31 protein-coding genes (1 of these 31 running past the window's edge) are annotated in these 57,671 nt (G+C 45.5%); 10 read left to right on the top strand and 21 right to left on the bottom strand.

The window, feature by feature from the left end; all coding sequences use genetic code 11:
- The 3 genes from QUA07_RS21515 to ppsA form a co-directional block, all read right to left on the bottom strand.
- The coding region (locus tag QUA07_RS21515) for a DUF4347 domain-containing protein (RefSeq protein WP_333328993.1) at nt 1-4,982 on the bottom strand (4,982 nt) is incomplete at its 3' end.
- Between the two features lie 1,607 nt (nt 4,983-6,589).
- A complete protein-coding gene (locus QUA07_RS21520) occupies nt 6,590-6,910 on the bottom strand; it encodes a DUF6464 family protein (RefSeq protein ID WP_333328996.1) in 321 nt (106 codons plus the stop codon).
- Nucleotides 6,911-7,167: 257 nt separating this feature from the next.
- Nucleotides 7,168-9,645: a phosphoenolpyruvate synthase gene (gene ppsA, locus QUA07_RS21525; protein ID WP_333328998.1), complete on the bottom strand. Its 2,478-nt coding sequence runs from the start codon at nt 9,643-9,645 to the stop codon at nt 7,168-7,170.
- 262 nt (nt 9,646-9,907) lie between these two features.
- Between ppsA and QUA07_RS21530 the strand changes: the two genes are divergently transcribed.
- From QUA07_RS21530 to QUA07_RS21545, 4 genes are all read left to right on the top strand, one after another.
- The gene (locus QUA07_RS21530; RefSeq protein ID WP_333328999.1) at nt 9,908-10,039 is read left to right on the top strand and encodes a hypothetical protein; all 132 of its coding nucleotides are present in this window, start codon (nt 9,908-9,910) and stop codon (nt 10,037-10,039) included.
- A gap of 495 nt (nt 10,040-10,534) precedes the next feature.
- Nucleotides 10,535-17,026, top strand: coding sequence for a PAS domain S-box protein (locus QUA07_RS21535; RefSeq protein ID WP_333329002.1), 6,492 nt, complete (start codon nt 10,535-10,537; stop codon nt 17,024-17,026).
- Between the two features lie 251 nt (nt 17,027-17,277).
- A complete protein-coding gene (locus QUA07_RS21540) occupies nt 17,278-18,498 on the top strand; it encodes a hybrid sensor histidine kinase/response regulator (RefSeq protein ID WP_333329005.1) in 1,221 nt (406 codons plus the stop codon).
- Between the two features lie 681 nt (nt 18,499-19,179).
- Nucleotides 19,180-24,210 (top strand): PAS domain S-box protein, encoded by a 5,031-nt coding sequence (locus QUA07_RS21545; RefSeq protein ID WP_333329009.1) that lies wholly within the window; start codon nt 19,180-19,182, stop codon nt 24,208-24,210.
- A gap of 350 nt (nt 24,211-24,560) precedes the next feature.
- Here the strand turns inward: QUA07_RS21545 and QUA07_RS21550 are convergent, their stop codons facing one another.
- The 8 genes from QUA07_RS21550 to QUA07_RS21585 all read right to left on the bottom strand — a co-directional run bounded on the left by QUA07_RS21550 (nt 24,561) and on the right by QUA07_RS21585 (nt 37,686).
- Nucleotides 24,561-26,222, bottom strand: a complete 1,662-nt coding sequence (locus tag QUA07_RS21550) for a diguanylate cyclase domain-containing protein (protein WP_333329012.1) — start codon at nt 26,220-26,222, stop codon at nt 24,561-24,563.
- A 128-nt stretch (nt 26,223-26,350) separates the two neighbouring features.
- A complete protein-coding gene (locus QUA07_RS21555; protein WP_333329016.1) occupies nt 26,351-26,803 on the bottom strand; it encodes a response regulator in 453 nt (150 codons plus the stop codon).
- Nucleotides 26,800-26,970, bottom strand: coding sequence for a hypothetical protein (locus QUA07_RS21560; protein WP_333329019.1), 171 nt, complete (start codon nt 26,968-26,970; stop codon nt 26,800-26,802). The genes QUA07_RS21555 and QUA07_RS21560 overlap by 4 nt, the downstream gene beginning before the upstream one ends.
- Before the next feature lie 413 nt (nt 26,971-27,383).
- Nucleotides 27,384-29,291 (bottom strand): PAS domain S-box protein, encoded by a 1,908-nt coding sequence (locus QUA07_RS21565; RefSeq protein WP_333329022.1) that lies wholly within the window; start codon nt 29,289-29,291, stop codon nt 27,384-27,386.
- Nucleotides 29,292-31,232: a response regulator gene (locus QUA07_RS21570; RefSeq protein ID WP_333329025.1), complete on the bottom strand. Its 1,941-nt coding sequence runs from the start codon at nt 31,230-31,232 to the stop codon at nt 29,292-29,294.
- 296 nt (nt 31,233-31,528) lie between these two features.
- The gene (locus tag QUA07_RS21575; protein ID WP_333329028.1) at nt 31,529-34,687 is read right to left on the bottom strand and encodes a PAS domain S-box protein; all 3,159 of its coding nucleotides are present in this window, start codon (nt 34,685-34,687) and stop codon (nt 31,529-31,531) included.
- Complete coding sequence (locus tag QUA07_RS21580) at nt 34,684-35,082, bottom strand: response regulator (protein ID WP_333329031.1); 399 nt, start codon at nt 35,080-35,082, stop codon at nt 34,684-34,686. The genes QUA07_RS21575 and QUA07_RS21580 overlap by 4 nt, the downstream gene beginning before the upstream one ends.
- 60 nt (nt 35,083-35,142) lie before the next feature.
- Nucleotides 35,143-37,686, bottom strand: coding sequence for a CBS domain-containing protein (locus QUA07_RS21585; protein WP_333329034.1), 2,544 nt, complete (start codon nt 37,684-37,686; stop codon nt 35,143-35,145).
- A 1,962-nt stretch (nt 37,687-39,648) separates the two neighbouring features.
- Here QUA07_RS21585 and sds point away from each other — a divergent pair.
- On the top strand, nt 39,649-40,620 hold the full coding sequence (gene sds, locus QUA07_RS21590) for a solanesyl diphosphate synthase (protein ID WP_333056988.1): 972 nt from the start codon (nt 39,649-39,651) through the stop codon (nt 40,618-40,620).
- 97 nt (nt 40,621-40,717) lie between these two features.
- Here sds and QUA07_RS21595 read toward each other — a convergent pair whose 3' ends face one another.
- Nucleotides 40,718-41,182, bottom strand: a complete 465-nt coding sequence (locus tag QUA07_RS21595) for a hypothetical protein (protein WP_333081970.1) — start codon at nt 41,180-41,182, stop codon at nt 40,718-40,720.
- A 710-nt stretch (nt 41,183-41,892) separates the two neighbouring features.
- Between QUA07_RS21595 and QUA07_RS21600 the strand changes: the two genes are divergently transcribed.
- The 3 genes from QUA07_RS21600 to QUA07_RS21610 all read left to right on the top strand — a co-directional run bounded on the left by QUA07_RS21600 (nt 41,893) and on the right by QUA07_RS21610 (nt 44,355).
- The gene (locus QUA07_RS21600) at nt 41,893-42,243 is read left to right on the top strand and encodes a hypothetical protein (RefSeq protein WP_006635783.1); all 351 of its coding nucleotides are present in this window, start codon (nt 41,893-41,895) and stop codon (nt 42,241-42,243) included.
- 107 nt (nt 42,244-42,350) lie between these two features.
- Nucleotides 42,351-43,871, top strand: a complete 1,521-nt coding sequence (gene ycf46 / locus QUA07_RS21605) for a stress-responsive protein Ycf46 (protein WP_333209848.1) — start codon at nt 42,351-42,353, stop codon at nt 43,869-43,871.
- A gap of 130 nt (nt 43,872-44,001) precedes the next feature.
- Complete coding sequence (locus QUA07_RS21610) at nt 44,002-44,355, top strand: DUF1257 domain-containing protein (protein ID WP_006635781.1); 354 nt, start codon at nt 44,002-44,004, stop codon at nt 44,353-44,355.
- A gap of 170 nt (nt 44,356-44,525) precedes the next feature.
- Here the strand turns inward: QUA07_RS21610 and QUA07_RS21615 are convergent, their stop codons facing one another.
- From QUA07_RS21615 to QUA07_RS21655, 9 genes are all read right to left on the bottom strand, one after another.
- The gene (locus QUA07_RS21615) at nt 44,526-45,776 is read right to left on the bottom strand and encodes a glycosyltransferase family 4 protein (RefSeq protein WP_333329037.1); all 1,251 of its coding nucleotides are present in this window, start codon (nt 45,774-45,776) and stop codon (nt 44,526-44,528) included.
- Nucleotides 45,777-45,836: 60 nt separating this feature from the next.
- Nucleotides 45,837-47,081, bottom strand: coding sequence for an exopolysaccharide biosynthesis GT4 family glycosyltransferase EpsE (gene epsE / locus QUA07_RS21620; protein WP_333329040.1), 1,245 nt, complete (start codon nt 47,079-47,081; stop codon nt 45,837-45,839).
- A 43-nt stretch (nt 47,082-47,124) separates the two neighbouring features.
- On the bottom strand, nt 47,125-48,420 hold the full coding sequence (locus QUA07_RS21625) for a glycosyltransferase family 4 protein (protein ID WP_333329043.1): 1,296 nt from the start codon (nt 48,418-48,420) through the stop codon (nt 47,125-47,127).
- Between the two features lie 46 nt (nt 48,421-48,466).
- The gene (locus QUA07_RS21630; protein ID WP_333081976.1) at nt 48,467-49,480 is read right to left on the bottom strand and encodes a glycosyltransferase; all 1,014 of its coding nucleotides are present in this window, start codon (nt 49,478-49,480) and stop codon (nt 48,467-48,469) included.
- A gap of 92 nt (nt 49,481-49,572) precedes the next feature.
- Entirely contained in the window at nt 49,573-50,094 is a 522-nt protein-coding gene (locus tag QUA07_RS21635) for a serine acetyltransferase (protein ID WP_333329047.1), read from the bottom strand.
- A 137-nt stretch (nt 50,095-50,231) separates the two neighbouring features.
- Complete coding sequence (locus tag QUA07_RS21640) at nt 50,232-50,813, bottom strand: serine acetyltransferase (RefSeq protein WP_333209838.1); 582 nt, start codon at nt 50,811-50,813, stop codon at nt 50,232-50,234.
- 195 nt (nt 50,814-51,008) lie between these two features.
- Nucleotides 51,009-52,019, bottom strand: a complete 1,011-nt coding sequence (locus tag QUA07_RS21645; protein ID WP_333329050.1) for a glycosyltransferase family 2 protein — start codon at nt 52,017-52,019, stop codon at nt 51,009-51,011.
- 214 nt (nt 52,020-52,233) lie between these two features.
- Nucleotides 52,234-53,514 (bottom strand): glycosyltransferase, encoded by a 1,281-nt coding sequence (locus QUA07_RS21650; RefSeq protein WP_333329053.1) that lies wholly within the window; start codon nt 53,512-53,514, stop codon nt 52,234-52,236.
- A gap of 246 nt (nt 53,515-53,760) precedes the next feature.
- A complete protein-coding gene (locus QUA07_RS21655) occupies nt 53,761-54,678 on the bottom strand; it encodes a histone deacetylase (protein ID WP_333329055.1) in 918 nt (305 codons plus the stop codon).
- A 77-nt stretch (nt 54,679-54,755) separates the two neighbouring features.
- Between QUA07_RS21655 and QUA07_RS21660 the strand changes: the two genes are divergently transcribed.
- Both QUA07_RS21660 and QUA07_RS21665 read left to right on the top strand, forming a co-directional pair.
- The gene (locus QUA07_RS21660) at nt 54,756-55,265 is read left to right on the top strand and encodes a hypothetical protein (RefSeq protein ID WP_333329058.1); all 510 of its coding nucleotides are present in this window, start codon (nt 54,756-54,758) and stop codon (nt 55,263-55,265) included.
- 658 nt (nt 55,266-55,923) lie between these two features.
- Nucleotides 55,924-57,671 carry the beginning of a response regulator gene (locus tag QUA07_RS21665; protein WP_333329060.1) on the top strand. Its footprint extends 2,971 nt past the window's final position, so only the first 1,748 of its 4,719 coding nucleotides appear in the window; the start codon lies at nt 55,924-55,926; its stop codon lies beyond the right edge, outside the window.

Below are 57,671 nucleotides of genomic sequence, written 5' to 3' on the forward strand. Positions count from 1 at the left end.
TTTTGGATGTCGATGAGTTGGGCGGCGTTGGAGTCGAAGTTGAGTATGGGCTCTGGCTGGGGTTGGATAAATGTGATCGGGGGCAGCAAGGGCAACGGGGCGCAACCGCAACTGGTATCCGGTTCGGGTACTGGGTTGAAGATGGGGGTTGGTTCTGGCGCTGGTGTTGGTGTTGGTGTGGGTGTTGGTTCCGCCGTTGGTGTGGGTGTTGGTGTGGGTGTTGGTTCCGCCGTTGGTGTGGGTGTTGGTTCCGCCGTTGGTGTGGGTGTTGGTGTGGGTGTTGGTGTGGGTGTTGGTGTGGGTGTTGGTGTGGGTGTTGGTTCCACTGCGGGTGTGGGTATTGGTTCCGCCGCTGGTGTGGGTGTTGGTTCCGCCGCTGGTGTGGGTGTTGGTTCCGCCGCTGGTGTGGGTTCCGGCGCTGGTGTGGGTGTTGGTGGTGTCGGCACGGGTATCGGCGCGGGTATCGGCGCGGGTGCCGGTGTTGGTGGTGTCGGCACGGGTGTCGGCGTCGGTATCGGTCCCTTAAGGGGAATGAGAGAGACAGTGGCGACTGCCGCACTGGTGGCGCCGAGGTTATCTATAGCGCTGTAGGTGAAGTTAGCCCCTATGAAATTGCCCGATGCCTGGAAGAACAACTGGGTAATTTGCTCGGCTGTAAGGGTTTGACCTGCCGTGACCCGCACTCCTTGGCTGGGTTCGCCTAAGAACAGCGTGCCTTCATTGGCTGGCGGCAAGGTGTTTACGGTAAAGGAAACCACCGTCCCGTCTGGGTCGGTTCCTCCGAGTCCGGGGATGTTCACGGTTGTTCCCAGCAACACAGCGAGGCTGGAGTTGTTGGCGACGGGTGGCTGGTCGGTGGGAGGTAATAGGGCTAGCAGGGAGGCTGTAGCGGGGGCTGGACTAATAGCGCCGCGGCGGTCTGTGGCGCTGTAGGTAAAGTTGGTGGCTGCGAATTCGCTGGTTGCTTGGAAGAATAACTGGCTGATTTGAGTTGTGCTCAGTCTTTGGCCTGCAGTGACCCGGATTCCCTGGCTGGGGTTGCCCAAGAACAGGACGCCTTGATTTGCTGCCGGCAGGGTGTTGATAGTGAAGAATTCGATCGAGTCGTCAGGGTCTTTGGCCGTCAGCCCTGTGAGGTTGACGGTGCTGTTTGGCGCCAATGTCTTGCTGAAGTTTGTGGGTACTGGCGGGTAGTTGAACGCCAGGGAGACCAGAGAAACTGTGGCGGCAGGACTGCTGGCACCGAGATTGTCCTTGCTGCTGTAGGTAAAATTAGCTCCTGTGAAATTGCCGGCAGACTGGAAGAATAACTGCGTCATTTGCTCGGCTGTCAGGGTTTGACCAGCCGTGACGGCGACTCCCCCCGTTGCGGGGTCGCCCAAGAACAGGACGCCTTGATTTGCCGGCGGCAGGGTGCTGATGGTGAATGTAACCACTGTACCGTCTGAGTCTCTGCCTCCGAGCCCGCTAATTTGGACAATGCTGTTGGGCGCTAGCGCAGCGTTGCTGCTGTTGGCTGATGGAAGTTTGTTGGGTGTGGGCTGGGCGAGTAAAATGGCGGTGGTGACAGTGGCTCTGGACTCGGAACCGTTGTTATTGCTGGGTTTGGGGTCAAAAGTGGTCGATCGACTCTGGGAAGTATTGCTAATAGTGCCCGTCGCTGGAACGACTAATGTTACCTCGCGGTTGATGTTGCTGCCGCTAGTCAAACTGGGAATTGTTGGGAAGGTGACAACCCCTGTCACCGGGTCGTAAGTGCCGTTATCGGATGCGCTGACTCCCGTTAAACCGGGAATGATGCTGTCTGTAATCACTACGTTTTCAGCAGCATTCGGCCCATTGTTGGCGGTAGTTATAGTATAAGTCACGGAACTACCAGCAGGAGCAGATGTGAGACCGCTCTTGGACGTAACCAGGTCGGCCACAGGATCGATCGAGGTAATGACTTGACCCCCCGCTTCACCGGGCACTGCGACTGTCGAGCCGTTGTTGTTTGTTAAGTCCGGGTCAAAAGTGTCCGATCGACTTAATACAATGTTGGTGATGCTCGTCAGGGTAGGCGGGGGTACAAAAATTAGGCGGCGGGTGACACTGCTGCCGCTGGCTAAAGTCGCGATCGCTGGAAACTCGATCGCCCCTGTGCTTGGGTTGTAGGTTCCGCCATCGAATACGCTGACATTAGTTAAGCCGGGAATCAGGCTGTCGGTGATGACTACGTTGGTCGCAGGACTCGGCCCGTTGTTGGTAGTAGTAATTGTATAAAGTAGCGTGTCGCCCACCTTGATGGTGGCCGGAGCCGTTTTTTGGGTGACAACGTCGGCTACAGCCTCGATCAAGGTAATAACGGTGGCGTTGAGGTTTGTACCGTTGTTGTTGGTCGGAGTGGAGTCGGGAGTGATGGAGGTACTTCTGGCCGTGTTGCTGATGGAAGTTAGGGTGGGCGGTACTGTGAAGTCGATCGTTCGGGTGACAGTCTCCGCGTTGGCGATTGCCACGGGCGCGAAGGTGACAATGCCGGTTACTGGATCGTAAACGCCGCCGTTCGATGCTGTGACTCCGGTTAACCCAGGAACTATGCTGTCCGTGATGGTTACAGCTTCTGCAGGACTCGGCCCTAAGTTGACTGTGGCGATCGTATAGCTGACCGAACTACCAGCAGTAGCACTCGTAGAGCCCGTTTTTGTGGTTGCGAGGTCGGCGTTGGGCGCAATACTTGTCGTAACCGTAGAGTTAGTGGGAGTGCCGTCTTTGTTGGTTGTCGAACCGTTGTTGTTAGTGACGATCGGATCGAAAGTCGCCGAACTGCTCCGGGCCGTGTTGCTGATGGCAGTAACGGTGGCTGGGGCACTGAAACTGACAGTGCGGGTCGCAGTAGCCGCATTTGCCAGCGCTGTCAGTGCTGGAAAGGTGACAATGCCCGAAACTCGGTCGTAAGTCCCGCCGTCCGATACGCTGACTTCTGTTAAACCCGGAATAATGCTGTCAGTGATGGTCACATCGGCAGCGGGGTCTGGGCCGATGTTAGTCGTAGTCAGCGTGTAGGTGACGCTTGACCCGGCCGAGCTAGTCACAGGGCCACTTTTGGTAGTAACTAAATCCGCTACTGTATCAACAACTGTGGTAGAGACTACACCAGGCCCCTCGATTTGCCCTGGCGCGAGTATACCGCTGTTGTTGCTGAGGTCGGGGTCGAAAGTCGAGCTAGTGCTGAATGCAACGTTGGCAAAACTGCTACCGCTGGTTAAACCAGGCGGCAAATCAATAGTCAGGGTGTAAGTCACAGTCTCACCCGCATTGAGAACCGGAATTAACGGCCAGGTGACAGCTTTCGTTTGGTTCACGTAAGTGCCGTTGTTGGAGGCAATCAGAGCCGGTGGCAATCCGCCCGAAAACAGCAGTTCTAAAGGTATTTCGTCTTGAATCAGAACATTTGTAGCAGGCGCTGGCCCCCTGTTTACAGTAGTAATCGTGTAGGTAATGCTGCCTTCGGACTTGACGAACTGCGGGCCGGTCTTAATAGTGGCAACCTCTGCGGCAAGACTGGGAGGATTGATAGTTTCAACTACCACGTTTTGAAGTTCGTGAATGTTGTTGGCGCCTCCTGTGGAACTGCCAAAACCAAATTTGAAAATTGGCGGTACTGGCCCGTTTTCGGTGGCCAAGTTGGGGATGTCGATCAATGTAGTTTCGTAGATGTTGTCGAAATTTTGATCGAAAGCAACGGTGAGGCGAGAGGGATTCACCGGATCGTTAGATGGATTTAGCGTAATTTGAACGGATCTTTTGGCTAAATTGCGATCGCTCGTGAACGTATTGCTGAAGTTAAAACTGCTGCCTGGTTGAGGGCCACTAAAGTCAATGGTCGTAGGAATGTTATCGATGCCGAAGGGAACGAAGGCATTTGTTAAAAACTGATAACCCTTTGCTTGATTTCCTCTAACAGTTACTGAATCTGGTCTGAAAGAACCAATAGAGGAGCCGAGAATCGGAGGCGGCTCAGGGCCAGAGCGCCCTTCTGTGGATGTTGAAAAATTGCCAAACTCGTCAAGCCCAATGCCTAAATAACCTCCCTCAATACCGGGTATACCCGTTCGTGGAGCGTAAGCCAGAGAACCGCCAAAACCCCCAGTCCTGGTTGGGCTAACAGTGCCGTCAATCAAGAAGAAACCCAGCCCGTCCCCGGGCTGAGGGCTAATAGAGGGTTGCGGAGACGGAAATTGCTGGTTTGAACCGTAAGAATAAAAATCAAACTGGACTCTGAGACCGTCGGTTGAAGGAATGGGGTTGTTGTAGATGACGAAGGCTTCCCGAAGGTTTACTGCTGGAGTTAATAGCAGAGCGCCCTCGCCGGGAATTGCACCGCCCAAAGCCGGAAGTACGCCGGATACAGTGCCTCCGGTAATGCCAGGGATAAGTTGATTGGCTGCTGGAACCCCGCTGGTGGGATCAAACAGTGCCCCGTCGTTTCCCCCGTAAATCCAAGGCCCCCTAACTGTGGAGTTTTTGAAAGTTTCGTTAACTAATGTGCCGAGGGCGTAAGGGTAGGCTTCGAGCACTTCTTTTTCAATGGCGATTCTCGCCTTTATTTCCCCGATCGCAAATTTTAATTGCCAGTCGCCGCCGAGTGCCGCACTCCCCGTCAAGTTGTCGGAAGCTGCAATATCTGCACCGGCAATCAAGCTTAGCCGCCGCACGAAGGCCTCGCCGCTTTCCCCCGCTGCGACGCTGCACCCGAATAACAAGATATCTCCTCTCTCGCTGAGGGCTTTTCCCCACTGCTGTAACAAATGGCTGTAGGTTTTTAAGTTGTCGTTGCAGAGTTCGATCGACCCTAGCTGCACCAGAGCTTCTCGACCGTGAGAAACTATCTGAAGGCTGTCTAAATCGCTGCAAACCGCCAAAATTCTAGTAATTTGCTCGACTCCATCCCGCGTCGAGTCCAGTACAAATACCTCTGTATCGGCTGTTGCTCCTCTTGCCAAGCTGTCCCTGTTCTCTACTCTGGCATCGAGAAACAGTACATTTTTTATACTCCGAGGAGGCAACCACGGGGGGTTTTCCCTTACGGTTGCTCGAAAAAATTCTCTGTGGGGATGCCCAATTCTCGTGCCGCCAGGAAGTTTCTGGGACAGGAAACACTCCTCTGTTTTTACTTGTTTTATTGGTTTTTTATGAGGATAAGTTGCTGTTGTTCGGGATTTTGTGCCCGCAATCCTTGCGGTAGAGTCACCTATTTTTGGGGTGATAAAAATTGGTTTGTTGCAGATGCTTTGCATGGTAAAACTGTCTCACGGATTGTAGATGATGTACCCATTTCCAGATGATCATTATCACCTATTGAAAAAAATTAATTGCCGAGTAAGAGGCTCTGCTGCTTGACTTGAACTTAGAGCAAAAAGCGAATTTTACTCAGCACAAAGCAGTCCTATATTGATATTTGATAGCATTGCAAATATCGCTGGCAGAAGCGCTGAGGATTTGGGGTTTAAATCGCAATAATTTCTCTATCGGGGATATTTTGCCTTCGACTTTTTTCTTTTCTGTTAGCGAGTGTATCTGTTACACGCTTATCTCTTACATCGCGCAGTAGATAATAACACCAGTTCTCAAAAATTTACTTAATGAGGTTTTCTGTACATCGTCTAATGCACTTTATTTGCCGAGAAAATTCACTATTTCTAGACGTATAAACCTGGTTTGAGGGACGAAAAGACTTCTTTGCAGCCCTCGCTCCCGGTAAACAACTCGGTTTCTTTGGTTTTGGTGTACAAGCCCTGTTCACAATAGCAACCAGACATTAATTAGGGAGTGATAGCCGTCACATAATTATGGCGACCGTGCCCGAAGTGTCATTCAACTGAGATCTTTTACCATTCTCAATAACCCTTCTATGGGGGGGGTTCTCCTGCCCAGCCCATAAGAAAATTCACTTGTGGAACAGGCCTGAAAGCCTATTCTTGAAAATGGTGCAACATATGAGATTCAATTGAAATCGGCATACCCTGTATCGACGAAGCGTCTTAAAAATTCATGACTTGCAGTCTGGAGATAGCAATCTAGGTTTGAGACTGTTTCGCTACGATCGCAAAAACAGATTAGTGCCGCCCAGAAGCAACTTCTCAAACTATCAACAAGCTAGTCTTCGAGCTGGTTTCTGTTTAAGATAAAAGCTCGGGACAATGTTTCGTGCAAAATTTTTCATGATGTTTTGGAGAAACTGATTTGGAGATTGGCCCCTCAGCTACTTACGATTTTTGTTGGCTAATTTTCTTAACTGCAGGAGTTACGCGCAGGAGACTAGAAACCCAATTTATTTCTAGATTTCTCGCCACCCAACCAAAATTTATCATCTAAACTTCGTTTCTGATCGTAAATCCTCAACTAAAAAAACACCGATCGCAATTCCCCTGTTATGGCAATTTTAACCACCAACTGTAACCAAGCAATAATGCTCGATTAGGTTTTAACTGCTGAGTTTGGGCGTGGGTCGTCCAAAAGAAGCTTCAACCATAATCCTTACACGTAAGTACATATTAACTCATTGATTATTACATCCGCAAATAGGCGTAGATACAAGCACGAATATAAGCTATATCTTTTCACCGCGAGCGTCAAGAGTTCTGGCTTGGTAGTACCGACAATCTTGACAGGGCCCAGAAGGATTGACCGCGCAGCGAATGTAATTAGAGCGGGCGTTATACTCGCAAGTGATATCGCCGATCGAATAACCGAGGCTTTGTATGTAAGTGCGATCGGCAGTTTGTAGTTGAGTTCGCATGGATCTATTCGCTACCGCCAGTCTGGCCGCAGCAATTCTATCGCGGGCTTGGCTCTGGGCAGAGCGCATCACCCACAAAGACAGCAGCGAGGGAGCTAAACCTATGAAAATAATCAGGAGAGCAGTTAGCACTTTTTCAGAGCTTATGTGGAGAATATTTGTTTTAATTTAGGCGATCGGCAACAAAAAATCCTCCTCGACAAGACGGTTTTAAATAAGAAAAGTTCCCGAGCAATTCTCAAACTAGGCCGCCCCTGTGTTAACCGTTAGCTGGCGGCTGAGGAAGGCGAATTAAATAACTTACAATTTTAATTGTTATTGTGGGACGGGCGGGACGCCCATCCCACAAACTTTTTGAGAAAGCCGGTTGCTCTTCAAAACCAAAACGGTTAAATCTTAGCAACATCCCCCGCTAAATCCATCAACGAACCCGCGCCTTCCACCTTAGCAACATCCAACAAAGTCTTCAAAACCGAATCGGGATTCAAACTAATCGAATCAATTCCCAACTCAACCAAGAAACGAGCAAACTCAGGATAATCGCTGGGCGCTTGACCGCAAATCCCAATCTTGCGATCGTACTTTTTGGCGGCTTTAATGGCAATTGCTACCATGCGCTTGACAGCTTCATTCCGTTCGTCAAAGATGTGGGCGACTAAAGCAGAATCCCGGTCTAATCCTAATGTTAGCTGAGTTAAATCGTTAGAGCCGATCGAGAATCCGTCAAAAACTTGGGCAAATTCGTCAGCAAATATGACATTGCTCGGCAATTCGCACATCACATAAACTTGCAAGCCGTTCTCGCCCTTAACTAAACCGTGTTTTGCCATCTCGGCTAACACTTTTCGCCCTTCATCCGGGGTGCGACAAAATGGAATCATCGGAATCACATTTGTCAAGCCCATTTCGTCGCGAACTCGCTTTAATGCTTTGCATTCTAAAGCGTAAGCTTCGCGGTAATTTGGGTCGTAATAGCGAGAGGCGCCACGCCACCCGATCATCGGGTTTTCTTCCTTGGGTTCAAACTGCCGCCCTCCCAAAAGATTAGCATATTCGTTGCTCTTGAAATCGCTCATCCGCACGATAACTGGATTTGGATAAAATGCGGCGGCAATTGTGGCAATCCCGTGGGCGAGTTTGTCGGTGAAGAAATCGGGTTTGTGTTGGTAAAGTGCTGTCAGGTTTGCAATTTCTTCTTTGACTGATTCATCCACCAATTCGTCAAAGTGAATCAGTGCCAGCGGGTGTGCTTTAATGTGATTGGCAATGATGAATTCCAACCGCGCTAAGCCTACGCCGTCGCAAGGAATCGCTGATAAACCAAACGCTTCTTCTGGGTTCCCGACATTCATTAAAATTTGAGTGCGGGTGCGGGGTAAATTCTCGATCGCGGTTTCTTGAATTTCAAAAGGAAGCAAACCGGCATAAACTTTGCCTTCGTCTCCTTCCGAACAAGAAACAGTGATTTCTTGCCCGTTTTTTAAGATTTGGGTGGCATCGCCAGTGCCGACAATGGCGGGAATTCCCATTTCTCTGGCGATGATGGCGGCGTGACAAGTGCGGCCACCGGAATTGGTGACGATCGCACTGGCTTTTTTCATAATCGGTTCCCAATCCGGGTCTGTTTTGTTGGTAACTAAAACTTCTCCTGATTGAAATTCAGCGATTCTGTGCACATCTAAAATTACGCGGGCTTTGCCTTGTCCGATTGATTCGCCAACGGCGCGTCCTTTTGCTAAAACTGCACTGCTACCTTCCAATTTGTAGTTTCGCAAAACTTTAGCAGATTTTTGAGATTGTACTGTTTCGGGTCGTGCTTGGACAATAAACAATTCGCCCGTATTGCCGTCTTTTGCCCACTCAATGTCCATCGGGGTATAAGTCCCGCGCACTTTAGAGTAGTGTTCTTCTATGATGACGGCCCATTTTGCGAGTTGCAGAATTTCATCATCTTGGATGGCAAATTTATTTTTTTCGGCGGCGATGACGGAGACGTTTTTGGTGTATTTAGAACCGCCGATATCGTACACCATTTTGAGGGTTTTGCTGCCGAGGCGTTTGTCTAAAATCGGACGAAAACCTTGTTTTAAGGTTGGTTTAAAGACGAAGTATTCGTCGGGGTTGACGGTGCCTTGGACGACGTTTTCGCCTAATCCGTAGGCGGCGGTTACTAATACGGCGTTTTTGAATCCGGTTTCGGTGTCGATGCTGAACATGACGCCGGAGGATGCTAAGTCCGATCGCACCATTTTTTGGACGCCGACTGATAGGGCGACTTCAAAGTGGTCAAAACCCCGCTGTTGGCGGTAGGAAATTGCGCGATCTGTGAATATGGAAGCAAAGCATTTGTGACAGCATTCGAGCACGCCAGCGCAAGCTTGGACGTTGAGGTAGGTTTCTTGCTGTCCCGCGAAACTGGCGTCGGGTAAGTCTTCGGCGGTGGCGGAGGAACGCACTGCTACGTCTGTACTGTCGCCGTAGCGATCGCACAATTTTTCGTAAGCATCCGCGATCGCCGCTTGGAGTTCTCGCGGAAATGGTGTGTCGAGAATCAGTGCCCGCGCTTGCTTGCCTTTTTGTCGCAGGTTCTGCAGATCTTCTACGTCTAAATCGGCAAAAATTTCGCGCAATTTAGCTTCTAAACCCGCTGACTGGATGAAGTACCGGTAAGCGTATGCTGTAGTTGCAAATCCGTTGGGAACTCTAACTCCTTGGGGGCTTAACTGTTGAATCATTTCGCCCAAAGAAGCATTTTTTCCCCCTACTAATGGGATGTCGGCGATTCCGACTTCATCAAACAACAATACTAAGGCTTTTTCTTTGGGAATTAAACCGGGTTTTTGTTCAATTGCTAAATTGTCGAGCATTGCTTTTTTCCTCTCAACTTCAGCTCATTTCGGTCAACGGACAGTAAACAAAAGACAGTTTATTGGGAATTGTAATTTTGTTACAAAAATTCTCAATTTTTTTCCTAGGCTGTATCAACCGAATTTTCGATTGCCTCTATTTCAAGACTATCACTTTTTGGCTAAATAGCAAGGCCTGTGGAGATGTTTTATTTGATTGCAAAAAGTAAAGAAATTGCAGTAATGAGTTTATGTAAGGTATTATAAAAGAAGTGGTAAAAATATGAATAGCGAAGATAGTTCCCACGGCTTTTTTGGCGTTGAGCGCTCATGGGTGTGGGGATATAGCTTGGATTGTGTTGGTAGCGGAATCCAAGGGCAACAAAGGGTGGGATTCGATCGCGCGATCGGCTGAACCCGCCCAAAAACCGATACTTATTTTCCGACAAGAGTCCTGAGTCGCCGAAAATTGGAGATTCTAGTTCCACATCCCCGATTCATCTGTGGACTAAATCTAAAATCTAACATCGTGTCACAGGGGCGATCGCCCAAAAAAATACTACGCAGCTTAGTTTCCTCCTGAAACCCAGCTTCTAAAAACCATAAAAATTTTCTCTCTGATTGCGTTAACCTACTTAGAGGAAAAACACAATCGCATAGATATCAGATATTGTACCATTTTCAATAAGCCTTTTAAGGGCTGGTCAGAAGAACCCCTCCCAAGAAAATTGACTCTTTGTGAAATGGGCCGGAAAGCCAGTTTTTGAGAATCGTTCAACATCTGAGATCAAGTGCATTGTAATTGTTGAACCAAAGAGTTTTTAACTGGTAACGGCAGGATTTGTGGCTAGACAATTCTTTATATGCTATAATAGTTGGCTACACTGCCTTCTGACAAAAAATAAGGTATATGATATCAGTTTTGAGCCCACCCGCAAAGCGAAATGGCTTTAAAGTTCTTCTGGTCGAAGACAATCAAGCAGAAGCCGATCTGATCGAAGAATTATTATTAGAAACAAATGTCAGTAGAGCCGAACCCCAAAGGCTATCAGTAAGTTGTACAGACCGTCTCAGCAAAGCGCAGCAACTTTTGATCAGCGAACATTTTGATGTGATTTTACTAGATCTTTCGCTGCCCGATAGCCAAGACTTAAATACAATTGTCAAAATACAAGAATATAGCCTAAATACTCCGATTGTCGTACTGACTGCCCGCAACGATGAAGAGCTTGCCGTGCAGTCAATCCAAGCCGGGGCTCAAGATTATCTAGTTAAGCGAAAAATCGACAGCGAAGTGTTAATTAGATCGCTGCGTTACGCAGTCGAGCGACAGCACAACCAAGAAGCTTTGCGAAAAAGTGAAGAAAAATATCGCTCGGTAGTCGAGAATTCTCTCGTCGGAATTGCCATTCTTGCTCCTCCGAATTCCCCCTCAGAACCAGAAAAATACGAGTGGTTAGAAGTCAACGATGCTTTGTGCGATTTGCTGGGATACGATCGCCAAGACTTTTTGCACGAGAATTGGGAGATGTGGGGTTTTCCTGAAGACTTGCAGGCAAGTTTAGAGCAGTTAAATAAAATTTTGGCAGGGGAGAGTGAAGGCTATGTTTTAGACCAAAGGTGGCGCAGAAAAGACGGAAAAATAGTTTATACTAGAGTTTCCCTGCGCTGTATTCGCGCCCTAGACGGCTCGATCGACCACCTGATTAAAGTAGTCTTGGACGTGAGCGATCGCTACCGTTACGAAGCTCAATTAAAAGCATCAGAAGAGTTTTTAAATCACACAATTAATTCTACTCCTGACCCTATTTTTGTCAAAGATGAGCAGCACAGATGGATCGTATTAAACGATGCTTTTTGCAATTTGATAGGAAAAAGGCGATCGGAACTGATTGGCCAGTCAGGATACGATTTTTTACCCCCAGCACAAGCGGCTTTTTTTGGGCACCGAGACGAGCAAGTATTGCAAAGAAGTCTTGCGGAGGAAACAGAAGAATTGTTTACCGATGGCGGCGGTCAAGAACGCATTATATCTACTAAAAAAACAGTATTTAAAAAAGCCGACGGGACTAAAATGTTGGTCGGAACAATGCGAGATGTGACTGACTACAAACGCCAGCAAATAGCGTTGCAGGAAAGCGAAGCTCGATTTCAAATAATGACCGACAACGTGCCGGGAATGATTTATCAATATCGGCTTTATGGAAATGGTAAAACATCTTTTACTTACGTTTCCTCGGGCAGTTGGCAACTCTACAATTTAAAGCCAGAACAAATAGAAGAAAATGCCACGTTGGCTTTTGCAACAGTTCACCCCGACGACATCTCAGACTTGCAGCGCTCGATCGCAACTTCAGCGGCGACTCAGCAAGCTTGGCAACACCAGTGGCGGCAAGTTATGGGAGATCGAGTGAAATGGCTGCAAGGCGCGTCTAAGCCAGAAAAGCAAGCCAACGGCGATATAGTTTGGGACGGTTTGGTGATGGATGTTACGGAATTGAAACAAACCCAGCAAGACCGCGATCGATTTTTTAATCTCTCGCTGGATTTACTTTGCATTGCAGGTTTTGACGGCTATTTCAAACGATTAAACCCCGCTTGGTCAAATTTATTAGGTTATAGCAGTGATGAAATCTTAGCCAAACCTTTGATTGAATTCGTGCATCCAGAAGACCTAGAAATTACTATAGCGGAATTAGAAAAACTTAAAAAAAGCCACCCCGTTATTAGCTTAGAAAACCGCTATCTTTGCCAAGATGGTACCTATAAATGGCTGTCGTGGACAGCATCGCCGTTTGCAGAAGAAGGTTTGATTTATGCAGTGGCTCGCGACGTTACATTTAGCAAGCAAGCTGAAGCTGAATTGCGTAAGAGCGAAGCCACTAACCGCGCTCTTTTAAATGCGATACCAGATATGATATTTCGCTGTCGGGCAGATGGCACTTTTGTAGACTTCAAACCTGCCAAAGATTTCGAGAATATCCTACCACAAAAAGCACTAATTGGCAAAAAAGCACAAGACATATTGCCGGCTGCTTTTGCTGACAAAATCTTGTCGGGCAATCAACAAGCGATCGCCACCGGCGAGATTCAAGTTGTAGAATATCAAATGCCAGTTAATGATGAACTGTACGATTTTGAAGCGAGAATTGTTTTCTGCACAGAGGACGAAATTATCGCGATCGTCCGCGACATCACTAATCGTAAACGTTTTGAGTCAAAACTCCACAGGCAAGCAGCAGCAATGGCTGCTGCTTCCGAAGGTATCGCCATATTCAGTGCCGACAAAGAGGTGATTTATTGCAACGCAGCCCGACTAAAAATCTACGGTTACGACTCTCTCGAAGAAATCTTAGGTAAAAGTTGGAAAATATTCTACCAAGGTGCAGAGCTGCAAAGGTTCGAGCAAGAAGTCCTGCCGAATTTAGTGCAGAAAGGTTCTTACAGCACCGAAGCAGTAGGATGCCGTCGCGACCGCTCGGAAGTCCCTATAGATGTCTCGCTGACAATGCTGCCGGACGGGGAAATCATTTGCATTGTTCGCGATATTTCCCAAAGAAAAAAAACAGAAGCAGCACTGCGAGAAAGCCAGCGGTTAACTCAACAAATTGCTGGGGCAAGTCCTAATATGTTGTATGTTTATGACTTAATAGAACAAAAAAATATCTATGCGAACGCTTCTATATACCACATTCTCGGCTATACAGTAGAGGAGATTCAGGCAATCGGGCCGTGGATGATGTCCACTTTAATCCACCCCGAAGATTCAATCAAAATGCCTGATTATTTACTGCAAGTCGAAACAGGCAGCGAAGGGGATATCTTTGAAATTGAATACCGAATTAGGCACAAGGATGGTTCTTGGCGCTGGATGGTCAGCCGAGATACTGTATTTGCGAAAACAGGAGACGGTAAGTTAAAACAAATTCTCGGTACGGGAACTGATATTACAGAAAGCAAGCAAGCAGAAGATGAAATAAAGCTGTTGCTGGCAGCAACTCAAGCCATTAGTCAGTCGGCAGATTTTCACAGTGCCCTCCCAGATATCCTGCGGTTGCTGTGCAATGCGATCGGCTGGAATTTTGCGGAAGCTTGGATACCGAATGCTAATGGTACTTTTTTGGAACACAGCGAAACTTGGTACGCTAGCGATCGCGATTTAGATACCTTCGGCCGCGAAAGTAAAAAAATTAGATTTGCCGCTGGAGTGGCAGTACCTGGACGGATTTGGTCTAGCAGAAAAGTAGAATGGATTGAAGATATTTCTCTAGCTAAAAATCATCTTTTTGCCCGATCGCAAATGGCGGCATTAGTCGGATTGAAAGCTTGTTTCGGAGTGCCAATTCACACTAGCTCAAAGGTGCTAGCAGTTTTAGTATTCTGCAAGCGCGACCGCTCGATTATGGAACCGCGTATAGTAGAGTTGGTCAAGGCTGTAGCGACGCAGTTGGGCGATCATATTCAGCGCAAACAAGCCGAAGAAGAATTGCGTAAAAGTGAAGAACGCTGGCAGTTAGTTCTCAAAGGCAATCAAGACGGAATTTGGGATCTGAATCTTCAAACAAATGAAGCTTTTCGATCGGCCCGCTGGCAAGAAATTATCGGTTACGCAGAGGGCGAAATCGACAGCACCAACAGCGCATGGATCGAGCGCATCCATCCAGACGATCACTCACGAGTGCAAGCAGCGATCCAAGGTTATCTCGATCGCCAAACCCCCAATTACGCCGCCGAATACCGCTTGCAGTGTAAAGACGGTAGCTATAAGTGGGTTCTCGCCCGCGCTCAAGCAGTGTGGGACGAAGCCGGAAACCCTCTGCGGATGGTGGGTTCAATGACGGATATTAGCGATCGCAAAGCAGCAGAATTAGCTTTACTGCAGGTCACTCAAGCCGTCGAAAGTACCAGCGACGCGATCGTGATCGCCGACTTGAAAGGGCGGTCTATTTACCACAATCAAGCCTTCATTCAGCGCTACGGCTATACGGTGAAAGAGCTCAATGATATTGGCGACATGACGGCACTTTATGTCCGGCATAAAAATTCCAAACAAATCTATAAAAGCCTTCGCAAAGGTTGCTCTTGGTGTGGCGAAGTTGCACTGCAGACTAAGAGCGACGAACCAGTAACTGCTCTGGTGCGCGCCGACACTATTCAAGATATTAATGGGAATTACATCGGCTTAATTGGAGTCATTACAGACATCACAAAACGCAAAGAATCAGAGTTGATTTTGAGACAAAAGTTAAAGCGCGAACAGTTGGCGGTAGCCATGCTGGAACGCATTAGATCCTCTCTAAATCTTGAAGAAATTCTCACCAAAAGTGTCGAAGAAGTGCGGCAGTTCTTGCAAGTAGACCGCACTATTATTTACCAATTCAATCCTGATTGGAGTGGGTTTATCGCTGTCGAGTCGGTTGCCGAAAATGTCCGACCAATTGTAGGAATGGAAATTTATGACCCCTGTTTTGGGGCAGCCTACGTTCCTCTTTACCAAGACGGTAGAGTTAGATCCATAGAAGATGTTCACAATGCCGGCCTGGCAGACTGCCACTTGGCTTTGTTGACCCGGCTCGATGTGAGAGCGAATCTGGTAGTGCCGATTTTGCAAGGCGAAAACTTGTGGGGGCTATTAATTGCTCACCACTGCACGGGCCCGCGTCCCTGGCAACAATTGGAGGGAGAGTGCCTAAAACAATTGGGGGTGCAGTTGGCGATCGCGATCCAGCAATCAATGCTATTTGAACAAGCACAAACCGAAATTGCCGATCGCAAACTTGCAGAAGCCGCCCTGCAATTAGCTAAAGAAGCCGCCGAATCCGCCAACCGCGCTAAAAGCGACTTTCTCGCTAACATGAGCCACGAATTGCGGACGCCTTTGAACGGGATTTTGGGATACATTCAACTGCTCAAAGTCGATAAAAACTTTACCGCCGATCAGCAGGAAAGTCTTAACAACATTCACCAGTGTGGCAACCACCTGCTGATGCTGATTAATGATGTTTTAGACCTCTCAAAAATCGAAGCTAGTAAAATGGAGCTGTCGCTGACAAACGTGCATTTTTCCAGTTTTGTGAAAAGTATTATTGATTTGTTCCAGATGCGATCGGCTCAAAAAGGAATTGCCTTTAATTACGAGCAACTGTCAGCGCTGCCAGACGGCATTTTGGCAGACGAAAAAAGGTTGCGTCAAGTTTTGATTAATTTGCTCAGCAATGCCGTTAAGTTTACGAACAGCGGCAGCGTTACATTCAAAGTCGGTTATGCAGAAAAATTTCCCGATAACTATCCTCAAACCACCTGCGAAAATTCTAGTTTGACAGCGGAAATTGCCACTCAAACGCTCAATGTGACCGCGAATTTAGACGCGCAGCAAATGTCGAGCCAGCCCCTAGGAACAACAGAAGCGCGCGAGGTGACAACAGCAGAAAATATCAGCCGTGTTCCTACCCCTAAAATTCGCTTTCAAATCGAAGATACCGGCATTGGCATTTCTCAGAATAAATTAGAAGAAATATTTTTGCCTTTTCATCAAGTGGGCGATCATAACAATTTCGTTGAAGGTACGGGACTGGGACTTTCCATCAGCCAAAAATTAGCCAAAATGATGGGCAGCCAAATTCGCGTCCAAAGTACCTCCGGCAAAGGCAGTATATTTTGGGTGGATCTAGACTTGCCCGCAGTCGCCCAGTCTTCTGAACTCCCCTCCCGGCAAGAAAAAAGGCGGCTTATCGGTTTTACCGGCCCCCAGCGGAAAGTGCTAATCGTGGACGATCACGAAGTAAATCGCGCCATGTTGCACAGGCTACTTTTTCATTTAGGCTTTGAAATTGCAGAAGCTACAGACGGCGAAGACTGCTTGCACAAAGCACAGGAATTTCTACCGGATATAATTTTAATGGATTTGCTGATGCCCGTCATGAACGGTTGGGAAGCTACCAGGCGGCTGCGACAGTTGCCGGAATTAAAAAATACGGTTATCCTTGCTTTGTCTGCTAACGTTTACGAGACTACCAAGAAAGAGAGCATACTTGCAGGTTGCGATAATTTTCTCACCAAGCCGATTCAAACTAACGAGCTTTTAGAATTATTGCGCCTGCATTTGAGACTAGAATGGGTTTACGAAGAAGGATCACAAACCAAAAAGCGCACAGATCCAACTGCAAAAGCATCTTCTGAGATTGCTGCTGCTGACTCAACGATGGTGTCTCCTGCCTCAGAGTCAATCATGGCGCTGTTAAGATTGGCTGCAATGGGCGATATTGAAGCTATTCTGGAAGAAACTGCTAAACTCGAACATTCTGACCCAACATTAGTGCCTTTCGTTCATCACCTGCGCCAACTTGCTAAAGGATTTCAGCTCAAGCAAATTCGAGATTTTTTGAAGCAACATTTGTCCTAAAATTGACGGTAGCTAACAGACAACTCAAAATCAGTTAAATCTCGCGCCCTGACTACCATTCTCAATCAGGTGTTCTGGCCTCCCGCGAAGCGACAACTTAATTTGCTTGGGCGGCCCGGACTCGCAGCCGGCTCCTCAAAGGGTTATTGCAAATAGAAGCATCTAGGAAGCAACCGGGTTTCTAGAGCCGCAGAAAATTCATTGAATCCCATTTAACCTCACAACCCACAACTCAAAAATCAAAAATTTGAATGTTTCCCTTGAATATGAACGATAAGAATTCCGAAAGAAGCATCATACTAATTGTCGATGACAACCAAACAAATCTTGACGTACTTTTCGAGTTGTTAAGGAATTACGGGTTTAAAGTATTAGTGGCTCTAGACGGCGAAAGTGCGATCGAGCAAATTGACTACATCCATCCAGACTTGATTCTTTTGGATATCATGATGCCAGGAATTGACGGTTTTGAAACTTGCCGACGTTTGAAAGCAGACCCGTCAACGCAAGATATTCCCATCATATTTATGAGCGCCCTTTCCGATACGCCTGATAAAGTAAAAGGCTTTCAGACAGGAGCAGTTGACTACATCACTAAGCCTTTTCAGCACGAAGAAGTTTTGAGCCGGATTCAAACCCACTTGACAATCCGCAGCTTGCAAAAAAAACTCGAAGAAAAAAACCTCGAACTTGCCCACCTCAACCAAAACCTTGAAAGACTTGTTGAACAAAAAACCAAGCAATTAATAAACCAGGAAAAAACAGCCATCATCGGACGTTTGACTCAGGGCATGGTTCACAACCTCAAAAGTCCCCTACAAGTGATCCAGACTAGCGTCGATTTGATTGAAACAAAAGCCGCACAAATTCAAGACGACTCTCTGTTTAATTATACTAAGTATATTTTTCAAGCTGTCACAAAAATCAATCAGATCATGGATACTCTGATGATGAAAAGCCGAAACGAGCAAAAGCAAGATTTGCACCCGGTGAATATCAACGATTTAGTGCAGAGAGAAATTCAGCTATTGGAAGGCAACCTGTATTTTAAAAATAAAATTAGGAAAAAATACTTTTATGACGAAGAAATTGCCAGTATTCCATTAATTTATTCCTATCTTTCTCAAGTATTTTATAATTTAATTAATAATGCAATGGATGCTATGTGGGCAAAGAAAAGCAGAGAAATAACTATCGTGACTCGGCAAGACGACTCGAACATATACATGGATATTGCAGATACGGGATGCGGCATATCATCTGAAGATTTGCCAAAACTTTTTGACCCTTTTTACACCTCAAAGCCGCCTAAAGGCGAGGAAAAAACCGAAGGCGAACCGACAGGCACTGGCCTAGGACTTTATACTTGTATTGAACTTTTAAAACCTTTTAACGGTGAGATTGCTATTAGCAGCAATGTCGGTCAAGGCAGCGTGTTTACAGTTGTGCTGCCCAAACCGCAGAAAAATTGAGCGACTCAACAGAGTTAAATTGTGTCCGGTTAGACAACCGTAATTAAGTTGGTAATTAGGTTTGTAGTAAGCAATGCAAGTCTTGCTTCATCATCAAGAGAGGACTTGCATTTCTCAATACAAATAGGCGCTAATTGCGGGCAATTAAGCGAACACAATCTCAGAGCGTATCTTGTAAACTAACGGTAATTCTCGTAACTTAGTAGTAATACCATTAAAAAAAAATAATCCCACTTTAGGCAAGCTTTAAACGGCTATTTAAAATCTAAAGTTTCAAAGGCTATCAGCAATGCAAATCTTGATTACTCTGCGCTCTTTTGACTTGCCTCTTGCTATTCCCCTGCCAAAGGTTGTAAATTAAAATAGAATTGAGTTGCAATATTGGTAAGAGTATGATAGTTTTGGGCCACTAGGTTTGGGGCGAGGCGGAAAGCTTGCAGCGAACAACTCAATTCTATAAATAAATCTGCGGGGTCTGCAAGCACATAGCGCACTCTCAAGCGTGTGGTTCAAGTTCCGCAATCATCAGCTAGGTAGCTGCATCCGCTGCTGAGATTTTATAATTACTAAAAAATAGCAAAAGGATAGCAGTCAAAAAAATGCCACTGTACGCATGAACCAAACGGCGATAGTCATCAGTCATTCCAAATCTCAAATCAAAAATATAAAATATAAAATGGTATGACATCTGTTTTTGAGTCAACTTTAACGCCTGCTTGTTTAAAAATTCTTTTAGTAGAAGACTGTGCAGAAGATGCAGAACTCATTCAAGAACTGCTGTCTGAGCCCCAACTAGGAAAATCAATTGATCTGACTAATGTAGTTCGCCTCCGGGAAGCTATAGAAATTTTAAGCGACAAAATTTTTGATGTAATTTTATTAGATCTTTCACTTCCTGACAGCGTAAAATTTAATACTTTTTTCCGACTTCAAGATTGCGGTATAAATACTCCGATCGTCATTCTGACAGCGGCCGATGACGAAGAACTGGCTGTCGAGTTAATTGCCGCCGGCGCCCAAGATTATCTGGTGAAAAGACAGGTAGACAGCCGGCTGCTGGTACGGACGCTCAGGTGCGCGATCGCCCGCCAGAAACGGCAAGCAGAATGGCAAAAAAGTCAAGAAAAATACCAGCAGGTTGTTGGCAATATCAAAGAAGTCGTTTTTGAAACAAATACTGCTGGAAATTGGACTTTTCTCAATCCGGCTTGGACGGAAATTACCGGATTTACCGTTGATGAAAGCTTAGGAACTTCCTGTTTGAGTTACATTCATTCTGAGGATAAACACCAATATTTAAATTCGTTTAGAGGTCGGAGACCAAATCAACAAATATCCTGTTGTTATCAAAGCCGATATGTTACCAAAAATGGGGAAATTAGGTGGGTGGAAGTGCAAGAATTTTTTATTTTTGGGGGGAACGGCGAGGCGCAGGGGACGACAGGAACTATCAATGATATTACAGATAAAATTTTAGCACTTTCCAAACTAGAAGCTAGTAAAAAGTTTTTGAATTATACAATCGACGCAGTTGCAGACCCACTTTTTGTCAAGGATGAACAGCACCGCTGGATACTGTTAAATGATGCTTTTTGCAAGCTGATCGGGAAGCAGCGCGAGGAACTACTGGGCAAATCGGATTATGACTTTTTCCCAAAACAAGAAGCTGAGATTTTTTGGCATAGTGACCAACAAGTGTTTAAGACGGGCAAAGAAAACGAGAGTGAGGAAATATTTACGGACGCCAACGGTGCAAAACATATTCTGTCTACTAAAAAAACTGTCTTTGAAAATAGTGATGGCAGTAAAATTCTCGTCGGGATAATTCGAGATATCACTGAGGATAGGCGCAAACAATTAGCGCAGCAAGAAAGCGAAGCTAGACTGCGGCAACTTGCTGCCAATTTACCGGGAATAATTTATCAATTTCGTCTCTCAACCGACGGCAAAAAAAGTTTTCCTTATATTTCGTCGGGCAGCCGCGATTTATATGAATTGGAACCAGAAAGTATTCAGCAGAATCCTCAATTACTTTTTGATTTTATTCATCCAGATGACCGTCAAAAATTTGAAGAATCTATTGCTGTTTCTGTGGCAAATATGCAGCCCTGGCAGCAGGAATGGCGCACCATTGTACCGTCGGGAAAACTTAAGTGGATGCAAGGCGGTTCGTCGAGACCGGAACGAGTTGATTGTCCCACAGAAATAGGGCACGAAGGGGATATAGTTTGGGAAGGCATGGTGCTGGATATTACTGATTTAAAACAGGCCGAGGCAGCTTTGCGGGAGAGCGAAGCCAGATTTCGATCGCTCGTTGAGAATATCCCAGGCGCTATCTGCCGCAGCTTGTATGATGCTGAGTGGACGATGGTATTTATTAGTGATGAAATTGAGGTCATTAGCGGGTATCCTGCTGGGGATTTTATTGGCAACAACGGCTTGAGTTTTGCCAGCATTGTCCACGAGGCAGACAAGGAAATGGTCGATCGACAAATCAGCGCAGCAGTAGAGTCGAAACAGCCGTACAATCTAGAATACCGGATTGTTCGCGATGACGGGACGGTGCGGTGGGTGTCGGAAAGAGGTAGGCCAACTTACAATCTAGAAGGGCTGGTTTTGTGGCTCGACAGAGCGATTTTTGATATTACCCATCGCAAACAAGCCGAAATGACTCTGTGCCTGGTAACTCAAGCTGTAGACAGCGCTAGTGATGCGATCGCGATCGCAGATTTGGATGGTTATTCCGTTTATCACAATCAAGCATTTATTCAGCGCTACGGCTATACAGTTGATGAACTAAATAATGCCGGAGGCCCAGCAGTAATGTACCCCAAATCTCAAGATTTGAGAAAGTTATTTAGGGTGCTGCGAAAAGGTTTTTCCTGGGCAAGGGAAATAGAAATTAAAAGTAAAAATGGCGATATTATAGAAACTTTTTTGCGAGCTGATTGCATTCAAGATAGCGCTAGTCAGCCGATAGGAATGATAGCCATAATTGCCGATCTCACAGAAATAAAACGCACTGAATCGGCATTAAAACTCAGTCAAGAGCGATTGCAGTTGGCGGTTTCAGGCAGCTCTTTGGGCTTGTGGGATTGGAATATAGCTACTGGCGAAACTTATTTCGACTTTTATTGGAAATCAATGCTAGGCTACGCAGAATCCGAAATTGAAAATAACCTCAAAGGTTGGGAAAGTTTGGTGCATCCAGAAGACCGAGCGAAGGTAATGGAATGTTTAAATTTCTATTTGGAAGGTGAGACTGATATCTATGAATTTGAATTTCGGATGCTCAACAAAGCGGGCAATTGGCAGTGGATTCTGGCTATGGGCAAGGTGGTCGAGTACGACGAATGGGGTGCGCCGTTGCGGATAACAGGCACTCATAAAGATATCAGCACCCGCGTTGCAGCCGAAGCCGAAAAAACTCAGTTGATTGCATCTTTGCAACAACTTGCCGAACAGTTGCAAGAAGCACAAAAAATTGCCCGCATCGGCAATTGGGAATTGGATATTGAGGCAGGAATTATTACTTGGTCGGAAGAACTGTTTCGAGTTTACGGCCGAGGAGTGAATCAGCCGCCAACAATGGAAGAACTTTTAGAGCAAATTCATCCCGATGACAAAGAAAGGTTTTCAGAAGTTGTGCAAAACGCAGTGACTGAAGGGACAGCTTACGACATCGACCACCGCATCTATGTTCCATCAGGAGAAATCAGGCACGTTAACGCTAAAGGACAATCTGTTAAAAATGAGTTGGGTCAGGTGGTGCGGCTGTTTGGCACGGCAATGGACATTAGCCATCGCAAAAAAGCAGAAATTGCTTTACAAGAAAGCGAACAGCGATTTCGAGCTGTATTTGAACAAGCGGCTATCGGCATTGTGAAAGTGTGGCCAGACGGTCAATTTTTGAATGCCAATCAAGGGTTTTGCAATATTGTCGGATACTCAGAATTGGAGCTGAAATCACGAAATGTTGGGGATATTTCTCACCCCGAAGATGTAGCAGCCGATGTCGAGTCGCGCGACAGACTGTTAGCTGGGGAAATTTTTAATTATTCCCTTGAAAAACGCTTTATTCGCAAAGATGGTTCATTTGTTTGGACTAATATGACTGTATCTTTAGTGCGGGAGGGGTTTGGGGAACCTAGCTATGTAATTGGTGTGATTGAAGATATTAGCACTCGCAAACTTGCCGAGGCTATATTGCGCCAGCAATTAAAGCGAGAACGCCTGGTGGTAGGAATACTGGAACGCATTCGCTCTTCTCTCAATTTAGCAGAAATTTTGACAAAAACTGTTGCTGAAGTACGGCAATTTTTACAGACAGATCGGACTATTATTTATCAGTTTAATCCCGATTGGAGTGGTTTTGTAAATGTCGAATCGGTGGGCAAAAATTGGCTGGCTATTCAGGGAATAACTATTGACGATTCCTGCTTTGAAGACAGCTATGCTTCTGCTTACGAACAGGGTCGTACTGTAGCTGTGGATGATATTTACCAAGCTGATCTTTCCGAGTGCTACATTAATTTATTAAGTCAATTTCAGGTGCGAGCTAATTTGGTAGTGCCAGTTTTGCAAGGCGAGAAGTTGTGGGGGCTATTGATTGCTCACGAGTGCGCGGGCCCCCGTCACTGGCTGGAAATTGAGGTCGAGTGTCTCAAACAAATTAGCGTGCAGTTGGCGATCGCGATCCAGCAATCAATGCTGTTTGAGCAAGCACAAAGTGAAATTGCCGATCGCAAACAAGCCGAGTCAGCTTTGCAGGAATCGGAAGCGCGAGAACGTTCAAAAGCGCTAGAGTTAGAAGCAGCTATTAACAAACTCCGAACGACTCAAGCTCAGCTCGTTCAAAATGAAAAAATGGTGAGTTTGGGTCAGTTAGTTGCTGGTGTTGCTCACGAAATTAATAACCCTGTTAGCTTTATTCACGGCAATCTCAATCCGGCTCGCAATTACACTTTAGATTTGCTGGAATTGATTAAAGTTTACCAGCATTACTGTCCTTATCCTCCAGCCCAAGTCTTGCAGAAAATTGATGAAATAGACTTGGATTATATTGCTGAGGATTTCCCGAAATTGTTTAATTCGATGCAAGTAGGAACCGAGCGAATTGTCGAGATTGTGAAATCATTGCGTAATTTTTCCCGATTGGACGAGTCCGCGGGGAAGGCGGTTAATATTCACGAGGGAATTGATAGCACTTTGATGATTTTGCAAAATCGGTTAAAATCTCACAGCAGTCATGGAGAAATTCTGATAGTTAAAGATTACCAAATCTTGCCACAAATTGAATGTTTTCCGGGCGAGTTGAATCAGGTATTTATGAATATTTTAATTAATGCGATCGATGCTTTGGAAGAACGGGACAAGCAGCGTTCGATCGAGGAGTGCGATCGACATCCCAGCACGATCGCTATTCGCAGTTATCAGGCGGCTGCCGACTTCGTAGCGGTATCTATTGCGGATAACGGGCGGGGGATGCCGGAGTCAGTGCGATCGAGGCTGTTTGACCCGTTTTTCACGACTAAACCTGTGGGCAAGGGTACGGGTTTGGGACTGTCGATTTCTCACTCGATTATAGTCGATCGCCACGGCGGCAGATTGAGCTGTATTTCGACACCGGGAGAGGGAGCGGAGTTTTTGATTGAAATTCCAGTGCGGCCGAATTTAACGGGTAGGAATTCAAATTTGGGGGCAATAAATTAGCAATTGGTAATTAGAAATTGGGAAGCGGGAATGGGTAATATATCACATTTTGCACCATTCTCAAGAACAGGCAAGATGCCTGTTCTACAAACAGGGAATTTTCTTGTGGAACAGGCATCTTGCCTGTTCCTAAACAAGTAATTGAGAATGGTGCAACATCTCCGTAATATCAAATACCGTAACATCGGAATCATACCCTGCAAGCGAGCATTATCCTTGCTCCGGGTCACTCCATCGCATCCTGCTGGCAGTGCACTCAGAAAATTATTATTCTGATGCCAAGGTCAACAATATGAGTTATGAGTTGTGAGTGAAAAATCAAACACGATATTACAAAATACCTTCAACTTTTACATAACAATCGGGGAAGATTCCGAGTTACTGCTAGCGTGACAAATGCGATTTTTGCCTTCGGTTTTGGCTTGAAAAAGGGCGCTGTCAGCGCTGCGAATTAGGGCATTGGGAGATTCCTGGGCAGAAGGAATCGCTGTCGCAATGCCGCAACTGAGGGTAACGTAGGGGCCGATCGACGATCGCGCGTGGGGCAGTTTCAAGCTGGCGATGCCGTCGCAAATTTTCCGGGCGACAGCGTTTGCCCCTTCGGCGCTAGTGTTGGGCAGCACTAGGGCAAATTCTTCGCCACCGTAGCGGGCAGTCAAATCCCCAGCCCGGTTGGTGGCGCTGGCGATCGCCCCGGCAACTTGGCGCAAACAATCGTCCCCGCCGAGGTGCCCATAAAACTCGTTGTAAAGTTTAAAAAAGTCGATGTCCAACATAATTAAAGACAGCGACAGTTTCTCTCTTGCCAATCTGCGCCACTCTAAGTTCAAAACCCGATCAAACTGGCGGCGATTGGCAATGCCAGTCAGTCCGTCAGTAGTTGCCAGTTGCTGCAATTTTTGATTGGCTATTGCTAGCTTGCGGTAAAGTTGAGATTGTTCGATCGCGATCGCCACTTGATTTGCCAAGTGCTGTAAAAAATCTATTTCCCACTGCTGCCATTCCCTGACACCGCTGCAATTGTATGCTGTCAGCATTCCCCACAAACTATTGCCATTTTCTGCGATCGAATCCGGCAAATTTTTACCCTGCGCCTGCGGTTTGCCACTCGCGTGGTGCCAGATATAATTTTCCGCTGAATCTTGATTGTTCTCGACTTCCCAAACAGTTGCTTCTTGTGTTTCTTTTGCCGTTTCCCAGTCACCTGATTGCCAAATTGGCACGCTGATAACTGCTGCAATTTCACAATCTGTCAACAATTCTTTGCAACTGCCAGCCAAGGGGGCAGTGTTGACATCTGCTATTGCTTGTACCGACTGGGATTCGACTAAAACAAAGCATGACACCGCCAAAGCAGCATTAATATTTTGGTTTTCAATATAACCTTCTGGCAAACCGTCACCTGCGATGATCGCACCTTTTTGCTCTTCCCCGTCCAATTGAGACACCCAATCCTGACAGCGATAAATTAAAACGCGGTCTGTTTGGAGAAATTGGCGCACTTCTGCAACGGTACTTTGGAGAATGCTTGCCGGATCTATTGACGATCGAATATGTTCGATCATTTTGCCCAACAGCCGCTGTCGCAGAGCCTGCTGCCGCAATTGTTCTTCGATTTGCTGGCGTTCGATCGCGTAATGGATTGCCCGCACCAGCAGAGTTCGGTGAAATCTTCCCTTTACCAAACAATCTTGAGCGCCCCAGCGCAATACTGACCGCGCAATATTTTCATCGTTGATATCTGTCAGCACCACAATTGGCAATGTGGGCCATCGCCCTTTCAAAACTGCGATCGCCTCGCTTCCCTTCAAGCTGTCTGACAGTGACAAATCTAATAGTACGGCGTCAAACTTGTCTACTTCCAGACGCCCAACTCCTATCTCCAGAGACTTAACAGTTTGGAGAAGAAATAGAGACTCGCTGAATGACCCTAGAAGGTCTTCGATCATTGTCGGATCTCCGAGGTCATCCTCAACCAACAAAATTTTCAGACATTGGTTACGTGTTAACACAACTATAGCGTTCGGAGCGAGTCGAAGGCAACTTTTTTGTTTTGATAGCGATACTTGCGATCGGCAAATATTTCAGCTTATCAAATTCACTATACACTCAAACTAGGCATTTAGCGCTCCATTAAAGCTTACATATCTGGTGGGAGTGAAACGATCTCAAACCAATACTCACATAAAGTCTTCATGACTTCCAGCAATCCTTCAAAAGTTACTGGTTTGGATATGAAAGAATTTGCTCCCAAGCGGTAGCAAAGTAAGACATCTCCTCTGCGGTGGGAAGTTGTGAGCATTACAACCGGAATTTGTTGCAAATGGGGGTCAGCTCTGATCAAAGTTAGTGTTTCTCGCCCGTCCAGCCTCGGCATATTCAGATCCAAAAGTATCAAGTCTGGCTGATGCCAATTGCTGCTACCAAGATATTGACCGCGACGGTACAAGTAGTCTAGCACTTGTTCTCCATTTTCCACAAATTCGCTCGTAATTGCTAATGAAACTTCTCGCAGTGCTTCCTTTACCAAAAAGCGCGTGTCCTCGTCATCGTTTGCTATTAAAAGAGTAAATTTTTTCTTTTGATAATTCACGGCTTTGTCTCACTACGAACGTCTTTTGTGAGGTTGCGGGACTTTGAGCCGTGTCTGAGTACCTGCAAAGAATCTCTTCGCATCATCCGGTAAATCTGGCTGAGAACACTGAAATTGTGTTGCAGTAATTTACCGTTTTTCTCTATTTGCAAAGGTTTGCGAATCATGCTTGTTTCACTTGGCAGTCTGTCCGAGAACCTGCAAGCTGCCAACACATCACAAATCCTTCTGGGCGAACTACTAGGGAAACTATTGCATCCCAAAGGAAGATGCTCTGGATACACTTGAAAAAAATTAACAAGTCTTGCGCGCACCGCTGATTTATAAGTTGTGTAAGGATAGAGCTAATAGATTTATATTGATAGATTTATAGCTCGATGTCATCAGTGAATATGCTACACTTTATAAGCATTTTTGTAAAGAACAGATAAAGATATTTAAAGCTTAAGTAAAGGACGGCTGACCATCAAGCAATTTGCTCACAAGCCTCCGGATTCATCCGTGGGGTCGCTTTCTTAAAATCTAAAATCTAAAATATAAAATATAAAATCGATTGACTGCTTCAGGCGGACTGCTGACTTCACTTTGGTATAGGAATAGAAAAATAAAAAGTCGAGCCTCGATTGGGTTCTGATTCTACCCACAGGTTGCCGCCATGCCGATCGACAATTCTTTGACAAATCGCTAAACCGATACCAGTTCCCGAATACTGTTTTTGGGTGTGCAAGCGCTGAAAAATCTGAAAAATTCGCGGATGGTACTGTGAGGCAATCCCAATACCATTATCCTCCACTGAAAACACCCAGCTATCCCCCTGACGCGAAGCGTCCACCTGCACCACCGGCGCCTCACTGCTGCGGTACTTAATGGCGTTACCAATTAAATTTTGAAACAGTTGCAGCAGTTGAAAACAGTCACCTTTTACCCTTGGCAAATCCCCTCTAGTAACTGAAGCTTGATTCTCGCGGATGGCCAACTGCAAATTAGCACAAGCATCCTCAAAAACCCGATTGCAATCTATCATCTCAAAAGGTTTCTGACTGCGACCGACCCGGGAATACTCCAGCAAGTCATCAATCAGCGCCTGCATCCGCTCGCAAGAATTAACAATATTGCGGATAAATTTATTCCCTTGGGCATCAATTTGGTTGGGAAAGCGTTTTTCTAATAGTTGAGCGTAGCCGGCAATCGTGCTCAAAGGCGCTTGCAAATCGTGAGAAGCCACGTAAGCAAACTGTTCTAGTTCGGCATTAGAACGAGTTAATTCTTGAGCGTAGCGGGTTTGAGTGTCTAAACTCGCTTGGAGCAGTTCTTGTACCAGCTTGCGTTCGGAGATATCCTCGATCGCACAAATCAAATACTGCAGCGTCCCCTTGACATCGCGCATTGCCGAAACAGTAACATTTGCCCAGCGCACAGCTTCATCTTTGCATACCAAACGCTTTTCCACAGAAAAAGTTGGAATCTTCCCGGATAACAGCGAGCGCAGGTATTCTCGGTCCGCTTCTCTGTCATCTGGGTGAGTAATTGCCTCCCAATTTTGCTGTAACAATTCGGATTGTGCATAGCGGACAATTTGACAAAAGCCAGGATTTACCCGCATAAATTTACCACAAAGTGCGGTTTTAGCTATGCCTACCGCAGCTTGCTCGAATATCGCGCGGAAGCGTTCTTCGCTGTCTCGTAGGGCAATTTCTGCTCGTTTGCGATCGGTAATATTGCGAAATGTTACTGCCAGACCGTCGTTTAATTTCACAGCCACAATGTGCAGCCAAACAATAGTATCTCGCTCCTGTTCGTAATAAAATTCTTGGTCTAGAGTTTCTCCTGTTTCTACTACAGAGATATACAAATCAAATAACCCGTTATTGCTAACTTGGGAAACTTGGGCTAACAAATTCTTGCCAACTATGTCATGTAATAGCAGACCATAAAATTTTTCAGCGGCAGGGTTGATCAAGAGCCACTGGAAATCTACAATATTTCCCTCACTGTTGCGGACAGCAGAATAGGCCACCACACAGTCTAAGGAACTATTTAATATGCTAGCAAGCAGCGACTGTGACTGTTGCAGTTGATAATTTTGTTCTTTTAATTGCTGTTGCAGTTTTTGCAAGCGGACTTGCTTGTCGATGCGTGCTAAAACTTCTTCAACTTGAAATGGTTTAGTAATATAGTCGGAACCTCCTACTCGAAAAGCTTGTAATTTATCGTTCATTTCATCTAATACGCTTAAAAAAATTACCGGAATTTGTTCAGTTTCTGGTGTCGCTTTCAGTCTCCGACAAACTTCATAACCGTTCATTTCTGGCATTCTAATGTCGAGCAAAATTAAATCCGGGCAATGGGCGATCGCAACATTCAACGCCAGTTGACCGCTAATAGCTCGGTAAACTTGATAGCCCTGGGATGTTAGCAGTTTGGATAAGAACCGCAGATTGCTTGGTTGGTCATCAACCACCAATACTTTAATTTCGCTATTATCCATTTATTTTAAACTCGATTGAGTTAAATCCATTATCTTGTCGAGTCGGTAATCGGCAAGCAAATCTTTTAAAGCCTCAGCTAAGGTTGGATGACTTTCCCAGATGCGATCGACAAGTTGAATCGCCAGCTCTTCATTAACATCATTAGCTGCGTCATGGAGTTCCTTCACCCAGCTTTGAGGCATCTGAGCCAGCAGCTCTCCGAAAAATGAATCGGGTTTTTCGTTCACGCAATAACGCCGTAAAGCCCCAACTGGGAGCCGGGGCAACTCTTGATAAAGATAGCGCACTCCCAAGTAGTAAGCCATCTTATCAAAGAGGATTTGTTCTTGAAAAGGTTTCCGCACAAAATCGTCGCAACCTGCGGCGATAATTTCGCCTTTTCTTTCCTCAAAAGTGCTAGCAGTCAGAGCAATAATTACAGTTCGTCGCTGACTTTGTTTCTCTTTAGCTCTAATTTGTCTGACAGTTTCAAAACCGTCCATTACTGGCATTCGCGTATCCAGCCAAATTAAATGAGGCTGCCAACTTTCCCAAATTTCAACCGCTTGGTAGCCATTTTCCGCTTCTCGGACTTCAAAACCAATTGGTTGCAACATTTTAACCAGCAGGAGCCGATTGTCTTGATTGTCGTCAACTGCTAAAATCCGATAAACCGGTTGATCTGCTTCTAGTGCGATCACCCGCTGCAATGTCGCCATTGTTATTTCAGACGAAATAGCGGCAAATACTCGGATATTAAATTTAAAACTTGTTCCCTCACCTAAAACACTTTTTACCCCAATATCCCCACCCATTATCTGCACGTATTTTTTAGTAATTGTCAAACCCAACCCCGTACCATCAGCCGCTTTTCTCCCCGCTTGTGTTTGGACGAAAGCATCAAATAAAGTATCAATTTCTGCTGCTGCTATGCCAATTCCCGTGTCTTCAACTTCAAACAAAATTAACAATGGCTCCACTGAGGTAGAGTTAGGATGGCTTTCAGATGCTGCCGGCTGTTGCTGGTTGCTTTCCACGCTCACGCGCAGCCAAATACGGCCCCCGTCCTCAGTAAATTTCATGGCATTTGCCAGCAGGTTAATTAAGCAAACGCGCAGCTTTTTTTCGTCAGTTTTTATATATTGGGGAACATTAGCCTCGACGGAAAATCTCAGTTGCATTTTTTTTGTTTCAGCTTTGATTTGAAACATTTCTTCGAGAGTGTCGAGGAGTTGATAGAGGTCAAAGCTGCGTTGATCTAAGCCAATTATCCCTGCTTCTATTTTCGACAAGTCTAAAACATCGTTAATTAGTTCCAGCAAATGTTGACCGCTGCGGTTAATAATTCGGAGATTTTCGAGATTTTCGTGGCTGAGCAAAGAGTCGCGGCTCATGACTTGGGTAAAACCAAGGATGGCGTTCAGGGGAGTCCGCAATTCGTGGCTCATGTTGGCAACGAATTGACTTTTTGCGAGCGATGCAGCAGCCGCTGCTTCTTCGGCTTTTTTGCGTTCTATTATTTCTTCTTGCAGTTCTTTATTGCGATCGAGCAATTGTTTTTTCAGCCTCTGGATAGTCAGTTGGTGTTCGATTCGCGCTAAAACTTCTGCTACATGAAACGGTTTTGTGACATAATCTACCCCTCCCACTTGAAAGGCGGTTAGTTTGTCCAATACTTCATCTAAAGCGCTGATAAAAATAACTGGAATTTCGGATGTCTTCGGATCTTCCTTGAGCTGGGTGCAGACTTCGTAGCCGTCCATTTCCGGCATTTTGATGTCGAGCAAAATCAAATCGGGACAACCAGAGCGCGCGGCCCTGATTGCCATTTTGCCGTTAATTACGCCGCGGACTTTGTAGCCCCGATCGCACAGCGTTGCTGATAAAACTTGCAAATTTTCTGGAGTATCGTCAACAATTAATATGTTGCCTTTATTTTCTTCTATTTGATTGTTGGTCATCGCTGGCTATTTTTTGTTAATTTAAGAAGTGTTGAAATTAGAAAAACTTGTTAAATAGTCACTATAGCACTCCCTCTTCAATCAACTGCTTTGATATTTACATAACTTATCGTAGTTGAGATTTTAGATTTGATATGTGAGATTAAAGAATTGGGAATGACTGATGATTAGCAGGGTGTGGAGCTTGGCTACAGGTAAATTAGTCTATCGCCCGCAGGCGAGTTTACAAATAGGCGATCGACCTACACGATCAATAATCCTGAATTTGCCCCTATTATACCTTCTTCTTTCATCCTTCAACAATTTCTAAACTCGTCAATCAAATCGATAATCCGATCGCACCGGAAGTTATTCGCCAAATCGGCGATCGCGCTGCGGAAACTAGCATTAATAGGAGGAATCGACAACAACAGCCGAAAAATCTCCTCGTTATCAACCGCATCTGCCGCAGAATATAATTCATCAACCCATTCAGCAGGCATAGCTTCCAAAAATGAAGTATTAAGCGTAAAAGCCAAATCAGCCGTTTCAGTTACCGTGGAAACCTCGGCGGACACCGCAGCATCAGAAGTTAGCGAAGCTTCTCGATCATAAACATAGCGGACTCCTAGATACTTAGCCATCTTTTCCAGAATCACTTGCTCCCGAAAAGGCTTCGCTACAAAATCATCGCAACCAGCAGACAAAATCAGCGATCGCTCCTCATCAAAAGCACTTGCAGTCAGAGCAATAATCACCGTTGCTTGACCTTTCAAATGCGCTTTAATCTGTTTAGTAGCTTCGTAACCGTCCATCACCGGCATCCGCATATCCATCCAAATCAAATGAGGTTCCCAACTCGACCACATTTCCACAGCTTGAACGCCATTTTCAGCTTCCTGCACCGCAAAGCCAAGGGATGTCAGCATTCTGACCAACAGCAAGCGGCTTTCCAGGCGATCGTCAACAGCTAAAATCCGGTATTCTGGCTGTCCGGGTTCCAGACCCACCACTCGGCGAGCTGTTTGAGCCACCTGAATTTCCACGGCATTAGGGAGCGAAACTTTAACATCAAATCTAAAAATGCTGCCGCGACCGAGGGTGCTTGTTACCGTCATCTTCCCTCCCATTAACTGCACAAACTGTTTGCTGATTGGCAAGCCCAAACCGGTTCCTTCTTGAGCTTTTTTGCCGCTTTCTGTTTGCGCGAAAGGTTTAAACAAATTGTTCATTTCTTCCGCAGAAATTCCTGAACCAGTGTCTTCCACTTCAAATAGCAAAGAGCAATTCTCACTTGGCGAAATTCCTGGGGAAATTTTATTTTTTACCAGTTCATGCTTGAGTCTCAAATTAACACCACCTTCCGCAGTAAATTTAATAGCATTTCCGACTACATTTATCAATACTTGTCGCAACTTGCTTTCGTCAGTTTCTATATATTGAGGTAGATCTGCTGGGCAATCAAAAATTAACTGCAACCCTTTTTTTTGCGCTTGCAGCTTCAGCATATTTTCAGTATTTTTTAGCATTTTGTGCAAGTTGAAGGTGCTGTTATTAAGTGTCACCAGCCCAACTTCAATTTTTGACATTTGCAGAATATTGTTGATTAGAACGAGCAAATGTTCCCCGCTCTGGATAATAATTCCTAAGTATTGCTGTTGGTCGGCACCGAGGTCTGGGTCGCGGGCCAGCAGTTGGCTGAAACCGAGAATTGCGTTGAGGGGAGTTCGCAATTCGTGGCTCATATTCGAGAGAAATTCGCTTTTTGCCCTGTTCGCTCTGTCGGCTTCTTCTTTGGCTTTTTGCAGGACTATTTCAGCTTGTTTGCGTTCAGTAATGTCGCTAGCAGTGCCTGTTGTGCCGATGATATTTCCTTCAGCGTCCATGCGCGCGATCGCCTTCGTATTTACATCAATCTTTCTGCCGTCTTTTCCTAATACTATGTTTTCGTACTGAAACACAGTTTTGCCGGTCAGCAAGCGCTGCTGAAGTTCCCATTTCCAGTCTATTTCTCCTGGGGCTAAGAAATCGCTAAAAGAACAGCCTAGCATTTCTTCAGGCTCGTAACCGTAGATTTGTTTAACTGCTTGGTTCACAAAAGTAAGGTGTCCTTCAGCATCGCAAGACCAGATAATATCTTGGGAAGTTTCAACTAAATGACGGTATTTTTCTTCGCTCTCTGCTAGGGCTATTTCTGCCCGCTTGCGGGGGGTAATGTCCATCAACGTTGTGAATAGTTTTGTCACTTTACCTTGTTGATTGACAACTGCTTCTCCTCTGGCTTCGATGTAGCGGATGAAGCCGGCTTCACTTGTTTGTGACTGGCAATTATCCGCACCCATTGTCGGTTCCAGCCGCAGGATTCGATATTCCAAACTGTAGGATTGCCCATTAGCAATAGCAGCGTCGATCGTTGTTTGCCACTTTTGTCGATCGTCCGGATGCACGTATTGCGAAAACTCAGTTAGTGTTGGCGCAGGTTGGGTTGGCTCGATCCCAAAAATCCGAGATAACTCTTCCGACCAAGTAGTTGTGTTGGCCGATAAATCGCATTCCCAATTACCCACACGGGCGATTCTTTGCGCTGCTGCTAAAGAAGCCGCTACAGATCGGAGTTTTTCTTCGGCTAATTTGCGATCGCTAATATCTTGAATCACAGAAATCACGCAGGTTTCGCCATGAATGTCAATGATTTCTGCTGACAGCAGCCCGGTTCTGAGTCCCCCTGTTTTAGTGCGAAAATCAAATTCATAGTTGAGAACAATTTTTTTTTCGTCTAACATTTTAAACAACTCAGCGCGGGCTTGTATATTTTGCCAAAGATTCAAATCAAGCGCCGTGCGATCGAGAATTTCTGCCGCCGAATAACCGATTGTCTGGGAAAAAGCCTCATTAATTTCTAAATAACGACCGTCATTAAGTCTGGTAATAGCAATCGGGTTAGGAGAAGAACGAAAAGCTTTAGCAAACTTTTCCTCAGACAAGCGCAGTTGTGCAGTCCGCTCCTCGACTAAAGTTTCCAATTCTTGATTTAGCTTTTGGAGTTGAGCATTTTGTTGCGCTAATTGCTTCTCCCTAAAATAGCTATTAATCGCTTCTTTTACCGTCAACTTCAAATCTTCTGACTGCCAAGGTTTCGATATGTATCGGTACAATTTAGCATATTTAATAGTATTCGCTACTGCTTCTAGGTCTGCTTGCCCAGTCAGCATAATTTTGATAGTTTTTGGCGAGATTCTGTGAATTTGCTTCAGTAATTCGTCCCCTTTGATATTCGGCATCAGATAGTCGGAAATCACTGCTACGATTTCGCAGCCCTCTGCCAGTAATTCCTCGATTAACTCTAAAGCATCTTCACCGCCTTCAGCGGTTTCTAATAAGTGTTCTTCCCCCAGGGTTTTTTTTAACTCAATTTTCAAACTTTCAAGAATTATCGGTTCGTCATCCACACAAATAATCACAGGTTTATTGTTCATATTTTTGTCCAACCAGATTTTATAGTTTCTACTAATTCTTTGCGTTCCCACGGCTTGTACAAACAACGGTGCAAGTTTGCTTGCTCTTTCACCCGTGCTATTGCTACCTCGTCTGCTTGCCCGGTCAGCATAACTTTCACAATTTTAGGATATTTTTGGTGAACCATAATCAAAAAATCATCTCCTTTAATCCCTGGCATTAACCAGTCAGATACTATGACTAAAATATCACTTTCATCTTCTTTTTGAATTTCCTCCATAATTTCCAGAGCTTCATCTGCATTTTCTGCTACTTCATAGAAATAAGCATCCCCAAATTCTTTTTTAAGTTGAATTTTTAAACTATTTAAGACTACAACTTCATCGTCAACACACAAAATTACTGGTTTAGACATAAAACTTTACTTCTATTAAATTTTAACGATTGGGGTATTTCCCTCTTTTTTTTATTGCTATCAAGGGATTCCGACGGGCAAGAATATAGTAAATTTTGTTTGACCAGGCACGCTTTCTACTTGCAGTTCACCTTGGTGTTTTTCTAGAATTTTTTGAACTATATCTAATCCCAAACCGCTACCTTCCCCTGGAGGTTTAGTTGTGAAAAACGGCTCAAAAATTCTCGGCATAATCTCTGGAGGAATGCCGGGACCACTGTCGGTAATACTGACTGATATTGCGTTCGCTTGGTGTTTGACATCAATTTTTAACACGCCTTTATTGCCCATCGCTTGTAAAGCATTGTGAACTAAATTTGTCCAAACTTGACTGAGTTCATCAGGATAGCATAGCACAGAGGGCAAATTAGTACCATAGTTTCTGACTACTTCCACACCGTGTTTGATTTGGTAGTGGTAAAGCGTTAAAACAGTATCAATACCGTCGGTGATATTAGCGATTACTTTGGTACCCGACTGGTCGTAACGAGAGTAGCTTTTCAAAGCAAAAACGATTTTGGCGGCCCTATCCGTGGCGGTAGCAATATTTTTAGTGCTTTTTTGTACCGTAGCAAATTGGTAGGCGGTTTGTACAATATTTCGACTTTGGCTGTCTTTCAACAAAGGTAAAAAAGGTTCTACATTATTGCCGATGCCGATATCTAATAAAGTACAGGCAAGACTGGCAGCGTCGTCAATCTTTTCTGATTCTAATTGCCCCTGCAAAAGTTTTTTTAACTGACGTTTTTCTTTACTAGATAATGTATCTGTCTCTTGGCTGGACTTGTGTAGCAAAGCCAAGAAATCCTGCCGCCGTTCCGGGGATAGTTGTTGAAAAAATATCGGCAACTGCTGCAATTGTTCCGTCCAGAAGTCGGCGATGTTCTGCACAGAAGAGCGAATCGCCCCTAAAGGAGAATTTATTTCATGAGCAACTCCGGCAATTAACTGTCCGAGGGCTGCCATTTTTTCTGATTGAATGAGTTCTTTTTGAGTCCGCTTCAGTTCTTCTAAGGTATGAGATAACTCTGCATTTTTTTTGCACAGCGCTGACTCGGCTATTTTGCGGGCGTTGATGTTGCGGGCCACCCAAATGACTGCATCTTTTGAGAACAGAGAAATGCAGGCGGAAAACCAAATTTTGCGGTCACAAACTGTTAAGCTGTAGTCAAAATTGAGAGTTTGTTGTGTTTCTAACACTTGCTGAACTAACACCCACCAATCATCCGGGTTGTCGTCGTCAAAAAAATGTTCTATGGTCAAGCTGACTATATCACAATCTGGCTCAGAAGCCGCTGCCACATTCGTTGGCAAAACTTCTATGTTCCGCTGAATGTCTAGCACGAGAACGATGTCGGTCATCGCTTCAAAAACGGCGCGCACTTTCCTTTCAGAAAAGTGCAATTTTTCTTCTAGCAATTTTCTACCACTAATTTGTTGCTGCAATTCTTCGTTACTGGCTGCTAGTTGAACCGTGCGGTCTAGAACTCGCTGTTCGAGTTCGGTGTTCAGGCGGCGAACTTCAGCTTCAGCGGTAGTGCGGTCTTGTATTTCCTTTTTTAACTGACTGTTGGCATTAATTAATTCTAAAGTTCGCTGTTTGATTTGTTCTTCCAAATTATCGTTTAATATTCGCAATTTTTCTTCTATTTCTGTTCTTCGCAACGCTTCTTTTTGCAATTCTTCGTTCATTTTGTTCAACTCCTGAATTTTGTCGGCAACTGTTTCCTGCAAAAGCTCGACATTTGCGTGCATTTCTACCGGATCTAAGGCCTGCAGCAGGCTAATTTCAGTCACAATTCCAGCTAAATATCCTTCCTCGTCCACCACCACCAAGCGCCGGATGCGGTGCTGCTGCATTAACTGGTGAGCCTGCCACAAGGTGGCTTTTACCTGCAACGGTATCAGCGGAAAACTCATCGCGGCGGTGACGGGAGTACCTGCGAAATCTAGTCCAGAAGCTTGGAATTTAACAATGTCGCGTTCTGTAATTATGCCCACAGGTTTCTGATTTTTGTTGTCGCTGTCAGTGCAAATGACTATGCAGCTTTTTCGCTGGGTTCTCATCTGTTTTGCGACTTCTAAAACTGAGGCGCTGCTTGAGGTAACTATTAATTGTCTAGTCATAATTTCTTCGGCACGCCACATTTTCAGCAAGTCTGCCGGTTTGAGGATTTTACGGATGCTTTCGCAGGTGATAGCGCCTAGTAAGTTCCCACCTTCGTCTAGGAGGGGTAAATGACGGATTCTTTTCGATCGCAATATGCTCAATACCTTGAAGATATTCCCCGCTTTATCGACGGAAATGGCGAGCGGGTTTTCAGTCATCACCTCAGAAATTGCTACCCCTGCTAGCGAAATACCGCTAGCAGTTATTTTCACAACATCGCGTTCTGTAAAAATTCCGAGCAATTGCTGCTCAAACGCGATTAAAATACAACTGGCACTCGCCTCAGTCATGGCAGCAATGGCGACTTTCAAGGGTGTGTCTGGAGGCAGCACCGGCGGTTTGGGGTCGATCGCCTGTTCTAGCAAGCTTTGGGTATCAGAAACTGTTGTTGACATGGGCAAATCAAGGGGGATAGATGCAGGCCGAACCGGCACTTCATACCATTTTAGATTTCCGATTTTAAAGTCGCGGTAGGCTAACCGCAATCCTGGTTTGACATCGGTCTAGAGGTGCATTTTTAGTCGCGCATTGGTATAATTTTTAGTGCGATCGCGCTAAGCGGCGATCGGAATTGACACCATACACGTCCTTTGACCGATAACTGATGTTACTTCTATGTTACCCGAATGTTTTTCCACACTTTTTTTAATAATCTCCCGTCCCCACCCGCTGCCTTCGTCGGCGGGTTTTGTGGTAAAGAACGGATTACATATTCGTGGTAAAATTCCCAGGTAATTCAGTTGCCACTGACGAGCAGGCTAGGATTTTCTGCTCTGACCTTTACTTTTAAAACTCCGCAATTCTCTATCGCTTGTAAACCATTGTGCATCCTATTTAGGGAAACTTGTTTGAGTTCGTCTGGATTACACAACAATTTAGGCAGTGTAGCTTGAGATTCTCTGACAATTTCTACTCGGTGTTGTAGTTTTTTAATCAAAATTTAATCGAGTTTCAATGGGTCATTAATAATGGCAATTACTTTTCTACCATACAGTTACATCGAGAATATTTTTGAAACTAAAAATTACTTTTGTGGCTCTCTGTGTACCAGATGCTCTTCTTGGCAAGCTGTGAATAAATGGCAGAGACTATCTGACTGACTCAGCAAGTTAAGCACCCTTTGATGAAATATGTGATTGCAGTGCAAATTTATGGATTCCTTATGTTGAGCAAGCAGGATGCTCGATTCAGAAATTTCGCGTTTTATTTTTGTAAGTTATTGTCCTGAAAAATAGGAATATTGCGAGTTTTGGCACAATAACCGACAACTTCAAACTCAGCGTTTTGGAGAACACTTTAATAGCTTTCTAGGAACATTGGGCGACTTTCCCTGAGATGAAACTTGCTGTGAGCGATACAAGCTGCTACTAAGTAGCATATCCTGCCTCAGAGGCTGTTGGCATTGAACATCGATAACTTTAGCTATGTGTTGCAGTAACTAGCAGCCAAAAAAATCACGGTGCCCGCAATTATAAATAATAACCCTGCCTTTGCGCGCAAGCATTCAAGGCAGGGTTATTATTGAGTATTCCGAATTCTCAAGGGTGAAGCGAGGACGCTGCTGCCGACTTCGGCTGCCCAGCAGTGCACTACTCGCCCAATCGAGTTATTTTAGCGCTGCGTTCGGCCAACATCAGCACTACATAAATAGTCATTACATAGCCGGCGGCCAGAATGGGAATAATTAGAGGAATATCGCGATAAATCATAATTAGAACCAAAAGTCAAGGACGAGGAGGAGCAGGACAAGTTCAAGACCTACTACATTAAGTCAGCACGCAAGACCATGCCTTGGTTCTGAAGGCTGTTTTTCCATATCAAGCCTGCGGGAACATTTAGGCGTTCCCGGTCATCAATAATGATTTACTGCTTTACAGATGCTTAAACAGCCTAAAACCATCCACTTTAGCTGCTTTGAGCTACCGTGCACATAAGATGCGCTACTCTTAACTTCTGATAACTTTTAGCCGCGAGGAACTAAAAATCTGTCCCAGAAATTTTGGCTGCGATCGACTAACAAGGCTGGCTCTACGAAACTTTTACAGGCACCTAAAAGCTACCTGCCAGTCTGGCTGTACTTAATGTATAGAATTGTTTAAATCCTTAATACCCATAATAACACAGGGTTTTTGGGATTTAGAGATTTTTTGGCAGTGTCCTTAACAATTCGATACAATAGGGGCAACCCCTCTGAGAGTCGGCAACTCGCCGATGGCAGTCGGGTGACTCCCATCGGGCGGCAGATGACAAATAACTGCCGATCGCCTAGATTTTTCTTTTCTATTGCAGAGAATTACCTTAAAATAAAGATATGATATGTAAAATTTTGTTACTTTACCGCTTGAGTCGGCGTATCCATGATCTCTAGCACTCTCCTATTTTCCTCGGTTGAAGAAGACCTGCGACTGTTGACAGAAAACTTAAAACAGTTAGTGGGTGCCCGTCATCCCATCTTGTACGCGGCTGCAGAATACTTATTCGGCACAAAGGGAAAACGAGTGAGACCCGCGATCGTTCTGTTGATGGCCAAGGCGACTATGCCCGATCGGGAAATCACGGAAAAACACCGCCGCCTCGCTGAAATTACGGAAATGATCCACACAGCTAGTCTAGTCCACGACGACGTGGTGGACGAGTCGGATCTGCGGCGGGGAGTGCCGACGGTTCACAGTCGGTTTAACAACCGAGTGGCAGTATTGGCGGGAGACTTTCTGTTTGCTCAATCTTCCTGGCATTTGGCAAATCTCGACAACCTGCCAGTAGTCAAACTGCTTTCAGAAGTGATTATGGATTTAGCTGAGGGGGAAATTCAACAGGGACTCAATGGATTTGACACCAGCTTGTCGATCGAAGCGTACCTCGAAAAAAGTTATTACAAAACAGCGTCTTTAATTGCCAACAGTTCCAAAGCAGCGGGCTGTTTGAGCGAGGTTTCAGCGGAAATAGCAGACGATTTGTACAACTACGGTCGGAACATTGGTTTGGCATTCCAAATAGTAGATGATATATTAGATTTCACCGCTTCAACGGAAACTTTGGGGAAACCGGCAGGCTCGGATCTCAGAAGCGGTAATCTGACAGCACCCGCACTATTTGCCCTAGAAGAAAAACCTTACTTGGAAGTTCTCATAGAACGCGAATTTGCCCAAGAAGGAGATCTAGAGCAGGCCCTGGCACTGGTAGAAGATTCTAGAGGCATAGAGAGATCCCGAGAACTAGCCACAAACCACGCACAGAAAGCCGTCGAATACTTAGCTGCGCTGCCCCATTCCGAGTCCCGTCAAGCTTTGATTGATTTGGCTGAATACGTTTTGAGTAGACTTTATTAGAGGTTAAAAAGTTACATTTTATTGGTAATGGGGAATTGGTAATGGGGAATGCCCAATGCCTAATGCCCTGTTACCAATTAATAGAAAATTGAATTGTTTAGGCAATATCTGGCGGTGGAGCCGATCGATACTGTTGCAAGTAAACGTTAATTAAACTCTGTACTTGCTCGCGAGGGATTTCCGTCCCGACTTCCTGATTTCCGGGACTTTCAAAAAAAACAATGCTGTCAAGACCTTCCAGAGCTATCATCTGAAATAAAAGGTGAGTAACAGGCAAAAGCACCGGTCTGAGGCGATCGCCCCCAGCAGCCGCAGCCTGCGACGCATCTTTAATACTTGTCCAAGCATAAATCACCTTCTTCTCCCGTCCCGGTTGCTTGAGATTGCTCAAAACCACGATCGCCCAACTTTGGTCTACCGCTTGCAGGATCGAGTATTCGAGGTGCTGTAGCTGTTGGGCAATTAACACCAGGGCCGGGGCGATCGCCTTTAAGATTTGTGGCGTCGAACCGTCGGGCGGAGCTTTTTCGATTAATGCTTGAATCTGTTGGTCTAAATCCATCAGTCAGTTCTTTGATATCTAAAATTAAAAATTTCAGGTTAGCAGGTCCGCATCCAAGTATATATTACCCAGCACTGCCCTATTAAAGATAAGCTGACACCCCTCTAAATTGAAGATTTTGCAGCCTAGAGTCCTTGTAGCGAGCATTTGGGCCAAAAAATTAAGTGGCTAACACCTTACACAATGTCATCCAAAAAGTCTAACCATAGGGTGCTGAGCGCTAGCGCTGTCCAGGGGTGTTAAATCTGAGCCCGATCAAAAGCCGAAAACTGCTATTTCACGTTCGGATTTTTCAAACTTAAAGCAATAAAAACTGCTTGGGGGAGTTTGGTTTCAAAATCAAAACGCCCAAAGTTAGTAACTTCGTTGTGTACTGAGTCCCCCGGCGCTTACGGCGCACTCATGAGCGGGCTGGGTGCTGATGGCGCACCTTACCCCAGATGGCGACTCAAAGAATTTGTTGGCCCCACTCCTATATATCTATTGTTCATATTTATAGTTGGTCGATCGTCCTTGACGCTACCCATACCTGCCGCTGCACCTCGGACTCATCAGTTACAGCCCTAACTTTTTCGTTGTTAACTGCCCCAGATTTACCTCAAGTGTAACGAAATATTACAAGATGACGCTAAAGCTGCATAGAGGCTTGACAGCAAAGAATTAAGCGGCTAATCTGATATACATACCCGGGTAAGTCAATTCACTGTCATATGCAAGAAAAGCAAAAAGTTACATTGTATCTTCCACCAGAACTGCATCGCCAGCTCAAAATCCGAGCCGCAGTCGAAACTGAACCGATGTCATCAATTGCAGAAAGGGCAATTGTCTTCTACCTAGGAAATCCCGAACTGGTTGACGAAGTAGAAGCCTCCTACGGACAAACCCATCGGGTATACAACTGTCCAGAATGCACGGGTTCAGTAGTAATGCGAGATGGAGAACTGGCATCCGTAACAAGTCAGCCGAGCGTATTGGCTGAACAGGATCTTCCAGTAAAGCAGGTGTCGGGCGTCAGTGCCAGCACGGCCAAACCGGGAGAGGAAGAATTGGTTCCCTGCTAAGAATGCCTTGCTTCGCCAAAAAGCTAAAACTGAAATTTTCAGTAAGAGGGCTAAGGGCAGCATTGAGATTCAGCAAAGATAGCACCGTCTCTAGTGGGTCGAGGACTATGCAAGAAGAGATCAGTATTCTAATCCAAGCTCAATATCCTCTGATCTACCTCGTGACATCCGAGGAAGAGCGGTGTGAGCAAGCAATTTCGACAATAGCTCAAGCCAAACCACAGCGACGAGTATTTATCTGGACTGTAACTCACGGCATTGTGGAGTATGGTCAACCCCGCACCACCACCCAACACAACACCGTCTCGCCAGAGGCAGCCATTGAATGGGTGATCAGGCAGCGAGAACCCAACAGTAACGCTAGCATCTACATTTTCAAAGATTTGCATCCTTTTATAGATTCTCCTCCGGTAACGAGGTGGTTGCGCGATGCGATCGCCAACTTCAAAGGAACGCAAAAGACAATTATACTGATGTCTCCTTTGCAGCAAATTCCGATCGAGCTAGAAAAGGAAGTAGTGGTATTAGACTTCGCGTTGCCAGACATGAAGGAACTAAACCAAGTATTGTCTGGTCAGTTGGAGCAAACGCAATCGCGACGCATTACCACAGAAGCGCGAGAAAAACTTTTAAAAGCAGCCTTGGGATTGACTAAGGACGAAGCTGAAAAAGTTTATCGCAAAGCCCAAGTTTCGACTGGGCGCCTCACAGAAGAAGAAGTAGACATAGTTCTTTCGGAGAAAAAGCAATTAATTCGGCGCAACGGCATTCTAGAGTTTATTGAAGAAGACGAAACCCTGGATGCAGTCGGCGGTTTAGAAGAGCTGAAGCGGTGGCTGAGACAGCGTTCCAACGCCTTTACAGAAAGGGCGAGAGAATACGGCCTGCCCCAACCAAAAGGGATGTTAATTCTCGGCGTACCGGGATGCGGAAAATCGCTGATTGCCAAGACCACCTCCCGCCTCTGGGGACTGCCCCTGCTGAGGCTAGATATGGGTAGAGTCTACGACGGCTCGATGGTGGGTCGCTCGGAAGCCAACCTCCGCAATGCCCTCAAAACAGCAGAATCCATCTCTCCAGCCCTCCTATTCATCGACGAACTAGACAAAGCCTTTGCAGGAGGCACTGGTTCGGCCGACTCAGACGGAGGCACCTCCAGCCGGATTTTCGGTTCATTCCTCACTTGGATGCAAGAAAAGACTTCCCCAGTCTTCGTAATGGCAACAGCCAACCGAATCGAGCGGTTGCCGGGAGAATTCTTGAGGAAAGGTCGATTTGACGAACTCTTCTTTGTTGATCTGCCTACCAAAGAAGAACGCCAAGATATATTTAAGATTCACCTGTCAAAGCGCCGTCGGGAAATTACTCGCTTCGATTTAGAGCAACTTTCTAATGTTTCCGAGGGCTTTTCAGGTGCAGAGATTGAGCAAGCGCTAGTAGCCGCCATGTACGAAGCCTTCGCTCAAGATCGAGAGTTTACGCAGCTAGACATCATCGCGGCCATTAAATCTACAATGCCACTGTCTAAAACAATGACCGAACAGGTCACCGCCCTTCGAGATTGGGCTAGACAGCGTGCACGGCCCGCTGCGTCTTCCGTCGCTGAATACCAGCGAATGGAATTCTAAAAGCTTTCTCCTGGTCCAAACAGGAGCAAAGGCTAGCAACAGCTAGCAGTTCGATTCAAGAGCCGCCCAGCGGCACCGTTAAATCCAGACCGTTGTTGTTTCTCTCTCAGTTGTATTAGGAGGAAATCCAATGTCTCACTTTAGCACACTGCGTACCAAAATCACCGATGCCGAAATCCTGAAAGCTTCCCTGCGCGACTTGGGCATTTCAGTCAAGTCAGAAGCTGATGTTCGTGGCTATAACGGTCAGCGCGTTCGCTCCGACATCGTGGCGATTCTCGAAGGCGAATATGACCTAGGTTGGTCTCGCAATAGCGATGGTTCTTTTGACCTGATTGCCGACCTCTGGGGCGTCGCCAAAAAGCACAATCAAACTGAGTTAATCAACTCCATCAACCAGAAGTACGCAGTTAACAAGACCTTGGCAGCAGTCAAGCAGCGCGGTTTGCAAAATGCCAACGTTAAGCTGGTAGTGCAAAACTAATTGATCTGCAAATTTCCAAGCTCGCGGGTTAACCAAACAAACGGGTTAACCCGTTTTTAGATCGCTAGGATGTAGAGGGGGGTCTTTAGGCCGCCACATACTTTTTTAGCACCCCCAAGCAGCAGCTTTCAGGTTGAAAGCTGCTGCTTTATGCTTTAATGGTCGGCTACCTAATGCTTGGGGCAATCGTCGATCGTTTGTTGATAAATTTCAAGTATTCGATCGACTTTGCGTTCCCAATCAAAATGCTGCCGAACTCGTTCCCGTCCCGCAGAACCCATACTCTGCCGCAATTCTGGTGAATGAGCCAGCTTGAGCATCGCATCTGTCAGTCCCTGGACAAATCCTTCTTTAGAAGTCGGTTCTACTAAAATACCGCAAGTGGAATTCAGATAATCTGCCGGGCCACCCCAGTTCGTTGCTATGACAGGCAAGCCCACTGCCATTGCCTCCATCACCACTGCCCCCCCGCATTCCCGCAAACTGGGAAAAACCATTGCATCAGCTTGTTGCATTTTGAGAGCGCAGTCTTCCTGAGACAGCCAGCGACTAAATACAACGTTGCTGTCGATGCCTAAACGAACTGTTTGAGCTTCGAGTTCCCCTCGGATGTGCCCATCACCGATGATTTCCAAGACTGCATCCGTTTGAGCGACGACGGGTGCGAAGGCTTCCAGCAGTAAATCTACAGCTTTCCAGCCGATCAGCCTGCCTAAAAATATAAAATGAACCTGCCCGGTCGCTGCTCTTGATAAGCTAGAGTCCGATCGCCACACCGAGAAATCCACGCCGTTTTCCACAAGTTCAATAACTTTACCCTGCACTCCAGATGCCAGTGCCTGCTTCGTCCGATCGTTTGCCACTAAGAGCGTCTCCGCTTTGATTTTACCGGGAAAAAGACGATTGAAGAAATCGACGCACTGGTAACCGATCTCGATTAAAATATCAATGATAGGACTTTGGCGCGATCGAAAAGCCAGAGGAAATTTAACCGACGTGTTCATCGGCCCGATAACTACCGGAACTCCCAACCCGAACATCAACGAAGGAACTGTTGCCGAGACTGGTGTCGGTTCGTGTACAATATCAATCTGGTGTTTGCTCACCAGCCACCGGACAATACGACGCTGTAGCACTTGGGTGTACAGGTGAGATAGCAGCCCAAAAGTAAACTCATTAACTCTTTCAGGGATAAATCGCCCGCAATTGTGAAGCAGTCGGTGCAGCCAAGTGTCCGGTACAAAGTGCATTCGATCGCAGTCTTCTGGAAACAGCTCTGTGAGTTCTGCCTGGGTGCGGGCGTGCGCCACTAACCATGTCTCTATTTGGCGCGATCGAAGTATCCGGAAATAGTTGAGCGGCAGCAATGACTCGCCACCGAATTTAGTTGAAGCGTTCTGAGCAACAATTAAAATTCGCATAACTTGTTTGGACTCAACTGGATTTATGTAATCTGAGATTAAATTTGTTCTTTGGCATAACTAAGACGGGTTAGTTATTCCAAGTTTTTCCAAACACTGAGCTAAAGTTTCTGCACTGCGGCCGTGGCTAAATTTCGCCATGATTTTTTTCCGGGATTCCTGACTGAGGCTCAAAGCAAGTTCGGGATTTTGCAGTATATTGACGATCGAATCGGCCATTTCTTCAGGTTTTTCTGATTGGACTAATACAGCATCCACGCCGTCATCTACTAGCTCAGAAGTTCCGCCTACATTAGTAACAACCGACGGCACTTCCATCGCCATTGCTTCCATCACAGCAACCGGAACTCCTTCATTCAAACTTGCCAAAGCGAAAATGTGAGCTGCTTCTAGACCTTGGCGAATTCGCTGTTCCGAAACAGCCCCAAGTAGCTCCACGCATTCGGACATCGATTTATCTTCAATGATTTTTTGTAGCTCTTGGTGATATCCGCTGCCCCCTTGTTCATCCTCGCCTGCAATTTGCAGCCTCACGTCAAATCCCCGATTTCGCAGCAATTCTACAGTCTCAATCAAGTATTTATGACCTTTCACCGGGTTGAGGCGGCCGCAAGCAAAAATATTGCACGGACTTCCTTCTTGCCAAGGCTTGTAAGGGCTGCTGCGTTTAATTTCTGCAATATTAACTCCCATGGGAGCAACAGCTAATTGTTTGGGAAGAAAGTTCGCTAATTTATTTTTGACATCATTGAGAAGCAGTTGAGATATGACGATCGCAAAAGCAGCATTTTTCCACTTTTGTTCCTGATTTGACCCGTACACTTCTAGAGTAGGCCCGTGAAGAGTTATACTGTAAGTACAGCCTGTAATAATTGAGTTAAATAAGGCTATATTGGCGGAATTGGCACAGGAATGAACGTGGATGTGAGACCAACCTTTTGTTTTTGTTAACCCTGCTAGTTTCCCAGCAACCAAAACCAGTGCTAAGAGTTTAACTTTTTCAAATAACGATGTATCTCTCGCTTTGGCAATAACTGCTAGGCACTGCCACCATGCAGCGGGACCTGCTTTGAGAACCTCTAGGAATGAGTTAATAAAATCTTTCGCAGCAAAGGGAAATAGATAAACAGTATTTTTTTGAGCTTCTTCTGCCCATACGTGAGAAGCGATCGCTCTGGGTGGCGGTTGAGTTGATACTAAATCTGTTTCAATTCCAAGTTCTGCAAGAAATTGTCGCTCCCGCCACAAAAAGATGTGTGTTTGTCCGGGAAATTGGGGAATAAAGTATCCGATTTTTGCCTTCATTTCTTACCTACTTTCTAATTTTTAGTTCAAGGATATTTATCTACTATGCCGATGCACGAACACCTTTCTCACCGAGCATTTTTTCGTAAATCTCGACGATTTTTATGCCCTTGTTCTCCCAGGCAAATTCTCTGGCTTTTTCGATCGCCTTAGCTGACATACTTTCCCGCAGCCGATCATCTTCGACTAACAGCTTAATTTTACTTGTCAACTCCTGTGTTAGATACTCTCTAGAAATCGGCTCGATCTTAAAACCAGTTTCTTCATTCACGTATTCACCAATACCGCCGTTATTGGCAACTATGCAGGGGAGTCCGCAAGCCATAGCTTCCATTACCACTGCGCCCCCGAACTCTCGGATTGAAGGGAAGCAAAAAATATCTGCTTTCCTGTAATAATCCAGAGTTTCGTGTTGATTCACCCATCCGGCAAAGCTAACTATTTCCCCTAGATTAAGCTCTTTTACTCGGTTTTCCAACTTATTTTTTTCTGGCCCGTCTCCTACTATAGTTAAGCGGATTTTACTTTTAATTCCCTGCTCTAATTTCCCAATAGACTCAATGACAATATCGGCACATTTGTAAGGCACTAATCGACCCACAAAAAGCAGATTGATATGGCTAACATCTTTAATTGGGATACTGGTCTGGTTTAAAAAATCGTCCGAAATGCCATTTTCGTAAAACAAATCAATTTTTTGGTCCGGTATTGCAAACAAATCTTTTAGCATATTTAAAGTATATGTTGAACCTGCTAAAATTTTGTCGGCTTTTTTGTAAGTTTCTACATAACCTGGAATTAATGCTCGACCAACTGCTCTCAAAAAGTTGAATTGAGCAAATTCTTGTTTTGCCGTTTCTTGAAAACCTGGTGGAAAGGGAATGCCCCCATTCACAGGGCCTAGAATAAAAGGAGTCTGCTGGCAAACACTGACTACCTTAAACGGATACCGCGGCATCATCGGGGTAATTGCATGAACTATGTCATAATCTCCGTTGAGGATTTTTCCTTTGAATTTTTCATATACTTGCTGATTAAATTCTTCATAAATTGGGTAGCTCAAGGTATTATAAAGAGGCCAATTGACTCGCCCGTTTGCGGTGATTTTTTCGACTATTTTATAATATTGTTTGGTTAACTTTCCTTCTTCAAGGTAGACAACTTTTTCGTATTCTGGGTGTTTTTCGAGAGCGGGTTTATTTCTAATATGGGTGACGAGGGTTACATCAGCTAAATTATTGATTTTTTGGAAAAAATTGTACCCCACCAAAGGTACTGATGCCCAGTCAGGATTGCACTGCTCTACAATTAGTAAAACTTTTAATTGTTGATCGCTCATTTGTTTGCTACTCACGGGTGGACTTTCTGGGACGTTAGCTCTAATTCTAGCTGGCTGAATGAATAGAGTTGGTTGTTTTGTATTCGATCAGCTTGCTCTGCTGCCCCAGCAATCGGCGCTGGTGAAACTGGATTTGACCTTGTAGCTGGGGAAATTTGGCTAATACGCAAGACAAAGCGTAGATGGCTGAGTCTTTAGTTGTGAGAGCCCGATGCTTTAGATAATAGTTATAGGTGCGATAGGTTGCTAAGGGGTAGCCACTCAATAGTAACAAGCTCCAGCCTTTTGTCGGCCATATCATTGCCAAGGCTAGGGCTGGCAAGACTAAGCCCCAAAACCAGGTGCTGCGGGTTTCTTTGACCCAATGGCGCTCTGGTTCGCTTCCGTGCATCCAGGAGCCCTCGGCGTAGGCGTAACCAGCTCTTTGGGCGCGCTTCCACCACTGAACAAAACTGGTCATTTGCGCGTCGTGCAGGGTCATTTCTGCGTCTAAGCGAAGGATTTTCCAATCTTTTTGGCGCAGCCGCAAGCACAGTTCGGGTTCTTCGCCGGCTATGAGTGCGAGATTGAAACCTTCCACTTGCTGAAATGCTGTGGCGCGCATCATGGAGTCGCCACCGCAGGCTTTGGTTTCGCCAATGGGGGTATCCCACTCGATGTCGCACAATTGGTTGTAGATGCTTGCTTTGGGGTATCGTTCGCGCCTCCGCCCGCATACTGCTGCTAAGTCGGGTTTGGCTGCGAGTTCGCTGTAGGCTCGATCGATCCATCCATCAACTACTTCGCAGTCACCGTCCACAAATTGGACAAATTCGATTTCTGGTGCTATTTCCAGCAAGCGGGCAAAGCCTTCATTTCTGGCGCGGGCTGCGGTAAACGGTATAGATAAGTCTAGTTCTACTGTATCGGCTCCGAGCGATCGGGCTAACTCTAGGCTACCGTCTGTTGAGCCGGAATCGACGTAGACGACGCGGGCAACTTTGTCTGTGGCTGAGACTAGGCACTGGCGGAGGCGCTGCCCTTCATTTCGTCCGATCGCCACTAATCCAATTTGTTTCAAGTTTTACCTTTTGAATGCGACTACTGAGCAGTTCCTTTTATATTTTAATAAAAGTCCAGCTAATTTCATAATTTTTCTGCGACTTTTAGAAATTATTTTTCAGACTTCCTGGGTTTTTTTTCGATTATTTTTGCCGGTATTCCCACTGCGGTTGCACCGGGTGGCACGTCACAAATCACCACAGCATTGGCACCAATCAAAGCATGATCGCCGATCGTTACGGAGCGAATAATTTTAGCTCCTGCACCAATATCGACATGACCGCCGATTTTGACATCAGCAACAATTGTCACCTGCTGAAGAATCAGACAGTTAGGGCCAATGGAAGCACTGGGATGAATGACAACGCCATTAGGATGAGTCAGCAGCAGTCCTCCTTGTATTTGGCAGTTCAAAGGGATGTCTGTTGCAGTGACAACGCTCCAAAATCGATGCTGGATCACGTTCCAACGGCATAAAATATATCCTCCAATTCCACCCTGCTGCTGCCACTTTTGATAGTTGCGGATAGATTTGAGCAGTTGGCGACTGGGTTCCCACCACTTGCTAAGTTTTTCGCGGCTCCAGTCTGGTTCTGTAGCAGAAATGATTGACTTAGTGATTGACTCAACCATTGTTTGTCCAAATTTTTGATGATGTAGACAATTGTGCCTATTTGTGGGGTTTATCTTAAGATTAATCTCTAACTTGACTAGGGAGATTTATTGAATCTCCGCAGAGTGATAGCAGAAGCCATAAGGAAGAAAATGATTTAAGCGTTGTTTTCAGCAGGCCGGGATTTGATAATTTTGGCAGGGATACCAACGGCAGTTTGACCTGCGGGAATATCTGATAAAACTACAGCATTGGCACCGATATTTACGTCGTCTCCTAGGTTGACCTTGCCGAGGATTTTTGCACCAGCGCCGACGTTAACCCGATCGCCCAATTGAGGGGATTCTAGCGGTTTGTCCAAATAGCGGTTTCCCAAGGTTACACCTTGGCGGATAATGCAGTCGTCGCCGATCGTACAATATCCGTGAATAATAATAGCGTTTTGATGTTCAATCACCACGCGACGACCGAGCTTCACAGTGTAAGGCAAGTCTATCCCGTAACTATTGCGGACTTTTCGGTAGAGTGCTCGATAAATAATGCTCAAAGGAGCTCGCAGTAATTTCGGTTCTACCTGCATTCTCCAGACGCCAAAACGCTGCACTGCTACGGCGCGAAATCCCGGTTTTGTCCAATCTCGACCATGAGCAATCCAGTCTTCTTTAATTTGCTGCCACAGTCCCAGGCCGGGGCTTTCTACTTGATTTTCACTGGTGATTAAGTTTTGCTCAGTTACCATAAGCTCTAATTCACGCTATTTCTTGTTTACTCTATTGCTAGATGCCGACGATATTAATGGGTCTGTCAGGTTTTTGAGGAAGGAGCAATCCGGTTTTATCGATCGAGAATACTAATTTCTCGGCTGCACCATAAAATATTTTGCTTGCCTAGGTTAACCTGGTTTAGTTGGCTTTTACCGATTTACCAACTCCCTTTAAAAGTTTTTGGATTTTTCAATCTTACCCCCCTTAAAAAATACACTATTTAATACAAAATCCCTCAGCAATTGTGGTGGATCGCCATCGGGTTTGCCTTGAAGTACGCGGCGAACCCTCCACGCTGCAAAACCGGAAGCCCAGGATATATCAGTTAATGCTGTGTAAACCAAGCCGTAGTTTTTGATAAAGTACCTACGTCGGGAATCAAACCAATAGGTGGGCAGCCGCTTGGCGGGCTTTTTGGTGTCAGTGACGCCTGAGCTTTGGCCGACTAAGTGGACAACACGACTTTCGGGTACGTACCAGCAACTCCAGCCAGCTTTGTTCGCTTGCAGACAAAAGTCCATTTCTTCGCAGTACATGAAATAAGCTTCATCCATCAAGCCAATCTTTTCAAATACTTCGCGACGGACGATCATGCTGGCTCCAGCTACCCAATCAGTTTGACAGGTTTTTTGAGAAATGGGAGGCGCTGCGGCCCAGTTGGCTAATAACTTGGATATAAAGCCTGTCCGCCAACCAAAATCGAGTTCGGTAAAGAGGTTGTGAAACCGAAAAGCTGACTCCTGGGGCGTGCCGTCGGGGTCTTCCAAGCGGCTGCCGGCGATGCCGGCTTCGGGGTGGGAGTCCATGAAATCGACGAGGGCTTTTAAGGCACCGGGGCGAACTATGGTGTCTGGGTTGAGCAGCAGGAAGTAAGGAGGAGGATTGGTGGATTGGAGGGCGGGACGGATCAGGGCGTTGTTGCCGAAGGCAAATCCGCCGTTGCGGTTTAGGGGAATGAAGGATGCCCATTCATTCCAGCCTTCTGAGGCGATCGCACTACTAATTTCTTCGACGGAGCGATCGCCTGAAGCATTGTCGCCAACTACAACTCGCATACCGGGCAGCGATTGAACTTCGCTAACTAGAGAGCGCAAGCAGTCTATTGTCAAACTAGAGGTTCGGTAGTTAACAATGACAACCAGCAGTGGATAGGGGTGATTGGACTCGCTGGCCTTCGACATAAGTACCGTTGTTGGTTTAACAACTTTTTAGCTCAAGTTGTACCCATCTGGCAAGCTGGAGCGATCGCCCGGAGTGCAGGTATCGCCTAAGTAGATGAGTGGGAAAATACACAAGTAGTCAAAAGCGAGGGTCACTCCGTGAAACGAAGCAATCCCAAAGGTTCTGGCAGCTTTACATTCGGTTACACAGCCCGGTTTATTTGCGCCTACCTACTTACTTTTTTGATTGCTCCAACATAATTGACAAAAGCTGCCACCGCTGCCGGTGCATTTCTTCGTGAGTCAGGCGGCGAGCATATTTCAGACCTGCCATGCCCATATTTTGAAGTAGGTTCAAGTTTTCTCCCGACTGTTTGAGCAAGTTTGCTAAATCAACTGGGTCATTGCAATTACCGATCAAGCCTGTGATGCCGTTTTCGATACAGTCGCGGAGTCCGGCGGTGTTGTTTGCCAGTACCGATACGGCCTGGGAATAAGCATCGTATACTATTCTGGGCTGTTCGTCTGAGGTACTGGGAACCACAACAGCATGATATTGTTGCAGCCGCCCGAAGAATTCTCTGCCGTAAGGAATAGTTCCCAAAATTTCTATCTGTACCGATTTTTGCATTGCCTTGCTGGCTGCTTGGCAGTTGCTTAACAGTTCGCCTTCACCTAGTATGTCCAGCTTGACGGGAATGTTTTCCTCCTCCAATATTTTCATTGCTTCTAGGAGAACTAACAGGCCTTTCTCTGGAACCAATCTGCCCGCAAATAGAATTTTTAGTTGTTTGGGCGAGGCTGACAGTTTTTCGTGCCATATTTTAGTCGCCTCTGCTTCCGAAATAATATTTTCTTCATCTATCCACGAAGCATGAATTATCTGACTTTGTTGGTGTCGTTTTTTTAATAAACTTTGCTGATATTCTGCCTGTGTAAAGATTGTCAAGTCGGCGCTGTTGATGCACCAGCGATTAAATGTTTCGTATATGTAAGCTTGAATTTTGGCTTTAATGCTGGCAGGGGTGCCCGGCAGCAGCCGCCACGGTGCGGACTCGACTATGAGCACGTATGGTTTCCGCTGTATCAGGACTATTGGCGTCACTAACCATGCCATCGGAATCGGCCAGCCTGCTACGCCACTATGTACGAGATCTGAAGATGCGATCGCGCCCCAAAGCTGGGCAACCGTTGCCGGCAGCAGCAATATTGCTTGGGCCCAGCTATTTGGGGAGGGAAGGTCAATAAATTTAGCATCAGCAAATGATGTTTCCGAATCCACCTCTATTGTATCTTCAGGGGGGGTTTCTCGCACGCACGGACATGCTAGCGTGAAGTTTTTCAAATACTTGAAGTGTTGGGTTAGGTCTTTAGCCCACATTAAATCGAGATACCTGCTGCCTTTGGAGTCGCAGAAAAATGGGATGTTGAGGACTAGCAGGTAGCGCTTGTCTATGGGCATCAAAGTCGGTTCTTTAGCCCCATCTTCTGTGATATTTAACGAGTTGGAGTCCATAAAATACACTACGATTAAATGCGATATATCTATTTTAATACCACTTTAAGCTAATTCGCATTTAAATTGCATAGTTAAATAAATTTTTCCTCTTTTGGGGAGTAGGGTTGGGCGCGAAAGCCCGCCCTCAACATACAAATTAAATGCACAACAGCTTAGCCAGTTTTTAGTATTAATTGACACCCTCAACACGCAATCATATCGCCAAACAATACTGAAGTCAATTTTAAATCTCGCCGCTCTGGATCAAAGTCGATACTGCCTATAGGCTTGACTGGCAGCTCGGTGCAGCAGCGAATGCCGATAAACTAACCCCTTAGCGTCATCGCAATAGCCCCCGCCAATCACGCAGGCAACGGGATAGCCACCAGCCAAACACGCCATCAAAACTTGCATTTCCCGGCGAAATAAGCCCGTATCAGTTAAAGCTAATTTTCCCAGTTTGTCACCGTGATGAGGGTCTACTCCAGCATCGTACAAAACTAAATCTGGCTTGACATTTGACAGCAAATCTGGTAGGTATTTATCCAAGGTTTGTAAATATTCGTCGTCCTCCATACCTACAGACAAAGGTACATCTAAATCGCCCTTTTGTTTGGTGCCGGGAAAATTGACTTCGCAGTGCATCGAGAAAGTAAAAACGCTACTGTCATCTTGGAAAATTACGGCGGTTCCGTCTCCTTGGTGGACATCTAAATCGACAATTAAAACTTTGCGAACTAAACCATTTTTTTGTAAGACGCGAGAGGCGATCGCCAAATCATTAAAAATACAAAAACCAGACCCAAAAGCAGGGAAGGCGTGATGAGTTCCGCCCGCAGTATTGCAAGCCAAACCATAGTCTAAAGCGAGCTTGGCAGTTAGTACAGTTCCTGCAACCGCAGTGCAAGTGCGATTAGCAAGAGCCCGACTCCAAGGCAGACCAATTCGCCGAGTCGCTTTGTTATCGAGCGTCCCGTTGCAGTAAGCTTGAACATAGGAGTGGTCGTGGACTAATTCAATCCATTCTTGAGGGGGAAGTTCGGGAGCGTGAAATTGCGATTTATCTGCTACCCCGTCCGCGAGCAGCATCTCGTAAAGCATCCGAAACTTTGCCATCGGGAAGCGGTGAGCCGGTGGCAGAGGTGCAACGTAATCTTCGTGGTAAATAATTGGTAAGTCCATTAAAATTATTGTATAACGAATGAATCTCCAATTGAACGCCTGCAATCTCAAATTTAAATTCGCTGGAGAACTTGTATATGCAACAACTAAAAACAGTCTGGCAGTCCGGCAGCACCGACCCCGAAAATGCTGACAATCTCAATAATATTAGTCAGTGGTGGGCAAACCTGAACGGCAAAGAAATTAGCTGGGTACAGCGACTGATTCCGCAAATCGGCGGTCTGAGCGAAATTCACTGGCACCCCCAGCGTTTTGACGAAACATTTGTGATAGTCAATCCTGAAATTCGGGAGGAAACTCTCTATTGGTACATACCCGATTCTCCTGTCCAACGTAACAACACTGTTGACAAATTAGAACTTGACAACTTGCAACAGCAATTGTACATCTATCCTCAGTTGGAAGCGGAACTGGTAATTCGCGTAGGAATTCCCGAAGTTAAATATCAAACACTTGAATTAAACAATCCCGAAATCGCCTTGGGCGAAGATAATCTGCTGCTGCTGTGGGAATCTGACCAAGAACTAGAAATTAAAATTTACTTAAGCAATGAAAATATTGCTAAACTTAAGGAATTGCTGGCATAGAAAAGACAGATAAAATAGTTTATCTGGTAGGCTGTGGGTGCCACTGGATGGATCGCATCTATACTCTTAGTTACCTATAAATATCTTAAGACTGATGGGCGGGTGGGTCAAAACCGAGGTTTTTCACAGCCATACTTTGTTGCAGCGACAAGAGTAAAAAAAACGGTTTCTTCGCCTCGTGGTATGTCCAGGTGTGTATCTCGGCTAAAACCCTTTGAATGTGGCAGCAGAATGTCCAGAAACTTGCGTTATCCTCCTGGGAGTTTTAATCCTAAAGTCAAGCAAAAAACTGTCCTGAGCGCATCAACCGGGTTATACGAAAATACTTTGTCGCAGCCATTGAACAAAGTTAAACAATCCGGTTGCTTTGCTCTGGAGTGCCTAAGCGATGATGGTTTTTCGGCAGACTTAATTTGGACAGCAAATAAGGCGATTTTTGGGGACAATAAAATGTGGTTAAGTACGGTTAGTTTGAGTAGCAAACTTAAGACAAGCAACCAATAAGTTTAAAAAATAGAAGGTGCGTTAGTTGATGGCTACTATCTAAAGTTAATCTTCTATTTGCTGAGTTTGAAAAGGTTTAATAAATAATTAGGATCGGAAGGAATCGCAAAATTTATTAAATCATCAATCTGCTGCTAGCACTAAAAAAATTACCATGACCAGACAAAAAATGATATTTGACAAAGAAAGTATTCACATTTTAATTATTGATGATCAGCCCCAAAACCTGCGCTTTATATCAAACATATTGACGAAAGAAGGGTATAAAGTTCAGCGGGCGATTTCGGGAGAAATGGCGGTCAATGCTAATTTAACCGTTCTCCCCGACTTGATTTTGCTAGATATTGCTATGCCAAAAATGAACGGATATGAAGTATGTGCTCGACTTAAAACCAACGAAAAGATGAGGGAAATTCCGGTTATTTTTTTGAGTGTGTTTGAGGAAACTTTTCACAAAGTTAAAGCTTTTGAAGTCGGCGGTGTTGACTACATTACTAAGCCTTTTCAAGTGGAAGAAGTTTTAGTGCGGATCGAAAGTCAACTGACTATACAACAGCTATCAAAACAATTAAAACAGCAGAATGCCCAACTGCAAAAAGAGGTAGAATTCCGCAAGCGAACAGAACAATCACTCCGGGAAAGCAAAGCGCGTTTGCAGAAATTGGCGGTCAATATACCGGGAGTTCTTTATCAATTCATAAAGAAGCCAGATGGAAGTTTTAAGTTTGAATATATTAGTTATGCTTGTCGAGAGATTTACGAATTAGAGAGTGAAGAAATTTTAAAAAATCCCGACTTTTGCTTCGATCAAAATCATCCAGATGACCAAGAATATCTGGTGAAACAAATTGCTACTAGCGCCCAAAGTTTAGAACCTTTTGCCTGTGAATGGCGGATTGTTACACCGTCGGGTAAACTCAAATGGCTGCAATCTAATTCTCGGCCAGAAATGCGTGATAATGGCGATATTGTTTGGTATGGCGTACTTTTTGATATCACCGATCGCAAGCACGCAGAAATAGAAATGGCTGGAGCTAAAGCTGCTTTAGAACGGCAAGTTCAGCGAGAATTGCTGATCGCAAAAATAACTAAAGAAATTCGCTCAAGCTTGCAGCCAGAACAAATATTTCAAATAGCTGCCACTCAAATCGGTCTGGCATTCTGCGCCAATCGCTGTTTGATTCATACTTACGTTACTACCCCCCAAGTCGATATTCCTCTGGCGGCCGAGTATCTTGAACCGGAGTGTGAATCTATTCGGAACGTACCTGTTCCAATTTGGGGCAATCCTCACGTCATACAAATGATGATACAAGATGTGGCGATCGCCTCCAACAATGTTTATTCAGACCCTCTGTTGCAAGCTGCTCAACCGATTTGCCAGAAGGTTGGGTTAAAATCGATGCTGGCAATTCGCACTTCTTACCAAGGCAGGGCAAACGGTGCTATCTGTTTGCACCAGTGCGATCGCTACCGGGAATGGACTTCCGAGGAAATCGACTTATTAGAAGCTGTGGCGGCTCAAGTAGGGCTCGCTATCGCTCAAACTAAACTGATCGAACGAGAAAAAAACCGAATTCAGCAGCTCGATCGGCAAAATAAAGTGCTGCAAGCAGAAATTCGCACCCGTGTCCGCGCCGAGCAAGCTCTGCAAGAATCGGAAACAGAATTGCGGGCGATTTTTGCCGCCATGACTGACACAGTTTTAGTGAGAAATGCAGAAGGGCGCTGCATCAAAATTGCCCCGACAGCATCAACAAATTTGGTGAAACCTCCCAGCGAAATGATTAACAAAACCGCTCATGAAGTCTTGCCTAAACCTGTAGCAGATTTAGTGTTAAATGCCATCCAACAAGCTCTAAAAACTAAGCAAAGCATTAATGTTGAATATAGCTTTAAAGT

The organism is Microcoleus sp. T3_A4 (genome assembly GCF_036700465.1).
Taxonomy (GTDB): Bacteria; Cyanobacteriota; Cyanobacteriia; order Cyanobacteriales; family Microcoleaceae; genus Microcoleus.

Coding starts and splice junctions, on each gene's coding strand:
- QUA07_RS21575 (WP_333329028.1), bottom strand. CDS start 34,687: ATGAACAATAAACCTGTGATTATTTGTGTGGATGACGAACCGATAATT.
- epsE (WP_333329040.1), bottom strand. CDS start 47,081: ATGAAGGCAAAAATCGGATACTTTATTCCCCAATTTCCCGGACAAACA.
- QUA07_RS21655 (WP_333329055.1), bottom strand. CDS start 54,678: ATGGACTTACCAATTATTTACCACGAAGATTACGTTGCACCTCTGCCA.
- QUA07_RS21660 (WP_333329058.1), top strand. CDS start 54,756: ATGCAACAACTAAAAACAGTCTGGCAGTCCGGCAGCACCGACCCCGAA.
- ppsA (WP_333328998.1), bottom strand. CDS start 9,645: ATGCTCGACAATTTAGCAATTGAACAAAAACCCGGTTTAATTCCCAAA.
- QUA07_RS21610 (WP_006635781.1), top strand. CDS start 44,002: ATGTCTCACTTTAGCACACTGCGTACCAAAATCACCGATGCCGAAATC.
- QUA07_RS21530 (WP_333328999.1), top strand. CDS start 9,908: ATGAATAGCGAAGATAGTTCCCACGGCTTTTTTGGCGTTGAGCGCTCA.
- sds (WP_333056988.1), top strand. CDS start 39,649: ATGATCTCTAGCACTCTCCTATTTTCCTCGGTTGAAGAAGACCTGCGA.
- QUA07_RS21545 (WP_333329009.1), top strand. CDS start 19,180: ATGACATCTGTTTTTGAGTCAACTTTAACGCCTGCTTGTTTAAAAATT.
- QUA07_RS21625 (WP_333329043.1), bottom strand. CDS start 48,420: ATGAGCGATCAACAATTAAAAGTTTTACTAATTGTAGAGCAGTGCAAT.
- QUA07_RS21650 (WP_333329053.1), bottom strand. CDS start 53,514: ATGGACTCCAACTCGTTAAATATCACAGAAGATGGGGCTAAAGAACCG.
- QUA07_RS21585 (WP_333329034.1), bottom strand. CDS start 37,686: ATGTCAACAACAGTTTCTGATACCCAAAGCTTGCTAGAACAGGCGATC.
- ycf46 (WP_333209848.1), top strand. CDS start 42,351: ATGCAAGAAGAGATCAGTATTCTAATCCAAGCTCAATATCCTCTGATC.
- QUA07_RS21635 (WP_333329047.1), bottom strand. CDS start 50,094: ATGGTTGAGTCAATCACTAAGTCAATCATTTCTGCTACAGAACCAGAC.
- QUA07_RS21535 (WP_333329002.1), top strand. CDS start 10,535: ATGATATCAGTTTTGAGCCCACCCGCAAAGCGAAATGGCTTTAAAGTT.
- QUA07_RS21615 (WP_333329037.1), bottom strand. CDS start 45,776: ATGCGAATTTTAATTGTTGCTCAGAACGCTTCAACTAAATTCGGTGGC.
- QUA07_RS21560 (WP_333329019.1), bottom strand. CDS start 26,970: ATGATTCGCAAACCTTTGCAAATAGAGAAAAACGGTAAATTACTGCAA.
- QUA07_RS21640 (WP_333209838.1), bottom strand. CDS start 50,813: ATGGTAACTGAGCAAAACTTAATCACCAGTGAAAATCAAGTAGAAAGC.
- QUA07_RS21540 (WP_333329005.1), top strand. CDS start 17,278: ATGTTTCCCTTGAATATGAACGATAAGAATTCCGAAAGAAGCATCATA.
- QUA07_RS21600 (WP_006635783.1), top strand. CDS start 41,893: ATGCAAGAAAAGCAAAAAGTTACATTGTATCTTCCACCAGAACTGCAT.
- QUA07_RS21570 (WP_333329025.1), bottom strand. CDS start 31,232: ATGACCAACAATCAAATAGAAGAAAATAAAGGCAACATATTAATTGTT.
- QUA07_RS21580 (WP_333329031.1), bottom strand. CDS start 35,082: ATGTCTAAACCAGTAATTTTGTGTGTTGACGATGAAGTTGTAGTCTTA.
- QUA07_RS21645 (WP_333329050.1), bottom strand. CDS start 52,019: ATGTCGAAGGCCAGCGAGTCCAATCACCCCTATCCACTGCTGGTTGTC.
- QUA07_RS21565 (WP_333329022.1), bottom strand. CDS start 29,291: ATGGATAATAGCGAAATTAAAGTATTGGTGGTTGATGACCAACCAAGC.
- QUA07_RS21595 (WP_333081970.1), bottom strand. CDS start 41,182: ATGGATTTAGACCAACAGATTCAAGCATTAATCGAAAAAGCTCCGCCC.